The sequence below is a fragment of the Candidatus Merdisoma sp. JLR.KK006 genome, from assembly GCF_036941035.1.
GTDB lineage: Bacteria > Bacillota > Clostridia > Lachnospirales > Lachnospiraceae > Laedolimicola.
On the sequence record NZ_JAYMNS010000008.1, the window covers coordinates 57,672 to 115,342 of the forward strand.

Annotated in this window: 49 protein-coding genes and 1 tRNA gene (2 of these 50 cut by a window edge); 10 read left to right on the forward strand and 40 right to left on the reverse strand. The window is 46.1% G+C overall.

The features are described 5' to 3' along the window. Nucleotides 1–884: the final stretch of a M56 family metallopeptidase gene (locus VSQ61_RS08735; protein ID WP_334344054.1), read on the forward strand. 1,618 nt of this gene lie to the left of the window's left edge; 884 of the gene's 2,502 nt are visible here — the last part of the coding sequence; its start codon lies off the left edge, out of view; the stop codon is at nt 882–884. 71 nt (nt 885–955) lie between these two features. Here VSQ61_RS08735 and VSQ61_RS08740 read toward each other — a convergent pair whose 3' ends face one another. The 8 genes from VSQ61_RS08740 to VSQ61_RS08775 all read right to left on the reverse strand — a co-directional run bounded on the left by VSQ61_RS08740 (nt 956) and on the right by VSQ61_RS08775 (nt 10,777). Next, the gene (locus VSQ61_RS08740; protein ID WP_334344055.1) at nt 956–2,368 is read right to left on the reverse strand and encodes an ATP-binding protein; all 1,413 of its coding nucleotides are present in this window, start codon (nt 2,366–2,368) and stop codon (nt 956–958) included. Nucleotides 2,369–2,662: 294 nt separating this feature from the next. Beyond that, on the reverse strand, nt 2,663–3,469 hold the full coding sequence (locus VSQ61_RS08745) for an amidohydrolase family protein (protein WP_334344056.1): 807 nt from the start codon (nt 3,467–3,469) through the stop codon (nt 2,663–2,665). 122 nt (nt 3,470–3,591) lie between these two features. Then, nucleotides 3,592–5,859 carry a cell division FtsA domain-containing protein gene (locus VSQ61_RS08750; protein WP_334344057.1) on the reverse strand — a complete coding sequence of 756 codons (2,268 nt, stop codon included), beginning with the start codon at nt 5,857–5,859 and terminating at the stop codon, nt 3,592–3,594. Nucleotides 5,860–6,266: 407 nt separating this feature from the next. Beyond that, a complete protein-coding gene (locus VSQ61_RS08755; RefSeq protein ID WP_334344058.1) occupies nt 6,267–7,481 on the reverse strand; it encodes an LL-diaminopimelate aminotransferase in 1,215 nt (404 codons plus the stop codon). A 120-nt stretch (nt 7,482–7,601) separates the two neighbouring features. After that, nucleotides 7,602–8,465, reverse strand: a complete 864-nt coding sequence (gene dapF, locus VSQ61_RS08760) for a diaminopimelate epimerase (protein WP_334344060.1) — start codon at nt 8,463–8,465, stop codon at nt 7,602–7,604. A gap of 84 nt (nt 8,466–8,549) precedes the next feature. Continuing rightward, nucleotides 8,550–9,098 carry an ANTAR domain-containing response regulator gene (locus tag VSQ61_RS08765; RefSeq protein ID WP_334344136.1) on the reverse strand — a complete coding sequence of 183 codons (549 nt, stop codon included), beginning with the start codon at nt 9,096–9,098 and terminating at the stop codon, nt 8,550–8,552. Between the two features lie 30 nt (nt 9,099–9,128). Then, nucleotides 9,129–10,475 (reverse strand): type I glutamate--ammonia ligase, encoded by a 1,347-nt coding sequence (glnA, locus tag VSQ61_RS08770; protein ID WP_334344061.1) that lies wholly within the window; start codon nt 10,473–10,475, stop codon nt 9,129–9,131. Nucleotides 10,476–10,703: 228 nt separating this feature from the next. Further along, a tRNA-Pro gene (locus VSQ61_RS08775) sits at nt 10,704–10,777 on the reverse strand. 104 nt (nt 10,778–10,881) lie between these two features. On the opposite strand from VSQ61_RS08775, the gene VSQ61_RS08780 reads away from it, so the two are divergent. Further along, nucleotides 10,882–11,580 carry a superoxide dismutase gene (locus VSQ61_RS08780; RefSeq protein WP_334344062.1) on the forward strand — a complete coding sequence of 233 codons (699 nt, stop codon included), beginning with the start codon at nt 10,882–10,884 and terminating at the stop codon, nt 11,578–11,580. A 37-nt stretch (nt 11,581–11,617) separates the two neighbouring features. Here the strand turns inward: VSQ61_RS08780 and VSQ61_RS08785 are convergent, their stop codons facing one another. The 11 genes from VSQ61_RS08785 to VSQ61_RS08835 all read right to left on the reverse strand — a co-directional run bounded on the left by VSQ61_RS08785 (nt 11,618) and on the right by VSQ61_RS08835 (nt 26,282). Further along, the gene (locus tag VSQ61_RS08785) at nt 11,618–12,301 is read right to left on the reverse strand and encodes an NUDIX hydrolase (RefSeq protein ID WP_334344063.1); all 684 of its coding nucleotides are present in this window, start codon (nt 12,299–12,301) and stop codon (nt 11,618–11,620) included. After that, nucleotides 12,292–13,374 (reverse strand): DUF3810 domain-containing protein, encoded by a 1,083-nt coding sequence (locus VSQ61_RS08790; RefSeq protein WP_334344064.1) that lies wholly within the window; start codon nt 13,372–13,374, stop codon nt 12,292–12,294. Before VSQ61_RS08790 ends, VSQ61_RS08785 begins: the two co-directional genes overlap by 10 nt. Then, nucleotides 13,353–13,646 carry a hypothetical protein gene (locus VSQ61_RS08795; protein WP_334344065.1) on the reverse strand — a complete coding sequence of 98 codons (294 nt, stop codon included), beginning with the start codon at nt 13,644–13,646 and terminating at the stop codon, nt 13,353–13,355. Before VSQ61_RS08795 ends, VSQ61_RS08790 begins: the two co-directional genes overlap by 22 nt. Beyond that, on the reverse strand, nt 13,643–14,617 hold the full coding sequence (locus tag VSQ61_RS08800) for an acyltransferase family protein (protein ID WP_334344066.1): 975 nt from the start codon (nt 14,615–14,617) through the stop codon (nt 13,643–13,645). The genes VSQ61_RS08795 and VSQ61_RS08800 overlap by 4 nt, the downstream gene beginning before the upstream one ends. Next, entirely contained in the window at nt 14,607–16,025 is a 1,419-nt protein-coding gene (clpX, locus tag VSQ61_RS08805; protein WP_334344067.1) for an ATP-dependent Clp protease ATP-binding subunit ClpX, read from the reverse strand. Before clpX ends, VSQ61_RS08800 begins: the two co-directional genes overlap by 11 nt. Nucleotides 16,026–16,137: 112 nt before the next feature. Beyond that, entirely contained in the window at nt 16,138–17,535 is a 1,398-nt protein-coding gene (locus VSQ61_RS08810; protein ID WP_334344068.1) for a S1C family serine protease, read from the reverse strand. A gap of 158 nt (nt 17,536–17,693) precedes the next feature. Beyond that, nucleotides 17,694–20,843: a hybrid sensor histidine kinase/response regulator gene (locus VSQ61_RS08815; RefSeq protein ID WP_334344069.1), complete on the reverse strand. Its 3,150-nt coding sequence runs from the start codon at nt 20,841–20,843 to the stop codon at nt 17,694–17,696. Between the two features lie 340 nt (nt 20,844–21,183). Next, entirely contained in the window at nt 21,184–21,777 is a 594-nt protein-coding gene (locus VSQ61_RS08820; protein ID WP_334344070.1) for a type IV toxin-antitoxin system AbiEi family antitoxin domain-containing protein, read from the reverse strand. Nucleotides 21,778–21,817: 40 nt separating this feature from the next. After that, nucleotides 21,818–22,525: a ParB N-terminal domain-containing protein gene (locus tag VSQ61_RS08825; RefSeq protein WP_334344071.1), complete on the reverse strand. Its 708-nt coding sequence runs from the start codon at nt 22,523–22,525 to the stop codon at nt 21,818–21,820. Nucleotides 22,526–22,735: 210 nt separating this feature from the next. After that, complete coding sequence (locus tag VSQ61_RS08830; RefSeq protein WP_334344072.1) at nt 22,736–24,313, reverse strand: ion channel; 1,578 nt, start codon at nt 24,311–24,313, stop codon at nt 22,736–22,738. 235 nt (nt 24,314–24,548) lie between these two features. Further along, nucleotides 24,549–26,282 carry a S8 family peptidase gene (locus VSQ61_RS08835; protein WP_334344073.1) on the reverse strand — a complete coding sequence of 578 codons (1,734 nt, stop codon included), beginning with the start codon at nt 26,280–26,282 and terminating at the stop codon, nt 24,549–24,551. A gap of 205 nt (nt 26,283–26,487) precedes the next feature. Here VSQ61_RS08835 and VSQ61_RS08840 point away from each other — a divergent pair, with 205 nt between their 5' ends. Beyond that, complete coding sequence (locus tag VSQ61_RS08840) at nt 26,488–26,874, forward strand: BlaI/MecI/CopY family transcriptional regulator (protein WP_334344075.1); 387 nt, start codon at nt 26,488–26,490, stop codon at nt 26,872–26,874. Between the two features lies 1 nt (nt 26,875). Further along, nucleotides 26,876–28,717 carry a BlaR1 family beta-lactam sensor/signal transducer gene (locus VSQ61_RS08845; RefSeq protein WP_334344076.1) on the forward strand — a complete coding sequence of 614 codons (1,842 nt, stop codon included), beginning with the start codon at nt 26,876–26,878 and terminating at the stop codon, nt 28,715–28,717. Between the two features lie 16 nt (nt 28,718–28,733). On the opposite strand, the gene VSQ61_RS08850 is transcribed toward VSQ61_RS08845, so the two are convergent. From VSQ61_RS08850 to VSQ61_RS08865, 4 genes are all read right to left on the reverse strand, one after another. Then, nucleotides 28,734–29,000, reverse strand: coding sequence for a DUF6070 family protein (locus VSQ61_RS08850; RefSeq protein ID WP_502877025.1), 267 nt, complete (start codon nt 28,998–29,000; stop codon nt 28,734–28,736). A 175-nt stretch (nt 29,001–29,175) separates the two neighbouring features. Next, nucleotides 29,176–30,504 (reverse strand): DUF6070 family protein, encoded by a 1,329-nt coding sequence (locus VSQ61_RS08855; protein ID WP_334344077.1) that lies wholly within the window; start codon nt 30,502–30,504, stop codon nt 29,176–29,178. Nucleotides 30,505–30,761: 257 nt separating this feature from the next. Next, nucleotides 30,762–31,529 (reverse strand): type I 3-dehydroquinate dehydratase, encoded by a 768-nt coding sequence (gene aroD / locus VSQ61_RS08860; RefSeq protein ID WP_334344078.1) that lies wholly within the window; start codon nt 31,527–31,529, stop codon nt 30,762–30,764. A gap of 156 nt (nt 31,530–31,685) precedes the next feature. Then, the gene (locus tag VSQ61_RS08865; RefSeq protein WP_334344079.1) at nt 31,686–32,366 is read right to left on the reverse strand and encodes a hypothetical protein; all 681 of its coding nucleotides are present in this window, start codon (nt 32,364–32,366) and stop codon (nt 31,686–31,688) included. A gap of 435 nt (nt 32,367–32,801) precedes the next feature. Between VSQ61_RS08865 and VSQ61_RS08870 the strand changes: the two genes are divergently transcribed. The 6 genes from VSQ61_RS08870 to VSQ61_RS08895 all read left to right on the forward strand — a co-directional run bounded on the left by VSQ61_RS08870 (nt 32,802) and on the right by VSQ61_RS08895 (nt 40,430). Next, complete coding sequence (locus VSQ61_RS08870) at nt 32,802–34,139, forward strand: B12-binding domain-containing radical SAM protein (protein WP_334344080.1); 1,338 nt, start codon at nt 32,802–32,804, stop codon at nt 34,137–34,139. An 87-nt stretch (nt 34,140–34,226) separates the two neighbouring features. Then, complete coding sequence (locus tag VSQ61_RS08875; protein WP_334344081.1) at nt 34,227–35,132, forward strand: S1 RNA-binding domain-containing protein; 906 nt, start codon at nt 34,227–34,229, stop codon at nt 35,130–35,132. 170 nt (nt 35,133–35,302) lie between these two features. Continuing rightward, nucleotides 35,303–36,001 carry a response regulator transcription factor gene (locus VSQ61_RS08880; protein ID WP_334344082.1) on the forward strand — a complete coding sequence of 233 codons (699 nt, stop codon included), beginning with the start codon at nt 35,303–35,305 and terminating at the stop codon, nt 35,999–36,001. After that, nucleotides 35,998–37,242 (forward strand): sensor histidine kinase, encoded by a 1,245-nt coding sequence (locus VSQ61_RS08885; protein WP_334344083.1) that lies wholly within the window; start codon nt 35,998–36,000, stop codon nt 37,240–37,242. The genes VSQ61_RS08880 and VSQ61_RS08885 overlap by 4 nt, the downstream gene beginning before the upstream one ends. A 112-nt stretch (nt 37,243–37,354) precedes the next feature. Then, the gene (locus VSQ61_RS08890; RefSeq protein WP_334344084.1) at nt 37,355–38,050 is read left to right on the forward strand and encodes an ABC transporter ATP-binding protein; all 696 of its coding nucleotides are present in this window, start codon (nt 37,355–37,357) and stop codon (nt 38,048–38,050) included. Then, a complete protein-coding gene (locus tag VSQ61_RS08895; RefSeq protein ID WP_334344085.1) occupies nt 38,031–40,430 on the forward strand; it encodes an ABC transporter permease in 2,400 nt (799 codons plus the stop codon). The genes VSQ61_RS08890 and VSQ61_RS08895 overlap by 20 nt, the downstream gene beginning before the upstream one ends. A gap of 101 nt (nt 40,431–40,531) precedes the next feature. Here the strand turns inward: VSQ61_RS08895 and add are convergent, their stop codons facing one another. The 17 genes from add to VSQ61_RS08980 form a co-directional block, all read right to left on the reverse strand. Beyond that, nucleotides 40,532–41,515, reverse strand: a complete 984-nt coding sequence (add, locus tag VSQ61_RS08900; RefSeq protein WP_334344086.1) for an adenosine deaminase — start codon at nt 41,513–41,515, stop codon at nt 40,532–40,534. 9 nt (nt 41,516–41,524) lie between these two features. Then, complete coding sequence (locus tag VSQ61_RS08905) at nt 41,525–43,567, reverse strand: hypothetical protein (protein WP_334344087.1); 2,043 nt, start codon at nt 43,565–43,567, stop codon at nt 41,525–41,527. Then, nucleotides 43,564–43,989 (reverse strand): cytidine deaminase, encoded by a 426-nt coding sequence (gene cdd / locus VSQ61_RS08910; RefSeq protein WP_334344088.1) that lies wholly within the window; start codon nt 43,987–43,989, stop codon nt 43,564–43,566. The genes VSQ61_RS08905 and cdd overlap by 4 nt, the downstream gene beginning before the upstream one ends. A gap of 36 nt (nt 43,990–44,025) precedes the next feature. Continuing rightward, nucleotides 44,026–44,859 carry a purine-nucleoside phosphorylase gene (locus tag VSQ61_RS08915; protein ID WP_334344089.1) on the reverse strand — a complete coding sequence of 278 codons (834 nt, stop codon included), beginning with the start codon at nt 44,857–44,859 and terminating at the stop codon, nt 44,026–44,028. Nucleotides 44,860–45,051: 192 nt separating this feature from the next. Continuing rightward, complete coding sequence (locus VSQ61_RS08920; RefSeq protein ID WP_334344090.1) at nt 45,052–45,495, reverse strand: GNAT family N-acetyltransferase; 444 nt, start codon at nt 45,493–45,495, stop codon at nt 45,052–45,054. A 25-nt stretch (nt 45,496–45,520) separates the two neighbouring features. Continuing rightward, the gene (locus VSQ61_RS08925) at nt 45,521–46,321 is read right to left on the reverse strand and encodes an ABC transporter permease (RefSeq protein WP_334344091.1); all 801 of its coding nucleotides are present in this window, start codon (nt 46,319–46,321) and stop codon (nt 45,521–45,523) included. Between the two features lie 265 nt (nt 46,322–46,586). Next, on the reverse strand, nt 46,587–47,441 hold the full coding sequence (locus VSQ61_RS08930; RefSeq protein ID WP_334344092.1) for an ABC transporter permease: 855 nt from the start codon (nt 47,439–47,441) through the stop codon (nt 46,587–46,589). Then, the gene (locus VSQ61_RS08935) at nt 47,425–48,573 is read right to left on the reverse strand and encodes an ABC transporter ATP-binding protein (protein ID WP_334344093.1); all 1,149 of its coding nucleotides are present in this window, start codon (nt 48,571–48,573) and stop codon (nt 47,425–47,427) included. The genes VSQ61_RS08930 and VSQ61_RS08935 overlap by 17 nt, the downstream gene beginning before the upstream one ends. A 17-nt stretch (nt 48,574–48,590) precedes the next feature. Continuing rightward, nucleotides 48,591–48,929 carry a P-II family nitrogen regulator gene (locus tag VSQ61_RS08940; protein WP_334344094.1) on the reverse strand — a complete coding sequence of 113 codons (339 nt, stop codon included), beginning with the start codon at nt 48,927–48,929 and terminating at the stop codon, nt 48,591–48,593. 14 nt (nt 48,930–48,943) lie between these two features. Beyond that, a complete protein-coding gene (locus VSQ61_RS08945) occupies nt 48,944–49,999 on the reverse strand; it encodes an ABC transporter substrate-binding protein (RefSeq protein ID WP_334344095.1) in 1,056 nt (351 codons plus the stop codon). Nucleotides 50,000–50,273: 274 nt separating this feature from the next. Beyond that, the gene (locus VSQ61_RS08950) at nt 50,274–51,452 is read right to left on the reverse strand and encodes an NAD(P)-dependent malic enzyme (protein ID WP_334344096.1); all 1,179 of its coding nucleotides are present in this window, start codon (nt 51,450–51,452) and stop codon (nt 50,274–50,276) included. A 20-nt stretch (nt 51,453–51,472) separates the two neighbouring features. Next, nucleotides 51,473–52,225: an alpha/beta hydrolase family protein gene (locus VSQ61_RS08955; RefSeq protein WP_334344097.1), complete on the reverse strand. Its 753-nt coding sequence runs from the start codon at nt 52,223–52,225 to the stop codon at nt 51,473–51,475. A gap of 72 nt (nt 52,226–52,297) precedes the next feature. Beyond that, nucleotides 52,298–53,113, reverse strand: coding sequence for a PTS system mannose/fructose/sorbose family transporter subunit IID (locus tag VSQ61_RS08960; RefSeq protein WP_334344098.1), 816 nt, complete (start codon nt 53,111–53,113; stop codon nt 52,298–52,300). After that, nucleotides 53,100–53,849: a PTS mannose/fructose/sorbose/N-acetylgalactosamine transporter subunit IIC gene (locus tag VSQ61_RS08965; protein ID WP_334344099.1), complete on the reverse strand. Its 750-nt coding sequence runs from the start codon at nt 53,847–53,849 to the stop codon at nt 53,100–53,102. Before VSQ61_RS08965 ends, VSQ61_RS08960 begins: the two co-directional genes overlap by 14 nt. Nucleotides 53,850–53,871: 22 nt before the next feature. Then, nucleotides 53,872–54,336, reverse strand: coding sequence for a PTS sugar transporter subunit IIB (locus tag VSQ61_RS08970; RefSeq protein WP_334344100.1), 465 nt, complete (start codon nt 54,334–54,336; stop codon nt 53,872–53,874). A gap of 22 nt (nt 54,337–54,358) precedes the next feature. Next, nucleotides 54,359–54,763 (reverse strand): PTS sugar transporter subunit IIA, encoded by a 405-nt coding sequence (locus VSQ61_RS08975; protein ID WP_334344101.1) that lies wholly within the window; start codon nt 54,761–54,763, stop codon nt 54,359–54,361. Nucleotides 54,764–55,049: 286 nt separating this feature from the next. Next, nucleotides 55,050–57,671, reverse strand: the 3' portion of a protein-coding gene (locus VSQ61_RS08980; protein WP_334344102.1) for a PRD domain-containing protein. 72 nt of this gene lie beyond the right edge of the window; the window shows 2,622 of its 2,694 coding nt (coding positions 73–2,694); its start codon lies beyond the right edge, outside the window; the stop codon is at nt 55,050–55,052.

The following is a 57,671-nucleotide window of genomic DNA, read 5'->3' on the forward strand; positions in this document are numbered from 1 at the left end:
TGTCCCGGTCGGATCTGGAAACGCTTCTGGCAAGGGCAGATTTGAACGGGACATTCCGGCTGAACATCCAAAGCATTGCCCGGAGTGCCCGGGGAATTGACCGCTATGTGATCGATATGTTTACGGAGGATTCCATAGACGAGCTTCCCTTTCTTGCATTTTCAGAGGACTGTGTTTTCCGGGTAAACCGGGAGATGAATTCTATCCGTTACGAAGATGTGGACTTTGACGAATTCGTAAAGCTTGCTGAGGATGGATTTTCCTGGATCAATCCTCTGTGCACCCTGCATTTTCAGGATAATGTAATTACTTATGCAATTCTGGAAAGCGCATGGTACGGCTCTGGCATTACTTATGAGCCATTTGTCCCGGATACCTGGTATGAGGACATCTTAAGCTTTCCGGAAATGGAGGGAATTGATCCTCTGGAAACCTATTATACCCAGGCGTACAATGTAAAGGAAGACTTTGGGGATGGCGCCGGAACGGAAACGGCGGAGGTATATACGGGGAATATCGGGGACGGTGACAGCGGAATCGTACTTTTTAAAAATGAAAACGGAGACATTCTCTACTCAGAGGGCGCCCACACCGCCCGGGCCGGATGGAACAATATTTATCTGGGGGAACTTAATGGAACGCCGTTTCTCATGAGAGTGCATATAGAGGATCGGGATACCTATGGCGGGTATGATTATCAGGTGTTCCGCCTGGGCGAACAGGGGGAGATTCTTCAGATTGCCGGCAGCTCCTTTACCTTTGACCAGGATCGGATTCCCTATGACGAGGAAATCTTCAGCCAGTGGAAAGGGCAGATGGATGCTTATCTGAACCAATGTCAGTTATTGCTAAGCACCCAGGACGGGGAGGTACGGACGGAGTAGTCCGTGCCTCTTCCATTTTGGATTTTGCTGCGCCGTTCAAACGGAAGTGCCAGCACATCTGCCGATACCCTTTAAGAATATAGCCCCGGAACCATATATTCAAAAATATCAGGATACGTAACCAGCGTCACATTCCCCAATTCATTCGCCTTATCCCTGCAGCCCTTCGTGTATCCGGTCTTTGCAAACAAATAAAGCCAGACCTTATGGTAATGGAACAGCCGGCTTCTTTTTTCCAGCTTCTCAAGAACTCCCACATCCACTTTCTCATTTGTCCATTTACATTCCCCAAACAGAGCACAATCCTTGTCCTGCTCTCCCATAATATCAATCTCCGTCTGGCTGTACGTGGACGGATCGGTTCCCCACCAACGGCCAAGATCATTGAACTCCACCTGCGATTCTCCATTCAGAAGCAGCTTCCAGAGATACTGCCTGCAGATCTCTTCAAACACATTTCCCATATAGTCTGACAAATGCGGCTCTATCCGCTTATAAGCCAGCTCCACCGCTCCACGAACAATAATGGATTGGTTCTCCGGCACAAACCGATACCAGAACCGAAACATGTTATCATCAATTGTATAGATTGATTTTCGAGATGTCTTTTCACCGTAAGGTGTTTCCTTTTTGAGCAGCCCCAGCGCTGTCAAATTTTTCAGATAGGCAGTGCAGACACTCGTATTTTCTCCTACTTTTGTAGAGATCTCTGCCATTCGGGATGCGCCGTTGGCAATCGCAGTAATAATGGCGTTATAAAGGGCAGGCTCCCGGACCTCCTGCTTCAGCAGATTTTCCGTTTCTTCAAAAAGTGATGAGGCGGAATTTAAAAACGTATTCTTAATGTTATCCTCCACACTCAGCCTGTCGTTCATTTGCAAAAGATACTGAGGTGTTCCGCCTGCAATGCCGTAAATCAGAGCCACATCCTCACGGGTAAAGTTCTTGAAATACCGGCAAGTATCCGCAAAATCAAAGGGCAATATCTTCATCTGCGCTGTTCGTCTGCCATAAAGCGGCGCTTTGTAGGCCAGTACCTGATCCTCCATATAGGACATAGAAGATCCGCAGAGAATCAGCATCAATCTTGAATTATTTTTGTATTTATCAATTAAAAGCTGCAGGGTGGAAGCAAGACTTTTGGAAGAGCGGGCCACATAGGGATACTCATCTATGGCAAGTATCAGGCGCTCCTTTTCTGCCAGCTTAAAAACATACTCCAAAGCTGCCTGAAAAGATACAAAAGCGGTTTCCGCTTCAATGCCTGCCCCAAACTCCATGACATTTTTACTAAAGTTCTCCAGATTCTGCTTGACGTTGCTCTCCACTCCCATAAAATAGATCGCTTTTTTGTCCTTGATAAATTGATTAATAAGGGCAGTTTTTCCCACCCGCCGGCGGCCATAGAGCACCGCAAACTCAAATTTATCTGAAGCGTACAATCGATTTAAAGAAGCCAGTTCACGATCTCTGCCAATAAACATCCCCTAACCTCCCAAGATTCTTTCCTGCCTATACTATAACATACCGTTTTTATTTAGTCAATTACGTTTTAGTAATTTATACATTACCAAATTACACATTAGTAATTCTTGACTTGCAAACAATATGCCTTATATGGCTCCTTATCACAGAAGCATATAAGGCATATATCTATTCTATGCTCTTTCCACACTCTTATACCTGTCTTCTCGTAGTCCATACTTGAAGTTCCCGTGCAAATTTTCGAGGATATTTTCTTGTGTGTGCAAGTTCAGAAGATGGGACATAACGGACTGCTAGCTGCTTGCCTCCTCCGCATCCAGCCCCAGCAGCTTGCAGAAATTCCCATACAAAATCTTCTCCATTACGTCTTCTCCCAGATCAAAGCGCAAGAGCTGCTCCACCGCATCCTTAGGCTTCCACATGGGAAAGTCCGAGCCAAAGAGGAACCGTTCCGGACCGAAGCGGTCAAACATGCGGTATACCAGTTCCTCAGATACCAGCGGAATCGTACTGGAGGTATCATAGAGAACATTCTCCGGCTGGGGATGATTCAACGATCGCTCCCAGATGGTCCATCCCCCGAAATGAGCGGCAATCACCTTCAAATCCGGCACCTTTCTAAGGAGATTCGTCAGGCGCTTGGGTGAGGAATAATCATAGCGGTCATCCCCCATATGGAACAGCACCGGAAGTCCTCTTCTGGCTATGGAACGATACATATCAATTCCACAGGAGGCATCAATGGGAACCCTTTGAAAATCCGGATGAATCTTAAGCCCCCGAAGCCCCAGCTCCTCCATCCGGTCCAACTCCTCCTCATAGCCCTCCATCCCCGGATAGAGAGAGCCAAAGCCCATAAAACCGGGATGCTCATGGGCTGCCTGGGCCAAAAAGGTATTAATATTGCGAACCTGCTTGGGCGTGGTGGCGGAATTGCTTATCACACAACGGCTGATGCCGGCCTCTGCAAGCTCATTGACCAGACGCTCCGTACTCGCAATAGTATAAGCAGTTTTGTCGTAAAATTCACCGATGGAATGCGCCGCCTTTTCCGCCAGCTTATCTGGAAATACGTGTATATGAATATCTGCTATCTTCATAAATGTTTCTTCCTTCTCTGCCACAGAGGATAAAACAAGTCCCTTTTCGTCCGTGACCTTATTAACACATTTGCCATAACTGCATTTACGAAAACATATCATTCATTCAGATAACGGAATGATTACATCTCTTCCTCAATCCGAATATTATCTCCGTCCTTAAGCTCCTGCTGAAACAATCCCTGAATCCCATTGACCATAAGAACAATCCGTCCTTTAGGCTGCTTCAAATCAATTCCGGAATACTGAATCATATCCATCAGAAAATAAGGCGTCCCATCCGCTTTTCTGGGCAGAGTAATGGGCAGGCCATTCAGATGAAAATGTATCTCCGGAGGCTGCACAGGCGCTTTTTCCCCTTTTGCAGCCTCAGAGCCGGAAGATACCGCCTCCAAAACAGAGCGTTGCGCAAAATTCCCCTGAGGATTCAGCACCGGCTTCGGTGCCTCTTCCGGCTTCACATCATCCGCTGTCTTGGTCGCTTCTCCCCCACTTAACGGTTCACCGGATTTTTCAACGGCTTCCGCCGGCTCCGGTACGACTGTCATGTCCGGCTCTGCCGCCCTCCTTGGCACAGCTATCCTTTCTGGTTCTGCTGCCCGCTCTGGCACAACTGTTTTTTCCGGCTCTGCTGCTCTATCTGGCACAACTGTCTTTTCCGGCTCTGCTGCTTTCTCTGACGCAACCGCCCTTTCCGGCTCCGTTCCTTCTTCCGGCTCAGGCACAGCATCCGATTCCACAGTTCCTTCGGTTTCTGCAGCTTCCTCCGGCTCCGCATCCTCACCCGGACACCTCATCACAATCACATCGCCCATTTTCAGCTGTGTTTCCAGATCCGCAGGTATTCCATTGAGGGTCAGCTCCACAGCATCCGCCGCCCTGTCAATATCTCCAAGGCTCGCCTTAGCGGACACTCCCGAAACAGCCGGAGTAAAATCAATCTCATCCCCTGCCTGGATAATCTCTGACAGCCGCCCTTCCTTTTTATTAATAAACAGCGCAGCAGGCTCCACCGGTGTTCCGTAGAACACTTTCCGCTTTCCATTCACTGTCACAACCAGATTCGCACCGCTGCGTCCCATAATATCCAAAAAGCTGTAGCCGTTCATCATCAAAAGATTGAGGGCCGTAAAACTGCCGCTTCGGAACAGATTCGCCGGTCTGCCATTTAAAAGCACACGGAAGCTGGCATTAATAAGATTCAAGCCCGAAGAAACCACAATCCCAAGAGGTGTCGCATATTCCGGATTGTTCAGGTCATATTCATCGGAAAATGCACTGGTCCGGAAATTATTGCCCGCAATGGCTACACGCTTGGCATCCATCTGCAAAGCCGCCGTCAAGCCCTCCTTAAGCCCCGTAAGCTTACTGCCGCCTCCTGCCAGAAACAGCGCCGAGGGCGGATTCCCATTAATTTCCAATATCTTCTCCGCAATCTCCCTGCAAAGAAGATCCGTGGTGTCCTGTATACACTCCAAAAGCTCATCCCTGGAAATCGTCTGCTCAAAGCCCAGAATATCCGTAAAGGTGATTTCCTCCTCCTGGTCCGCCTGAGCCTTCATAGATTCCGCCATCTGAAAATCCACCAGATATTCCTTCATCAAGGTCTCCGTCACCTCATCGCCTGCCACGGTAGCCATAGTATAGCCGGTCACACTTCCGTCCGTGCAGGCCGCAATGTCCGAGGTCCCGGCGCCAATATCCACCATTACCAGATTTAAAAGCCGCAGATTGGCCGGAATCGCCGCATTGATAGCAGCAATAGGCTCCAGGGTGATGCTCGCCACCTCCAGCCCGATCTTGTTCATAGTAGTATAGAGACTTTCCACTACCTCACTTGGCAGGAAGGTGGCTATGAGATCCACCTTCACGCTCTTTCCCCGGTGATCCTTCAGACTGGAAATCATATATTTATCCAGATAATACTGACACACCGTATAACCCACCAGATAAAACCGGCGGTTGTCCTCCATAGCCCGGTTCTCCGCATCAAAAACTTCCTCTGCCTTGCTGATGGCTCCTGCCTCCAAACGGCTGATGATCTCGTCATCAATAAGCTCCTTTCCCGAAACCTCCATCTCAAATTCCGCCCGTTTGGTCCGAAGAGCCCTTCCAGCCGCCGCCACGCACACACGCTCCAGCTTAAAATGAAGCTTGCTCTCAAGCCTCTGCTTCACCTTTCCGGCCAGAGCCGCTACCTTATCTATATTCTCGATCTGTCCATCGATCATCGCCCGTTCCGCATGCTCTTCCCTTTCAATCGCAATGATCCGGACCTTTTCATTCTCCACGGTTCCCACCATTCCGATAATGCTCCGGGTTCCGATATCCAGAGCAAAAATAGTCTGTTCCGCCTGTATCTGTGCCTTTTTTACCTGTACTGCCGCCATGCTTTCCCTCCTGCGTCATTGGAGCAGGCCTTTTGCCTGCCCTCACAGCTTTTCTACACACCATTATAGTAAAATCTGATTTCAATGTAAATGTTTTTCTACGGGAAACTTCTATACAAAATTTTAAGCTTGTTAATTTTAATATCTTAACCATATAGCCCCATATCAATCGGCAAAGTGATTAGCGCAGGTCTGAAAAATGACTTTTGTTCTTAAACCTTATGCAAGAAATAGTTTCTCCAATATTCAAATTCAAAAATACAGCTATTGCAATATCAAATAGAAAATTACATCCATAACTGCAATCCGGCTTTTATTATAATACTTAAAAAGCCACGGGAATCTGTCAAATACAATCTGTATTGACATTTCCTATGGCTTAAATTCAAAAAATTCTTTATTCCTATCTACATCTTCTTAATCCGCTCCAGCGCCGCCAGTGTATTTTCATAGGAGCCGAAGGCTGTCAGCCGGAAATATCCTTCTCCGCTAGGACCAAAGCCGGAGCCAGGCGTTCCTACTACACCGGCTTTTTCCAGAAGATAGTCAAAGAATTCCCAGGAGGTCATATTGCCCGGTGTTTTCAACCAGATATAGGGGGCATTAATTCCTCCGGATACAGTGTAGCCAGCACTCTTAAGACCCTCCCGGATGGTTTTGGCATTCTTCATGTAGTAGGCCACCTGTTCCTTTAGCTGAGCTTTTCCCGCCTCGGAGTAGACAGCCTCTCCCGCCCGCTGGATGATGTAGGGAGCCCCATTGTATTTGGTTCCATGACGTCTTGCCCACAATGCATGAAGAGACACATCTCCGCATTTCAAGTCCTTGGGGATGACTGTATAACCCAGACGCACTCCTGTAAAGCCTGCATTCTTGGAAAAGCTTTTCAGCTCAATGGCACAGTTCAAAGCTCCTTGGCATTCGTAGATGGTATGGGGCACATTTTCCTCGGAAATATACGCTTCATATGCTGCATCGTAGATAATCACGGCCCCTGCACGGTTGGCATAATCTACCCATACCTGCAATTGCTCCTTTGTGATAGTGGAACCGGTGGGATTATTGGGGAAACACAGGTAAATAAGATCCGGTGTCTCCTTTGGAAGCTCCGGAGCAAAGCCATTCTCTTCCAAACAGGGCATATAGATCACGTCGCTCCACATTTCCGTTTTGGCATCGTAGGTTCCTGTTCTGCCTGCCATGGCATTGGTATCCACATAAACGGGATACACGGGATCGCAGACCGCAATCTTATTATCCAGGCTGAAAATCTCCTGAATATTACCGGAATCACATTTTGCGCCATCACTCACAAAGATTTCGTCCGCTTTGATGTCCGCTCCCCGGGCTTGATAGTCTTCCCTGGCAATGGCATTTCTTAAAAATTCATAGCCCAAATCCGGCGCATAACCCCGAAAGGTCTTTGCATCCCCCATCTCGTCTACAGCCTTATGCATAGCCTCCAGAATCGCCGGAGCCAAAGGCTGGGTCACATCTCCTATGCCCAAACGAATGATGCTCTTTTCCGGGTGCTCTGACGAGTAAGCCGCCACCTTCTTGCCAATAGTAGAAAAAAGATAGCTGCCCGGCAGTTTTAAGTAATTGTCATTAATTTTATACATGGTATTTCCTCCTATTCTAAGTTCCGTAATATCCCATCAATACACCCCAATCTAAATCAATTCCCAGCCACAGATGCATGCGTCTGTAAATTGATTTGTGCATTGATGGGATATTACTGATTAAGTTGCTACGCACTGGTTCCGCAGCATTTCCAAATCAATCTCTCCCTGAAAGACCTCTGCCGCAGGGCCTGTCATATATACACAGTTATCCTCCTCACTCCAATCAATCCGTAAGTCTCCCCCAAGAAGCCGGACCGTAACGCTGCGTCCTGCAAAGCCGTTCAAAGCCGCAGCCACCGCTACCGCACAAGCTCCTGTTCCACAGGCCATGGTTTCGCCGGAGCCTCGTTCCCACACACGCATTTCCAGGGTTGCTCTATCAATAATACGCACGAATTCTGTGTTCACTCGGTCCGGAAAACGCTCATGTTTCTCAAACTTTGGACCTAGCTTTTCCAACTCCAAGCCCTTTACATCCTCCATAAAAACAACTGCATGAGGATTTCCCATAGATATACAAGTCATTTTGTAGGACTTTCCATCAACACAGACAGGTTCCGCCACCAGCCGTTCCCCCTCCCCGACTACCGGAATCAGTGCCGGTTTTAAGATAGGTTCTCCCATATTCACCCGTACCTGTGATACCTTTCCATCCGTCACCGTCAGCTTCAGATACTTCACTGCACCTCCGGAAAGAATTTTTAAGTCCGTCTTGTCCGTCAAGCCGTGATCATACACATATTTTGCCACACAGCGGATTCCATTGCCGCACATTTTTCCGTAGGAACCGTCCGCATTGTACATAGCCATCTCAAAGTCCGCTTCTTGTGAAGGCTGAATAAGAATCAAACCATCTCCTCCGATGCCTTTATGCCGATCACTCACCAGCCGGGCTGTTTCCTCCGGATTCTTTAAGGGTTCCTTTGTGCAGTCAACATAGACATAATCATTGCCGATTCCATGCATTTTTGTAAACTTCATTTTTCTCTCCATTTTAGTTCCGCAGAACTTATACAGTGCACTGTCTAAGTTCCGCTGTTTTAAATACTCCAGTTCCGCAGAACTTTAAAAGTTCATAATACTTAATACCATCTGCGCCGTTTCTATCAGATTGGTGCCGCTGTCCATGCTGCATTTTTGAATATATCGGTGGGCCTCTTCCTCACTCATATGATTTCGTTCCATAAGCAGGTGCTTGGCCTCCCAAAGTATCTTTTTCTCTTCCTCTGAGCGCACTTTGGGTTTCAGCCGAAGACGCTTTTTCCGTCGGGCAATCTGCTCCCCCATCAGATCCAGCGTATTTAAAAGCTCCCGCACCTTGATCGGCATTGCAACACACATGAGAGAGGGATCATAACATTCACCCAATACCCGCTGCGAAGCTACCAGCAGCATCTCAAAATGGGAGGGAAGGGCGGCCCTCAGTTCTGAATAAATCATATCCGGATATTTATAACCACAGACCAGAATTCCATCATCCAGAGCATTGGCCTGTGTCAATGCCTGCGCCCCCGTAGTGCAGACCGCTGACACTTGAAATCCATGCCGCACCAGAAGGCTGCGCACATTTCCGGCATCCTCTGCCTTTGGAAACAATACAATGATATTCATTATGCGCCCCTCCTAATCTCGTTTTGTAAAGCATTAAATCCGATACAGATAGCTGTCAAGCTCCCAGGCAGATACCTGAGTACAATATTCCTCCCACTCCCTGCGCTTTGCCTGAATGTAACTGCGGCTGACTTTTTCTCCTAAAACCTTCATCACCAAAGCATCCGCTTCCATGGCATCAAGAGCTTCCTCCAGGCTTCGGGGCAGCGCCTCAATTCCTTTGGCCTTCCGTTCCCCTTCTGCCATCCGGCGGCTGTTTCGATCCACCGGTTCCGGCGGCATAATATGCTCCCGAATTCCCTCTAATCCTGCTGCCAGACATACGGCCAGCGCCAGATAGGGATTGCAGGAGGGATCCGGACTGCGCAGTTCAATCCTTACGTTCTCACCCCGCTGAGCAGGAATCCGAATCAATTGCGCACGGTTTACCGCAGACCATGCCACATAGCCCGGAGCCATATAGCCCGATGCCTGCTGGGCCGGAAACAGGCGCTTGTAGGAATTTACCAAGGGATTGGTGATTGCCGTAATCCCCTTGGCATGCTTCATAATTCCGCCGATAAAATAGTACGCCTCTTTGCTTAAGCCATTGGGATCCTTGTCATCCTGAAACATATTTCTCCCGTTTCTGGACAGAGACATATTGGTATGCATACCGGAACCATTCTCACCGGTTTTCGGCTTCGGCATAAAGGTAGCGTGAAGTCCGAACCGTCTTGCGATAGCCTTTACCGCCAGTTTAAAGGTCATAATGTGATCCGCCGTCAGCATTGCCTCGCCATAACGAAAATCAATCTCATGCTGAGCAGAGGCTACCTCATGGAAAGAGGATTCTACCTCGAAATCCATTTCCTCCAGGGTCATAACCATATCACGCCTTGCATTTTCACCCAGATCAATGGGGCTCATATCACAATATCCGGCCCGTTCATGGCTGAAGGTCGTAGGCTCCCCATTATCATCCGTATGAAACAGAAAAAATTCACATTCCGGCCCCACATCGAACTGATAACCCATATCTTCCGCTTCTTTTAAAACCTTTTTTAAAATATACCTGGGATCACTCTCATAGGGAGTTCCGTCCGGTCTTTTTATATCACAGATCAGACGGGCAACCTTCCCCTGCTGAGGCCTCCATGGAAATATTACAAAGGTATCCAGATCCGGGCACAGAAACATATCCGTATCATTATCATCCACAAATCCATCTACACAGGAACCGTCAAATACATAATTATTATCCAGCACTCGTTCCAGCTGGCTCACAGTGATAGCCGCATTTTTCAGATTGCCGTATAGATCCGTAAACTGCAGGCGAATAAACTCCACGTCTTCCTCCTCTACCAGCCTGAGAATATCTTTTTTTGAATAACGGCTCATTTCATCTCTCCTTTCCTATCCGTGCTTTTTTACATAAAGCTTTTAAGATGCAAAAAAAGGCGCTCTTTCCCTATATTGAACGCCTTTGCTCTGTTTCAAAATATAGCAGTTGCCGGGGACTTTGTCAATAGAAAGATCCGGCCCCATCTTACTCCTTGCAGGAAAAATCAGAACGCTGTATAATACAAAAGAGCTGTTGCAATGTCTGCTACAGCTCCTGCCTTTAGATCGGAGTAACAGGATTTGAACCTGCGACCTCTCGGCCCCCAGCCGAGCGCGCTACCAAGCTACGCCATACTCCGTTACGTGCGAATATTATTGTATGCGATTTTGCGCCATTTGTCAAGTGCATATTTTATATTATCAACACATATAATGAAAGCGACACCCATTAGGAGGTACACCTATGATACAGCATTACCCCTTTGAAGTACTGCCGCTCCCTTATCTTTATGATTCCCTGGAGCCTTATATCAATATGGAAACCATGTTTTTTCATCATTCCAAGCATCTTGCAGCCTATGTAGACAATCTCAATACCCTGCTTAGGCCATATCCCCAGTTTCATGAGTGGACTCTGGAACGGCTGATTCTGGAAAACCAGGCTCTTCCGGAGGATATCCGCAAAAAGGTCTGGAACAATGCCGGGGGTGTCTATAACCATCAGCTCTATTTTGCCGCAATGTCCCCCAACTCCACCCAGCTCACAGGCAAGCTGAAAGATGCCCTTCTGCTGGATTTCGGAACCTGGGAAAGTTTTTATGAGACCTTCTTCCAAATGGCCCTGGACCTTTTCGGTTCCGGCAATCTGTGGCTTGCAGCCGACGAAAGGGGCAAGCTGGTGATCCTTCCTCTGCCCAATCAGGATACCCCGCTTCCCAAGAACCTTAACCCCATTTTGAACCTTGATGTGTGGGAACACGCCTACTATCTGGAATACCAGAATCTTCGGGGAGAATACATCCACAACTGGTTCCACATCATCAACTGGACGGAGGCCAGACGCAGATATGAAAAAGCCTTGTTTAATAACCTGCTGTGCCAAAAGACACAGCCCTCAGCGCTTCCGCCAAAGGGAAGCAAAAGTGAAATGATCGGGGAATAAGCCTTATGGCCTTTCCCCATGCTCACAATCCTGCCGCTTACTGCCGAATGTAAATTCCCTGTTCCTCTATCCAGTCCTCCAGCTCATTCTGAGCATCCTCCGCCCAGGTTTCTGTCAATTCCTTCTTCCAAAGAGGGCGCCCAGTCCCGGCAAAATAAGTCTCAATCTCCAACGCAAGACGTTCAAACTCATCCTTGAAAATGCAATGCTTCAAATCATCTTTCCGTATATGCTCCAGACACTCCCGATAGTCTATCCAGAGCACACTTTCCACTTCTTCGTCCTGAAGCCTCATTTCCTCCGGGGATAAATTACATTCATACAGATAGACCTTACTGTATTCATGGTTTTTAAAGAGCTTTCCGTAAAACTCCTCCTCATGATATCCAATATGTGTAAAGCCGTAGTGTAAATCCTCTGCCTTAGCTTTTATCCCAAGCTCTTCCTCAAGCTCCCGCAGGGCGGAATCTATAAAATCCACTCCTGCCGGAATATGCCCTGCGGATGAGATATCATAGCTTCCGGGAAAAGAATCCTTGTTTTTGCTTCTTTTTTGCAACAGCACTTCTGCCGAATGCATATCCTCCTGATAACGAATCAGCCATACATGGGAGGTTCCATGGAGATCCCCGTCTCTATGTATCAAGCTTCGCTCTTTAACTTCCCCTGTCAGGCTTCCGTCCTCATTACGCAGATCAATATATTCCATAATTATTTCCATTCCAATTCTTCAACTCCCTGCTCCCGATTCCAAGCCAGAAGCAAGTCCACCATACGCCCATAGCTTTTTGTCCCTGCCCTCTGCGCATTGGCCTTTAAATACATATCATTCATCTTATCCGAAACTTCCGAAATTTTACCCCTGTATGTATCCCAATATGCATTATGATTAAGCAGATCCTTCACAGCCTGTTCACAAAGCTTCTCTCTCACTTGGCGAAGAGCCGCCGGATTCTGTGCATACAGGGCATTGCCGCTGTAAATATAGGCCAGTATACTTCCGCTGTAACGAAACTGTGCATCCTCTGAAGCTCTGCAGGCCAGATAAGCCACAAAATTTGCCTCATCCTCACGCATAAATCCCTTTAAATGGGACAATTCATGACAAATAGTAGAAGGCTTGTCCTGATCCGGCATTCCATTGTTATAATTGGCCTCCACCGTAAAGGGACTGTACACTCCCTGTAAAAGCTGGCTGGACAGATACCAGGTGCTAAGCACTGGCTTAGCCTTGGGATAGTATCCCCTAAGCTCCGGATATTCCAATGCTGCCGCCGCCATAGCTTCCCTTGCCGTCTCCACAGGGCTGCCCTGCAGCATGCAGTACCCTTCCTCGTCCAATGCAATCTCTTCTGCCGCCTCATTAATCTCATCCACCAGACGCTCACAGAGAGCAATCAGCTCTTCCTCTGTAGATTCCTGAATGTTAAAACCTGCTCGTTCAGAAAAAGGCAGTCTCTGATAGTTAATCCCACAGTTAAGCGTAAACACAAAAAAAATCGCAACCAAGGTTCTTCCCAAAATCCACAAAGCACGTCTCAAAGACAGTTTTTTCATCAAAACCGCTGCAATACCGGCTAAAATCAAGATAATTCCCACATAAAGGGAAATCTCAATCATTGAAAATGGGAATAGGGAGCAAAAGCGCCCTAATGTTCCCACAAAGATTGGATATACCTGAACTGCATACCATTCTGCAAACCCAGGCCATAAGCGGGCAGCCAGATGCAAAAGCAAAGTGACACAAAGCATAATTCCCCAGGGCAGGAGTTTTAATGCTCTTTTTTCAGGCATTCGATCTCACCTTCATACTGCTCCACCAGTCTTTCCTTTTTGGTAATGCCCTGACAGATTGGCTGCAGAGATTCATCCGCAACGCCAGTTTTTAAATACTGCTCATAAATCATTTTTCCCAAATCTGCGTAATCCCGCTTGATCTCCCGCTCCAGATTGAAAACCTGATTCTTCAGCCTCGTCAGCTCTACCAGCTCTCCTGTCTTCCGACTGACTGTGTCTGCTGCCCCCGAGATTACTCTCCCAATGTCATCCAATACTTCTCTGTTCATTGTCTCATAACTCCTTTCTTCATACCAAGCAGCGCCTCTGCCAAAAGCCAGGAAGCAGCCCCGACTCCCAGCGGCATCATCCATTGATATACCATATGCTCATGAACCTCGCACATATACCCAAGCTTCTCTATCACGTCAAATACAATCATCTGCCAAAGATAAATGTGCAGGGCTGTTTTCTCCCCAACATGTGCCAAAAGACTCCCTTTTCCAAAAGAAGGCTTCCGCAAAGCCAACGAAAAGATTCCCCCTGTCATCAAAACACTTCCTAAGTACAGCTCGCCGCCCCCGGACAACAGCATTTCTCCCATGGAAAGGCAAGCGCCTATAACTGTTCCCACCAGACAAATGCCGGGCCGAATTTTTAATTTTTCCTGAGACTCCTCCCGGAACATCCAGTGACCCCAAAGAAAAAACGGCAAACCTGTCAGCCAAAAATTCCGCACATATAAAAAGGAGATTTCCTTTCCCAGTATGGAAAGCCCCTCTCCCAACAGGAGATTGGCAGTCAGACAGGCAGGAATCAGGAAATACAGACGTTCCTCCCACCCTACTTTTACCAGAATCCAATAGAAAATGTAACAGTAAAGCAAGGCTCCTAAAAACCAGAGATGTCCCATAAATGGAGACTCATTCCAAAGCAGCCAGTCAATCAAACTGTCCGGAGCAAAAAGGGCCGCCGCTGCACCTGCAGTGATTTCTCTCTTTAGCCAGAGATGAAACAGCTTCCAGATAAAGTATACCCCATTAGCCGTAAGAAACAGCTTCCAAATCTTTCGGATGCGCCTTCTTATGGTATCCGGTCCTTTCCCATAAGAAAAGCAGCCGCTGACCATAAAAAACAGGGGAACCCCAAAACGAGCCAGTCCATTCATCATACCGCCTATAGGACTTGGAAAATTACAATGAATAAACACAATGAAAAAGGCAGCTATCCCTTTCCAAACATTCAAACATTCATTTTTCATCCCGTTCTTCCAGTTCAAGAACTCCTCGCATAGTAATCACTGGGCCTCCCGTATGTTCAATATACTCCCGTGTAATGGTTACACGGCCAATGTTATCATCCTTGGGAATCTCATACATAATATCCAGCATAAATTCCTCAATAATTGCCCTAAGAGCTCTGGCTCCGGTATCTTTCTCCATGGCCTTCTCTGCTATTGCTTCCAGAGCTCCCTCATTGAATTGCAGCTGCACCTCATCCAATGCCAGCAGCTTCTGATACTGCTTTAAAATAGCATTCTTCGGCTCTTTTAAGATACGCACCAGCATCTCTTTTGTGAGACTCTCCAGAGAAAATATAATGGGCAGCCGACCTAAAAATTCCGGAATCATACCGAAATTACGCAGATCCTCCACTGTCACCTTTTGCAGCAGATTTTTCTCCTTATCATACTTGTCCTTCAAATCTGCCTGAAAGCCCATGGAAGACTTCTTGTTCAGCCGTTCCTTAATTACATCCTCCAGCTCCGGAAATGCACCTCCGCAGATAAAGAGAATATTCCTGGTATTGACTGTAGTTAAAGGCACCATGGCATTCTTGCTGTTAGCCCCTACCGGAACCTCTACCTCTGCGCCCTCCAGAAGCTTCAGCATCCCCTGCTGCACGGATTCTCCGCTTACATCCCGGTGATGCGTATCCTTCTTCTTAGCAATCTTATCGATCTCATCAATGAAAACAATCCCTCGCTCCGCCTTCTCCACATCATTGTCTGCCGCAGCCAGAAGCTTTGACAGCACGCTCTCAATGTCATCGCCGATATAGCCGGCCTCAGTAAGAGAGGTGGCATCTGCAATGGCCAGGGGAACATCCAAAAGTCTGGCCAGCGTTTTCACCAAGTAAGTTTTTCCGCTTCCGGTAGGGCCAATCATCAGCATATTGGACTTTTCAATCTCAATTTCGTCCTGGGTTCCCGTTGCCACCCGTTTGTAATGATTGTAAACAGCTACCGACATAACCTTCTTGGCATATTCCTGTCCAATCACATATTCATCCAGGCTCGCTTTAATCTTGTGGGGAGCAGGAATGCTTCGGATATCCAACTCCTTCACGGGTTCTTTTTCCTTAGGCTTTTTCTTTTTTACCTTCTGCCTCTGGGGAATCATATTCTGCAGATCCGCCAGATTGATAAAACTAAATCCTGGTATCTTAGAAAAATCCTGATTGCTGTTCTGAAAGGTATCCATGGTCTTCTGCATACACTCTGAGCAGATACAGATTCCCTTTGCAAGGGTGATCAGCTTTCCGGTTTTACTCTCCGGCCTATGACAGAGAAAGCAGACATCTTCATAATCATTGTCCTTATCCTCTCTCTGTTCCTGTTCTTTTGTTTCTTCTACTTCCACTTCTTCCAAATAATCCTTTTCGTCCATACATCCACTCCTTTCTACGAGTATAACACAGATTTGAAAAAAGACCAAGCACCGGGAAAAAAATACCTTCTTTCCCGGTGTCCGGCCTTTTCTATTCTACACCGTCTCCTGATTAGGAAGCTGCCTCCACTTCTTCTTTGCTGCTCAAGGTCACCGTAACCGTCTTCTCTACATATTCCCCATTCTCTGGTGACATCACTGTCACTTCTACGGTCTCGCCCGCCTCATAATACTGCAGCCGCTCCCGAAGGGAATCATAGGTACTCACGCCGATTCCGTCAAATCTGGTAAGAATGTCGCCTCTCTTCAACCCTGCATTGTCCGCTGCGCAACCGCTCACTACAGACTTAAGGTAAATACCCACAGGCATATCATACTGCTTGGAAATCTCTTCTGTCACATCCTGGCAGTTAATCCCCAGATATCCTATCTTTTCTGCATCCACCTCCGGACGAATCGTCATGGTCTTCAGGTCTCCGATAATTCCCTCCACATCCGAAATGGGAATGGCATAGCCCACGCCCTCCACATAGCTGGAAGAATACTTTGCCTCATTGATCCCAATAACCTCTCCATTCATATTCAGCAAAGCTCCGCCGCTGTTTCCCGGATTGATTGCTGCATCTGTCTGTATCAGGCTATTATTAATCAGGCTTCCATCATCATTCTGCAGGGTTACATCCCGGTTCAAGGCACTGATAATTCCGGTGGTTACTGACTGTCCATAGCCTAATGCATTCCCAATGGCTACCACCTGCTCGCCCACCTGCAGCTGGGAAGAATCCCCTATGGTTGCCACCTTAATCTCGTTTAAGGTTTCTGCCGGGATATCCTTTAGCGGAACTGCAATCACGCCTACATCCTTACTTGCATCCGTACCCTTGATCTGTGCCTCAACAGCGCTGGCACCGTCTCTGCCTTCATCCACACTGAAAAGCACTGTCAAATTGGTCGCTCCTGCAATTACATGATTGTTCGTGACAATCAAAAGCTCTGTATCATTCTGGCCAATAACAATTCCCGTGCCTGTAGAAGTCTGCTCTCTCTGCTGGGGCATATTATACCAACCAAAACCCCAGAAGTTCTCCACCTCCCGAATACTTACATTCGTAATAGCTACCAGAGAAGGCATACACTCCTGCACGATAGCAGTAACATCGCCGCTTCCCGGCCTCTGGATATCTCCTATCTGGGGTGCTACCGTCTCAATCTCCGGCACTATTGCAGGCTCTTCCCCTGTTACTGCCGCCGCATTCTCGCCGCGAAGCTGAACCCCCACATAATTCGTTGCCTGAAAAGCAACGCTTGCCACAATACCAAATACCAATGCCACACAGACCGCCTTAAACATCAGCCTCGGAAAGCTTTTCTTTTTCCCCTCCGAAACTTCTAAAGTGGTTCTGTGCCCGGAACCGGACCCAATATTATCCTGATAAAAAGGACCGCTGTATCGATACTCACTTGATGAACTTTTGGAAGAATCCGAACTTCCGCTGCCATATTCATACATAAGTCAAAAACTCCTTCCTTGGTACATGGTTCTCCATTTACTTAATCTGTATATGCTGAACTTATGCCAATATGAATTAATCTGCTTTTAGTCTAGCAACAAATTGTGTTCAAAGTGTGATCATTGAATAAAAAGTTTATGATTCTGGTATTCTGGCTTTAGAGCAGTACCTGGCTTAAAGTGTCAAACAGATTATCAATATCGATAGGCTTTGCAATGTGACCGTTCATCCCAGATTTTACTGCTTCCTGTTTATCCTCTTCAAAAGCATTGGCAGTCATCGCAAGGATAGGAATGTCAGCCAGTTTCCGATTGCTAAACCCGCGAATCTGTTTCGTTGCCTCATATCCGTTCAAAACCGGCATCTGCACATCCATAAGCACCAGCAGATAGTATCCCGGCGCTGATCTTTTCAGCATATTCACGGCTATCTGTCCATTATCCGCAACCTCTACCGTAAAACCGGCATCCTCTAAAATTGCAACGGCTATCTCCTGATTCAGCTCATTGTCCTCAGCCAGCAGAATGCGGCCTTTTCGGCCATTTACGATTCTGGTATTTTCTTCTGGTTTCTCTTCTTCCTCTTCTGCGCTTACAATGGACTTCAGGCAGCTTCTCAGCTCTGATAAAAACAAAGGTTTACTGCAGAATGCAGTGACTCCTGCCTCCTTTGCCTCTTCCTCAATATCGGTCCAGTCATAGGCCGTCAAAACGATTACCGGAACATCCTCCCCCATTTCTTTACGGATTCTTCTTGTCACCTCTACACCATTCATATCAGGCAGCAGCCAGTCAATAATATAAACACAGTAAGTATCCCCGCGCGTCACTGCCTGCCGGGTGCGAAGCACCGCCTCTTTTCCGGATAGTGTCCACTCTGCCCTCATTCCAATCTGCCCCAGCATATAGGACACGCTGTCGCAGGTGTTGAAATCATCATCCACGACCAAAGCTCTGCAGTTCTTTAATTCAGGAATATCCTGAGGCTCTTTCGACGCTTCTCTATGAAGACGAAATGCAAAAGAAACCTTCACCTCTGTACCAGCTCCCTGCTCACTGCTCACCTGAATCGTGCCGTTCATCATATCCACAATATTTTTTGTAATCGCCATTCCCAGACCGGTTCCCTGGATTCCGCTGATAGTTGAATTTTTTTCCCTTTCAAATGGCTCAAAAATATGAGCCACAAACTCCTCACTCATGCCAATGCCGGTATCCCGAATACAAAATTCATAATTGGCCATTCCGGCGGGAGCTCCTGTTTTTTCCGTAACCCGAATGCTGACGATTCCGCCCGCTTTCGTATATTTCACTGCATTGCTGAGCAAGTTCAAAAGTACCTGGTTTAGGCGCAGCTTATCACAGTAAATATCTTCATTTAACACATCTACCGCATCCATGTAAAGCTCCAGCTGCTTTGCACGTATATCTCCCTGAAGAATATTACGAAGACCCTGAAGTATATCCGGCAGGCGGCAGGGCTTCTCATCCAAGCGCATTTTTCCGCTCTCAATCCGGCTCATATCCAGAACATCATTGATAAGACTCAGCAGATGGTTTCCTGAAGTCATTATTTTATTTAGATATTCCTCCACCCGTTCCTTCTGCTCTATGTGGGTAATCGCCAATGCCGTAAAGCCGACAATCGCATTCATTGGTGTGCGGATGTCATGAGACATATTGGAAAGGAATATGCTTTTGGCTTTACTCGCCCGATTTGCCTGTAAAAGCGCATCCTCCAGAAGACTTTTCTGCTCCATCTCATGACGAATTTCCTCATCTACACTGTGAAGTCCCAGAACAATGCCATGGCTTTCCTTCCATTCTCCTGCACGTACCACTTTTATCTGATAATATTTCATCTTGCCGGCTAAAACCGCACGATAATTAATATATATCTGGTTTCTTTCTGCCAGTTCTTTTTCTAATCTTTCTGCAGACAGTGTCCGCCGCAGCATTTCTTTGTCCTCTTCGTAAACAAACTGATCTATATAGCGCTCCATGCTTTCTTTTAAAGTTGATCTCTCATCAAAGATCGTTTCAAAGACAACATCTGCATAATTCTCCATGCGCAGAGGCATTCCCCGGCCCGTATCCAAATCGAAAAAGCAGGCAAGGTTATAATCAATGGTCAAGGCATGAAGAAGCTCCATATGACGTTGTTCTTTTTCTTTTTCCCGAAGCTTCTGCGCCGTGCAATCCAAAAGAAAGCGCTGATAAAGAAGTTCTCCATTCTCTCTTAGAAGCTTGATATTCCCCATTATGTGGCGGACTTTGCCCTCTCTGGAATACACACGGTACTCCACACTGACACTGTCGCCCTCTTTATCCAGTTCCCGTATACATGTCCGAAGCTTTTCCTTATCCTCTTCCACCACAGAAGCAGCCACCATATCAAATCCGGCTTCCTCCATTTCCTTTTGGGATTTATAGCCTAAAATCTCCAGGGCTGCCCGATTGATACTTAAAATACGAGTACCATCTACCGTATGACACATGATTCCGCAGTCCATAGTAGTAAAAATCGTTTCCAACGTCTTATTCTTCTGTATAACCTCCTGCTCATAGGCTCGCTCTTGAGTCACATCAATAGCAACTCCCACGGTTCCCATAACGCTTCCGTCCAGGTCGTACAATGGAGATTTGTATGTAGTTAGAAGCTTTGTGTCCTCTCCGGCTTTCACAACCTCTTCTGAAACACAGGTTTCCCTCTTTGTCATCACGATTCGCTCTGACTCAATGCAAGCAGGATCATCCTCTTCCACATTCCAGATATAAGCATGTCCCCGGCCTTCAACCTGCTGCTTTGTCTTATTGACTGTCTTGCAGAAGCTGTCATTTACCTTTTCATGGATACCATCCTTATCCTTATACCAGATAAGATTGGGCACATTATTTATCGTCGCCTCCAGATAATGGCTGGTCTGCCAGAAGTCCTTACTCATCTTGCAGGTTTGCTGCCACCTTAAGAAATGAAAACGGATCTCTTCCTCAGACATAGGCATTGTCCAAATATCCTTTATCTCCTGCATACAGTCGGACAGCATTTCTATCTGGCTTTTATCCGCAAGCAAAAGCAGCTCAGCATACTTCTGCTTATGAGCAAGCAAAAGCTTAAGCGTTTCCTCTGATTCCAATCCCTGTGTACTCACCAGAATCACATCGGCTTTTTCTGCCAGAGAGATCTCCGGTTTCTCACTTTCCCAAAACGTATGGGTAAAGTGCTCAAATGGAGCCATTTCCTTTATAACTTCAAATATCCTGCAAGAATTACCTATAAGATAAAACTTAAGATGGCAATGGTACATCTCCTATTCCCCCTGTGCTTTCCATATGATAAATAGTCATTCTTTATTATCATACTTTATTTTTTCTTTTGGATCAATAGATGCTCTGCTTTTTCCAATTGCCCGTTTAATATCTTTAAGAATTCTACCTGCATATTCGCAAAATACTCTGTATTATAAATAGGTTGTCCCATTTAGTCAAAAAAGTACCTAAACCTCCTATTGGTTTAGATACTCTTTCTTAGCATCATCATTTATTTGTGTCAATCGCCTGCCTTAGCCTCTCTTGTTCCTTTCACTCTGCTGCTTACTGTGATACTGGCTGTTTTTCATTTTATAGTTCTTCACTTTTGTTTTAATTTTATGGTATTAAACTCTTTACTTTAAGCAATTTTGCATATTGGGAGATTCGTTCATATTGCTCTTTTCTCTCTTTTATATGAGCAAAAATTTCTACCATAAATTCATCAGACGTATCCTGAGTGTTTAAGCGAACTATATCACATAAAGCACGTTCTATATTGTAGATATTGTAACTTCCATCCTTTGTCTGAATTCTACGTATACCAATCTCAAAATTGCCGCTTGAAAAATAGTGCCTTTTCACCGGAAACATCACTTTCATTGCACTGCGGTCGGTACGCTCTGTGGCTATGGTTAATGGTTCCGGTTCTCGTTTGATAATTCCCTGATAATAACATGCGCTCGCCATTGATATAACTGCTCTCGGATTGCTCAAACATATTTCGATGCATTTGTAATCAAAGGGTTTCTCATGCCCGCATTGCAACATCCAATAATAACCGTGGCACACTTTTTCCAAATAATTTTCATTTATCAAAAAGGCAATCTGCCGATTGGTAAAGCCTTCCTCCATCAGCTTTCGAGTGCTGACATAACCTCCGAATTCTTGATATAAATGATTTAGTTTGTCATAAGTAGTACTTCTCATCATCTTCTCCATTTATTTCAATTTGAATTAATAAATGAGTGGACTATAAATGCTTTTTCATATGCTTTATTACATTTCTATGTTCTTCACAAAATCCTTTTCCTGTTACATAATCAATCTTATCCACACAAATGAATGCCTGTCCTTTTTTCGTTCGAACCTTCAATATGTCTCCGCAGACTACCGGATCTCTTAGGGTATAGTTCCAAGTATAATATCTATCACTTTTTATTTTCCATGTTTCTTTATCCCATACTACATGCCGACCCCTTACAACCTTTTTAAGAGGCTGTTCTGCAAATGCTTCATAGATATCCGGACGAATCCCGTACTTTTTAGCAATAATATAAGAAGTATAACCATCTCTTAACTGCCCCGACTCATCCACTACGATTCCATGGGCCAATGTGTGGGATTCCTGATAATATTCTTCATAATACTTTAATTTTGCTGCAGCCGGTTCCGACATATGGTCTAATCGTATCTGCGTCATGGGGCATGTGTCTGTTCGGTTCATAATGGGAGTATAAGCCAGTATATCTTTTAGCCAGGCCGTATCTCTTAGTGCACGGCATGCAGAAAATATTGCTTGATCCCTATTTGCTTGTTCTATTGGTCTATATAGATTTCTGATTCCGGTGTATTCTATTCCGAAATTCAGCAGCAGCTCATCTATCCTTTTGATAAGCGCTTCATTCTCATCCGTTTTCCTTTCATCCATATTTAAAAATATTGTCATTCCTTCATTCATGCAATCTCTCCTTACACTTAAATCCTTATATCTGCAATTTTACAAATAAATCAGCTGTGCCAATCTGAGCAACTCATTTTCAGCATTTTTCATTACACATATATTAGCATTTTTCATTGCACATGTCAACCATTAAAAATTATTTCCTTGATTTAAATCCCATATTTAAAAATACTGCACAATTATTTGATTTACAGACAGAAGAAACCTTTACTCAAGTTCAACAGAGATATTCCCCATCAATTCCCATGCCGCATCCCTTTCCTGCTTTTGTTCCGGCGTCAATTCTTCATATGGACACAGCATTGGATGCTGCCTTGCCGTATCATCGCGAACAGGACCATAGCTCCAATTATAAAAGGTATAGAACCGCAGTCCCCGCATATGATCCAACTTACGATACATTTCTTTTGCAGTATCCAAATCTTTTGTCTTACAATACCTTTCATACGCCTTCTTTACTACAGATGCGGTAAGCTCTGTAATTGTTTCGTCATCTAAAAGAATCCTGGTTTTCATCAGAAGGTGATCTGCTGCTACAATCTTTGACTGTCGGTGCAGATCATCCAATTCATCCCAACAGCGGGTCGGATAAGAAACAGATTTACGAAAAATCTCATTAATCATAACAGCTGCTTTATTCAGCTCTGTACGGATGATCTGTTGTGTTGTATAGATATCCTCATTTATCCCAAAGCAAGATATCTCCGGAACCTTCCAACTGCTGCGCAAATCTATACGACCGGAGATTCTATAATATCTATTCAGTGTCCAAAAAATCCCCCACCCAATCTGTTCATCATCCTCACAAATAATAATGCGGTCAGCCTGTTCCAGAATAAAATGATTCTCTTCCCAGGCTTCCTCATGAAAGATTAAAGAATCTCTCGTTTCAGATTCTTTATCCAGAGAAAACATCTCTCCTAACCGATAATGAATAGCAAGGAATTCTTCTGCTTTTCCGAAAATGTGATATGCCACATGTTGCTCTACAGAAACAATATTGGTTAATATAGCACGCTCCAGAATACTGCTTCCATAATTTCCAAATCCGATGAGCACAATTGTATTTTCATGCCTGCATAATGGCTTGGAGCGCCAATACTGTCTAGCACAGCACTCATAGCTGTGAAAGAAATTAATATTACCTGAAAGCTTATCCTGCCCGTTTGTAGTCCTTGCATAAACCTCTACCGGCAATTCATGCAGATTACTTGCCCGCCTGTTGATGCCGATATCATTCTCTTTCATCAAAAAGACTTTACACTTTGTTCCGATATTTTTCTTTTTCGCCACAATCTTTGCTGGTGAAGCACTTAGATAGATACAAGGATAATTGGGAATTTCACTTTGGCTGTTTCTTTTCTCTCCATAGATAATCAGTGCATTGGAGTCTTCTTTATAGATATTAGCAGCAAGTGTATTTGATTCCACTCCGCAATCTGCAAAATAGTACCAATTTTTATGCCGCTGCAGGCTAAGCATAAGAAAAGGAAATCCTTCGCTGGTAATAAAGGATACTACAGCACCAAGCATTGTCACCATGATACCTGCGGACAAAAGCAGGAATATCATTCCTATAGTATGCCCCAGTGGTGTCACTGGCACCAGATCACCATATCCTACCGTAGTTAATGTCACCAATGAATACCAGAAAGCATCTCCAAAGGTCCTGATCATTGCATCGCTGTCAACGGATTCCGAACAGTAAAGAATGATCAGCAGACTGATATAAATCAATGCTATGATCGCAACTAAGCACAGATAGATCTTCTTTCTCGCTTTCATATGTATAATCCTTTCTTTTCCATTCCGGACTTCCTATTCCTATACTTATGCTTTAAATAATATCCTTTTTCACCATTTTAATCAATATATGATGACTGACTTCCTCCATTTGTCCGTTCTAATGCATCTTTTAGCTTTATCAATTGCCAGAACAAGATTCAAACAATACGTATATAAACACTTTATTTGATGCCATATATGATAAAATAAAGTGCCTATTATCCCCAAATCTACTCTATCCCGGCAGGCTCTCCCTCACACACAGCGTCCCCCACCCAATCTGCGCATTAGGATACTCCTGAAAAGCCGGCAAGGTCTGCGCTCCCTTCAGAAGGTACACTTTCACCTTCTCCCCATACAAAAACGGATCATTCCCGTCCGTAATCCCCCATTCCATCAAAAGAGCCGCCGCCCCTGTCACAAAAGGCGTGGCAAAGGAGGTTCCCGTAGCCTGTGCATAGCCGCCGCCAGGAGCCGTTGTCATGATATTTACCCCGGGAGCTGCCAGATCAGGTCTTGGAATACGCTCATTTCCGGGGGCGCCCCGTCCGGAGAAGTCCGCATAAGTCCGGCTTCTGCTGTCATAGGCCCCTACCGCAATGATTTTTCCTGCGGTGGAAGGAATGGTCATGGTTGTGTAAGGAGTGGGATACAAAAAGCGGGTATTTGCATTTATAGCTCCGCTGCTTGGCAGCCATAAATGGTATACTCCGTCCTTTACCTGCCTGGGAATGAGCTTAAAGGTCCAGATACCGGAATCAATATAATCTCTTCTTGGCAAAAACTCCACATAAATCTCCTGATAAGGGCTGTAAGGAGATGGTTCTCCATAATATAAAAGAATCTCCGTATTTTCCATGGTAAATCTCTGAGGTCCCAGAACGTTCTGAATCGGTCCGACGCTTCTCCCTCCGGGACTGGTCAGCATAAAATCCACCGTATCCAGATAAGATTTCCATACCTGTACATTCAATGCCGCTTCATATTCTCCCACAGCCAGAGGTATCTCCGTGTCCTGTCCCTCTTTAAGCACTCCTCCCGTATGCCCTGACGCATAGCCCTCATTTCCGGTTCCGATACAGATCACCGATTTCCAGATATTTGCCATATCCGTAATGTAGGTCTCCAGAAGGGAAGTTCCGTTGTGGGCGCCGTAGGTATTGCCGAAGCTGATATTTACCGCCACAGGAAGCCGGTATTCTATGGCCTTTCGCAGTGCATAATCCAATGCCTGCATCAGCTCCGTAGTCCTGGGAAATGATTCCGTTCGGGGAACCCCAAGCTTCACAACCAAAATAGGGCTGCGGCTGGCCACACCCCGGTATTGGCCGTTGCTGGCTCTTCCGTTTCCGGCTGCAATTCCAAGTACCCGGGTTCCGTGACCGCTGGTATCCATACTGGGCACAAGCCCCCTTCCCCTGCCTGCGTCATACTCTTTCAGCGCTTCATCAATCTGCTCTTTCGTATACTCTGTTCCGATATGGTAGCCCTCCGGCGGATTTCCGGAAATGGTCTGGTCCCACAGAGCCAGAATTCTGGTGCTTCCATCCTCATTGCGAAAATCCGGATGGGTGTAATCTACCCCGGAATCCAGGCATGCAATGATTACACCGTCACCAAATAAATCATACGCCGCATTCTGCACCCCGGTAATGCAGGAGGCTGCCCTCCCCTGATTCACAGCGAAGAACAGCCTCTTTGGTTTCTCAATATATTCAATTTCCGAGTACTCAGCCAGACGGGAAATCCGGGATTCCGGAACAGTCAGGATGGCATACTCATTCATCAGTTCTACTACCTGAATCCCCTCCATCTCCAGACTGCTTAAATTTCCGTTATACTTGACAATCAGCTCCCAGGTCTGCTCCTGCTGATCATAACCCACATCCAGATTCAGGGATTTTTCCCTCTCCTGCTCCGTAGCATCCAAAGCTAAATTCAGCATATTTTCCAATTTGGAATTTTCCATAAAATTCACCGCTATAACAATTCTTATTACAATCTATGCAGCTTCAACTCCCTTATATGTTTTCTCTATATTTTCCCCTCCATGTACAAAAGGACATACAGTTCTGCACAAAAAGCGTCCAAATCACTCCAAAACTTTCATTGACATTTCAAACTCTCCACACTATAATCTATATTACAAATGTAGGATTTAAGGAGAGCCCAAAATGAAATCACTACCGCAAATTTCAGAAGCAGAATTTGAAGTAATGAAAGTTATATGGAAGTACGCACCCATCAGTACCAATGAGGTGACGGACAGATTGACCCAAACCACCAAGTGGAGCCCCAAAACGATCCAGACTTTGATCAAACGGCTTGTAACAAAGGGGGCGCTTTCTTATGAAAAGCAGAGCAGGGTATTTGTTTACACCCCCTTGATTGAAGAAAAAGAATATATCGGGCAAAAAAGCCATTCCTTTCTTAAGCGTTATTATAATGGGAACATTGCCGCTATGCTTTCTGCCTATATTGAAGATGATAAACTCTCCGAATCGGAAATAGCCTCTTTACGCTCGCTTCTCCTGAAGGGCGAAAAAGGCATGAGGGATTAATATGGCAGCTTTTGGCATACGTTTTTTTCTATGTAATATTTTCATTTGCGTCATCACAGGCATCTTTCTTATGGTAAAACGTGTATTGAAAAATCACCTGACCGGCCGGATGCAGTTTAATCTGTGGTTTCTGCTGGCCGGATTGCTGGCCGTTCCCTTTCTGCCCGTCCGCCCCATTGGGCTTTTGCAATTCTTCTTAAGGCTTGGCAAATGGCCGGGCACCGGGCCGGCAAAGGCAGAGACTGCCCTAAAAGCTGCCGGAAATATGAATATTTCCGGAGTAGCAAAGCAAATAGACGATTTTACACTGTCTGTCAGCAGCGGGATATCTTCTATATTGGGCCTTATACTATGCGTGATATGGCTTACCGGTGTTTTTGCAATGCTCCTGTTTTTGATAAAATCCAACAAACAATTAAGCCTTTTGAGAAAGTCTGCTCTTCCTTTACAAAATAAAACGATTCGTATCCTGTATGGCAGTTGTTTAAAAGAACTGAAAATCAAAAAGAATATTCCCATTTACAGTACTGCATTTTTAAAGTCTCCCATTCTTGCAGGATTATTCAGACCATGCATTTATCTGCCGATCCATTTGATATCAAATTTCTATGATAATGTCGAAGGACATAAAGAGATGCCCGACGGCTGCTTTCATGCTTCACAGATACGGTACATGTTATTGCATGAATTACAGCATTACAGGCACAAGGATGCCCTTGCCGGTTCTCTTATGAATCTTATCAGCGTGTTATATTGGTTCAATCCTTTGGTATGGTATGCATTAAAAGAAATGAAAAACGACAGGGAAATAGCCTGTGATGCTTCTGTCCTGAAGCTTTTGAATAAAAACGACTATGAGGATTACGGAAATACCCTGATCAATTTTGCGGAAAAAACTTCACTCACACCATTCCCTTTTACCGCCGGGATCAGCGGAAGCATGAAGCAAATGCAAAAAAGGATTCTCCATATTTCTTCTTATCAGAAACCTTCTTTCCGGAAAAAATTAAAAGGAATGGCTGCTTTTTGTGTCATTGCAATTATTTTTTGGGGACTTGCCCCAATTCTGTCCACCTATGGGGCAGACCAAAGCCATTATAAGTGGAACGTATCTCCTGAACGGATTTCTTTGATGGATCTGTCCGCATATTTTTCCGAATATGAAGGGAGCTTTGTTCTATATAACTTGAGGGACGATATCTGGCATATCTATGATATGGAGCATGCCACGCTTAGAACCTCTCCGGAATCTACATACAAGATATACGATGCTCTGTTTGGATTGGAAGAAGGCGTGATTGCGCCCAATGATTCTTTCATTGCATGGAACGGTGTGAATTACCCATTTGAAGCATGGAATGGAGAGCAGGACTTGTATTCTGCAATGCCCTCTTCTGTAAACTGGTATTTTCAGGAAATAGAGGAACGGCTTGGCATATCTGCTGTCAGAAACTATATTCAGAAAATCGGATATGGAAATGAAAGCATCCACCCAGGCGTTTCTTCGTTCTGGATGCAGTCTTCCTTAAAAATCTCACCGGTGGAGCAGGTTGAACTTTTAACAGACCTGTATAACAACCGCTTTGGCTTTGATCCGGAAAATATAAACGCAGTAAAGGATTCCATTTGCCTTTTTTCATCTGAGGACATGGCTTTTTACGGAAAGACCGGAACCGGACGCATAGATGATCAGGATGTGAACGGCTGGTTTGTTGGGTTCGTTGAAACACATGACAACACCTGCTTTTTTGCCGCTAATATTCAAAATGATACAAACGCTGACGGAAGCACCGCCGCCAGGATAACCAAGTCTGTCTTATCAGAGCTCAATATTTGGAAATAAATAATCCGGTAAATGGTCATTCCTTGTTATAGCAATATTCATTATTCATCTCATTGATACGATATTGATAATCCGGAAGCCCTTTTATCCCGTCATTTAAAATCTCATTTCCCAAATATTGAAAACTGCCATTCTCAGAAAATCTAACTGTAAGTTCATGAGTTATAACTGCATCATCACACAAAACCATCCGGCATACCGCATCTACGGTCAAAGTAATTGTTCCGTCATCGTTTTCTTTGATATGCGTAACCTCCGGTTGGAACTTTTCTTGATACTTCATCCTATTTCCGGCTGTACGCCTGTGTCCGGCTCTTCGCCTGTGCTTTCTGCATTTTCTTTCAGTTTATTCTTTTCTGCTTCACTGCTATATATCCCTTTCATACCTTTCCCACTGCTATTGCAGGAGCAAAATAAGACAATACTCAGTATACCTGCCAATAAAATAAATTTTCCCACTATTCATTTCCCCCATACGTCTCCTGCCACTCTTCCTCTGTCAAACGGTCCGAATGCCACCAAATATCAAACTCATCTTTTGCAGATTCCTTTGTGCCGCCAGAAGGAAACGATGGAAGTATTTCATTCGATACATATTGAAAATCCTCCTCACCCAATGGACGTATTACTGTTTTATGGGAATAGGATTTCGATGTATTTTCATCCGGATATACTGCGTTGATAATAAGCGTAATGGTTCCGTCCTGATTTTCCGTGTAACTTACGACTTCCGGGTAGGGAATATCCGGATATTCAACCTCGTAAAATCCCCTGGGCCTGTATTCATACATAGCATCCTTTGAAAGATATGTTGTCTTTAAGCGAAGCGCTTCTCTATCTATATGAAAGTGTGTCATAATAACATTTTCAAATATGTCCTCCGGTATTTGATAAACTGCTCCAATCTCTGGATTTTCATCTAAGACATAGGGAACCGGATTCTGATACAAAATGGGATAGAAGCAGTCAAATACATCATAAAAATCCAAATTCCCAAAATCTCCTTCGCTCCAATCCGTAAGAAACATATTATTTTGTTCATAACCAATTGGTAAAATATATTTCCGATTTAATTCCCTGCACCTTTCATCCAGCGGCAATATCCGCAGCGCAGTATGTTCCGTTGCATCGCTCAATGTCAGTACATAATTCTCATCTGAATAATAGCTTCCCTCAAAGATAAGATACCCTTCCTCCGTATATTGCCATACATCAGCCGGGTAGCTTACCGTACTCACATTTTGAAGCTGTCCGTTTTTGTCATATTCGTAACATCCCCTGACAATGTTTACGCAGCCATTCTCTGTTTTCAAATCAAATTTCCGGAAGCCCTGGTCCGTGAGCAGGATAATGGTCAGCTCTGCATTTTTCTTTTCCTCTACCTCTTTGCAAAATTCCAGTACCTGTTCTGCTCCTGCCATGTCAACCTGATTTTCACTGTCAACAGCCACATAGCCATTCTCACCAAGCCTTGAAACAATACGCTGCATCGTTTCCGGACTGTCTAATGTGCCTGTCTTAGCCGCCTCTTCATAAATATCACGATAAATCACTGCTATGCTGTCTCCATTGTCACAATTACTTTCAGCCAAGAGAGGCTCTTCCCTATTCTCCGCCGCTGTTTCAAAATCCGGCTCTTCCAATGGTTCATCACGGCAGCCAGTCATTACAAGTGCAATTACGCCAGTCATTGCTAATAACCGCAGTCTTGCTTTTATGATGGATACACTGCTTTGTAAAAGCTTTCTGTTTTTCTTTCTCTTGTGTCTGTATTTTCTCTTCTCCATGCTCTGTCCTCCTGCTGAATGATTAGAAAGATAAATAAATTTTCATAGTCCCTCATGCGCTCCATTGACGCACCACCATAACTGAAAGTCAGTAAATATTACTTTTGTAAGATTATTGTGTAAAAAAATACAATTTTCTTTCAACCAAAATACTACGCCTGTAAGATTTTTAAGTCAAGAAAAATATTAAATCTCTTATATCGGACCAGATTTTAAAAACGACCAAAAGGATAGACTTTTACGCTCCCCGCAATATATCAAAGCTTCTCATGCAACAGCTCCAGCACTTCTCGGAGTTCTTTTGCCCCCACCTGTCCCGGGGCTGATGCCCTACCGGCCGCTCCAAATGTCAGGGCTGATCCAAAGCTCTCTCCTGCAAGCCTGCTGATCACGCCCGTTCCTCCCATGGACATGGTAATCACCGGCTGTCTGGCATAGCACTCTTTCATCTGCCAGGTAGCCGCTAAGAGGGTCAGCACATCCCCCGGATCACGGGGCATAGCGGCAAGCTTTAAAAGATCCGCCCCTGCCTTCTGCATCCTGCAGAGCCGCTCCACGATCTCCCCCGTATTGGGTGTCTTTTCAAAATCATGGCTAGACGCTATTACTTTTACTCCTTCTCTATGAGCCTTTTTCGCAATCGCAGAAAGAAGCTCCTCTCCCATAAACAGCTCCACATCGATCACATCCGCCTGGCCTGACGCAAGAACCTCCGAAAGAAATTTCTCATAATCCTCCAAAGAAATCTCCTGCTCACCGCCCTCCTGTCCGGTCCGGAAAGTAACGAGAAGAGGCAGCTCTCCAAGTTCCCCACGCAAAAGCTCCAGCATTTCCCGAAGCTGTTCCTTTTCCAATGCCTTTTCAAACCAATCCGCTCTCCACTCCGCCAGATCCGGCTCTGCTGCTTTCAGCTCCCTGGTCTGAAGAAGTATCTCCTCTCTGGTCCGCCCCACAATAGGAGCACATATCTTAGGCATCCCTTCTCCGATCACGATATTTCTAACCTGAACTTTATTCATTTCCATTTTGTCCTCCTATCAAAATCACTGCGTGATGGCACTAAAGGGTCAAGTCGCTTCGGCGCACCGGTAATGAGAGAAACTTTCATTCGAAAGGGCACTCATGAAAGTTCCTCTCGTGCGCCTTTGCGACTTTACCATCCATCCTAATCTTAATATAAATCAATTTCCAGGCTCCCACACAAACCGCACCTTCTCCGGTGCAAAGTGCTTTGAAGCATGTCCCGTCAGCTGCCGGTACAAAAGCTCCCGAACAATATACGCCGTTTTACAAAAATACTCCCACCGCCCCGTTTCCTGAAAGAAGTCGTCCTCCATGCCATCCCTGCTCTGATTCCCCAGGGTTCCTTCATAGATGGCATACCTCTTAAGGAGCCGGTTGAAATCCCTCGGCATATACTTATAATAGGGCATATCAAGGGGAATCCCTGCCTGTTCCAAGACCTTGGCAATAAACTCTCCGCAATTGTAAGCCTTGTAAACCGGCCGTCCCCCAAGCCACGGAAGCAGAAGCATCTGAATCAGATTGTACATAATCTCCGGGTCACGGCGAACCTTAGCCAGCCATCTCTTAGCCCGTGCATACCCCTGTTCCGAAACAGGAACCTTAAAAATCTTTGTATAAATAGGGATATTTTCACCAAGGGTATAATAAATGCGCTTTTCCTCAATATACCCGGAGATGGGCGGCGTCTTTGCCCTTAATCTGGAAAATGCATAAAAATGCTCATACCGATCATCCAAAGACAATGCAACATGGGTATATTTATAATGTGTCACCCTCTGAGTCAGCCTCCCAAAGCCGGAGGGAAGATACAGAAGCAGAATATATAAATATTTCATTTGATTTTCCCTTCTATTTTTAGTTCCGTAACATACTGCCCATACACCCATAATAGAATAATTTCCAGCCGCCAAAATATGCGTCTGCAAATTATTCTGTGCATGGACAGTATGTTACTGTTTTAGTTCCGTAACATACTGCCCATGCACCCATAATAGAATAATTTCCAGCCGCCAAAATATGCGTCTGCAAATTATTCTGTGCATGGACAGTATGTTACTGTTTTAGTTCCGTAACATACTGTTCATGCACCCATAATAGATCAATTCCCAGCCGCCAAAACATGCGTCTGTAAATTGATCTGTGCATGGACAGTACGTTACTGTTTTAGTTCCGTAACAAACCATCTTATGGATTGACCATTGCTTTCTGCTTCATTTTACCATATAATAAAGATATTAACGTACTATTTTTTACAACTACGGCAAAAAATTATGATTTTATTAGTAAAACCGGAATCAATCGACAATGGATTTTCTCTGGATATGGCTTTGCGCACAGAGCCGCTGGAGCTGGAATACATCTCGGCCATGCTGAAGGCTGCCCATATTCCCTGCTATCTTTATGAGGCTGCTCTAGATCCCCATTCCTTTGAAGATCTCCTTTATGAATACCACCCGGAAGCAGTGGCAATCACCGGATATATTACACAGGAAAACCGAATCAAGGACTATGCCAGTAGGACAAAGGCATTTGATCCCGATATTCTCACTCTGGTGGGTGGCTCCCACGCACAGAAGAATGCGGAGCGTTTTTTTGAACCTGACATTGATTTTATCTGCCGCTCGGATAATATCTTTGCGATTTTGGACATACTGGAGCAAAAACCCTTTGAAAATATTGACGGTCTCTGTTATCATACCTGTGAGGGATGGCAGAAAAATCCTATAGAGGACTTTGATATCAACCGTCTTCCCATTCCTGACAGGAGCCATATGGAACGTTATCTGTCCTCTTACCGCTATCTGGATGTTCATCCTGTGGCCCTTTTGAAGACAAGTTCCTCCTGTCCCCATCACTGCTCTTTCTGCTACGGAAGAACGCTGAACAATGGCAGATATTATCAAAGAGACCTTTCTCTGGTGATAGAAGAGCTCCAAAGCATCGCAAGCCCAAATATTCAGATTGTAGATGATGATTTTCTCTATGATACGGAACGGCTTTGGGATTTTATTTCCCTGGTCCGCAGTCACAATATTCATAAAACTTTCATTTGCTATGGAAGGGCTGACTTCATCACAGAGAATCCGGAGCTTATGAAAGCCCTTTCCCATATCGGACTCCGATATGTAATGATTGGACTGGAAGCAGTCAGCAACCGGCAGCTTGACAGCTATGCAAAGGGGACCTCCCTTGATATCAACTGCTCCTGCGTCCGCCTGCTTCAGGAGCTGTCCATACAGCCGGTGGGGTTATTTATTGTAGATATCCGTTTTCGGCGGAAGGATTTTAAGAACCTGCGCCGTTTTATTCACAGCCTTGGGATTTCCTATATCGGGATTTCTATTTTTACCCCTATTCCCGGTACGGCTCTTTATAGGCAGTATGAAAAGCGCCTGATTACCCGTGACCCAGAAAAGTGGGACTTTATGCATTTGGTAGTGCCCCCTGTTCACCTGAGCATTTTTAGATTTTATCTGGAATATTTTCTTTTGGTCATGGACTTATTTCGTCTGGCACAGAAAAAAGGAATCTATAAGTTCCTGCACCTGAATGATTACAAGCATATTTTCCGGAAGCTCCTGTTTCAGGAGGGGCTTCGCAAAAACTGAATCCTCCACGGACGGCATAACAAGCTTCTGGCATTGGATACCGGGCACGTGTGATAACATATTTTAAGTAAAGAGAGGTAAACACATATGGAAGAAAAAATGACCATGGATGATTATGCTACCGAGCTGGAAGCCTCTTTCCGCAAGGTGCAGGAAGGAGATGTTCTGACAGGAACTGTCATTGGTGTGTCTGAGACCGAGATTACTCTGGACCTTAAGTATTACACCGAGGGGATTATCCGTCTGGAAGATTATTCCGAAGATCCGTCTTTCTCCATCAAAGAGGATGTCAAGATTGGAGAAGAGGTTACTGCAACCGTTTTGCGTTCGGACGACGGACAGGGACACATTCTTCTGTCCCGGAAAGCTGCCGCAGATGAGATGGCCTGGAAAAAGGTTGCGGAATATCTGGAAAATGAGACCGTTCTTGACGTAAAGGTAGGCGGCGTGGTAAATGCTGGCGTTATCGCTTATGTAGAGGGGCTTCGGGGCTTTATCCCTGCTTCCAAGCTTTCCTTAAGCTATGTGGAGAATCTGGAAGAGTTTTTGAACAAAGAGCTTCAGGTTCGTGTAATCACCGTAGATCCGGAGAAGAAAAAGCTGGTATTGTCTGCCAGAGAGATTCTTCGTGAAAAGGCTGCAGAGGCACGCAGGGCAAAAATCTCCAATGTTGAAGTGGGCCTGGTTACGGAAGGCAAGGTTGAGAGCATTCAGCCTTACGGCGCTTTTATCGACTTAGGGGATGGACTTTCCGGCCTGGTACATGTGTCTCAGATTTCCGAAAAGCGCATTAAGACACCGGATGCTGTTCTGAAAGTAGGCGATACGGTCAAGGTGAAGGTAATCGCCATCAAGGAGGGTAAGCTTTCTCTCAGCATGAAAGCTCTGAATGATGTGGCTGCGGAAGAGATTCGTGAAGAGAAAGTGGTTCTGCCCAAGACAGAAGAGCTGACAACCAGTCTTGGCGATTTGTTTAAGAATATTAAGCTGTAATTTTTAAGGTTTAAAGGACTGCCCATTTTAATCCACAGGATCTTGGGCAGTCCTTTTCTTCATTTCACCTGCTAAAAAGCGTATAATAAAATCTCTTTTTAGCAGAATGAGTTTAATATGAAAAGTAAAAGTTCCTCACATAGATTATATCAGCAGAAAGGAATCTAAGTATGAATCGCATTTTGCTCTTAGAGGATGACACCAGCCTCATAGACGGCCTTCAATATGCCCTGGAGAAAAATGGTTTTTCTCCGGATATCGCAACCACCACAGCGCAGGCTAGGGAGTTTTTGAGCAGTGATACAGCCTATGCCCTCCTTCTTTTGGATGTAACACTCCCGGACGGTACCGGTTTTGACATCTGTACCAGGGTGCGTCAAAAGGACAGCAGGATTCCCATTATCTTTCTGACTGCCTCTGACGAAGAAGTGAACATCATCCGTGGTCTGGACAGCGGCGGAGATGACTATATCACCAAGCCCTTTAAGCTGGGAGAGCTGCTCTCCCGTATCCGTGCTCTCCTTCGCCGTGCCAGCCTTTCTCCTCAGGATGAGACTTCCCTTCTTCGCTGCGGCGATCTGTCTATTGACTTTATCCAAAGCCGGGCTTCCTTAAAAAATGAAGTTTTAGATTTGACTGCTGCGGAATACCGTTTGCTAAGTCTCCTGGTTCGCAATGCCAATCAGGTTGTCCCACGCAGCCGGATTCTGGATGAGCTTTGGGACAGCGGCGGAAGCTTTGTGGATGACAATACACTTTCCGTATATATCCGCCGCTTACGGGAAAAGGTAGAGACAGATCCCTCCCACCCTGTACATCTAAGTACGGTACGTGGTTTTGGATATCAGTGGAATGAGGTGAAGTCATGAGTATTGTTCGAGAAACCAATACAAAAAAATTCATACTATCCTTTTTCCTTATCTTTCTGCTGGCATTTTTTCTGACTTTGGCCGTTACCTCCTATCAAAATCATGCCGCATGGCAGCTTTTACTCAATCACGAGAGAGCCATTGCCACTTCTTTATTGGAACAGGAGGTTCCGGATGAGCTTATTGCCAAAGCACTAAACGCTACCAAATCAGGGCCCGAGGGCATTAACCTTCTGAATCAGTTGGGAATCCATGAGCGCACAAACCTCTCCCTGCTTTCGCCTTTGTCTGCCTACGGGCAAAATACCTTTCTTTTCTCGCTTTTAACGCTCCTGCTCTCTTTTTTCCTGCTGGTCCTTATAATTATTCGATTTCTATTAAATCAGGAGCGTCTATACCAGAAAGCCATTGAGATTGTAGCAGCTTATACGGCCGGCTCTTTTGATACTCCGCTTCCCGAATCCCGAGAGGGAAGCATCTACCGTCTGTTTGGAGAAATCAACCATATGACCGGAGCCCTGAAAGCCGGACAGGAGGCGGAGCATGAGGCAAAGGAATTCCTGAAAAACACCATTTCCGATATTTCCCATCAGCTTAAAACACCCTTAGCCGCTCTCTCTATGTACAACGAAATTATTCTCCAGGAGCCGGATTGTCCAAAAATCATTCAAACCTTTGCCAGAAAATCCGATGCATCCATAGAGCGGATGAAGTCTCTCATTCTATCTCTTTTGAAAATTGCCCGGCTGGATATTGGCAGCATCACCTTTCAAAAGACTCTCTGCCCTGTTTCGGAGCTTCTTGATGCTGCTTTGGAGCCCCTTACCTTTCGGGCCAATCAGGAAGAAAAGGAAATCTTCTTTTTGGAAGCCTGGGAAGGAGAAATCTACTGCGATCCCGTATGGACAATAGAAGCCATCGGAAATATCCTTAAAAATGCATTGGATCACACTTCTTCAGGCGGAAAAATTGAAATCCACAAGGAGCAGACTCCCTTGGAAACCCGGATTCAAATTGCAGACAATGGGTTCGGAATCTCCCCTGAGGATCTGCACCATATTTTCAAACGCTTCTACCGAAGCAAGACCTCCAGCCAAACCTCCGGCGCAGGACTTGGACTTCCCCTAGCCAAGGCAATTGTGGAGGGGCAGGGCGGAAGCATCTCCGTGCAAAGCAATCCGGGTACCGGAACCATTTTCACTGTCAGCTTTCCTCGTTCATCCAAGTATACCTCTGCATAAATTTCGTCCGGCTTACAAAACTGTAAGGTGAAATTCATCTGATTGTAAGCTTCCTATGTTATTTTGATGGATATTAAGACAGCAGCAACTTAAATTAGGAGGATACAAACAATTGGAAATTTTAAATGTACGGCATTTATGCAAAACCTACGGCTCCGGCGAAAGCAGTGTCAAGGCTCTGAAGGACGCTTCCTTCTCCATGCAAAAAAGCGAATTCGCTGCTATTGTAGGTGAATCTGGCAGCGGCAAAACAACCCTTTTAAACCTGATTGGAGGACTTGACGATCCCACCTCTGGGCAGGTCTTCTTAAGCGGTCAGGAATTATTTTCCATGAAAGAGCAGGAACGAACCATATTCCGCCGCAGAAACATTGGCTTTATCTTTCAGTCTTTTCAGCTTATTCCCGAACTGACGGTGGAACAGAATATCATGTTTCCCCTCCTTCTGGATTACCAAAAGCCAAATATGGAAAGGGTGAACGAACTTCTGGCCATTCTGGGACTTACCCAGCGGCGAAACCATCTGCCGAGCCAGCTCTCCGGCGGCCAGCAGCAGCGAACCGCCATCGGCCGGGCACTGATTCACAACCCCATGCTGATTCTGGCGGATGAGCCCACGGGAAATCTGGATTCCAAGAGCAGCCAGGAGGTCATGGAGCTTTTAACCCAGGCCGCCCACCACTACCGGCAGACAGTTTTAATGATAACCCACAACATAGGACTTACTGCTTATGCGGATCGGGTTCTTCGGGTATCTGACGGCAATTTAACAGATTTGGGAGGGAACCATGATGAAAAGCTATCTTAGTCTGATTCCCGCCTATGCAAGGGTTCACAAAAAACAGAACCGCATGACCCTTCTGTGCATTATCTTCTCCGTCTTTTTGGTAACTGCCATCTTCGGAATGGCAGACATGGAAATTCGCAGCCAGAAGCTGCAGGCCATCACCCGCTACGGCAACTGGCACATCCAGATAAAGGATCTCTCAGAGGAAGATGCCGTTATCATAGCCCAGCGCCCGGATGTGGCTGTTTCCTCCTGGTACAACGTATTAAATTATCGCCTGAAGGACGACTATTTCATCGGCGGAAAACGGGCCGCTGTCTGTGGAATCGAGCCCTCGATGCTCACTTTAATGGAATACGATTTAACCGAAGGGACATTTCCGGAAACGGACCGGCAGATTATTCTGACGGAAGCTTCCAAAGAAATACTGGATGCAGAACTGGGAGACACGATTGCCCTTCAAACCCCTGACGGAAATTATCTGGCCTATACGGTCTCAGGCTTTGGAATGGATAACGAAATAGCTATGAAATCTGACGCTATCATTGGCTTTCTCCCTCTATCCTCCTTCCAATCCCTGTATCACTCGGTCAACAATACTGCAGAAGATGCGGATATGGTCTATTACATCCAATTTTCTGAGCATTGCAACATTCGGAGCGCCATAAAGGATATTCAGGCGCAATTTGGGCTTTCTGAGGAACAAATAGGCGAAAACACGGCGCTTCTGGGGCTTTTAGGCTTCAGTGAGGATTCCTATGTAACCGGACTGTATCTAATCGCAGGTGTATTGTTTCTTCTGGTTCTGACTGCCGGAGTTCTTATGGTTGCCAGCAGCATGAACAGCAATATCGCCCAGAGAACGGAATTTTTCGGTCTTCTCCGCTGCCTGGGCGCAGACAGCAGGCAGATTCGCCGTTTTGTGCGCATGGAAGCCCTGAACTGGTGTAAAACCGCTATCCCCATAGGTGTTCTTCTTTCTGTTGTCACCATCTGGGGACTCTGCGGCGCTCTCAGATACTTAAGCTCCATGTATTTTTCCGACATGCCTGTCTTCGGCGTCAGCCTGCCCGGTATTCTGGCGGGTATTCTTGTAGGGCTGATTACCGTGCTTCTTGCTGCCCGTTCTCCGGCAAAAAAAGCTGCCAGGGTTTCTCCGGTTACGGCAGTCACCGGCAATACGGAAGTACCAATCACAGGTTTTTGGAGCAAAAGCAGTCACCGTAATCCATCTGAGGAAAGCTCTCAAAAACATGGGAGTGTTCAGATTTGTCATATTGAAACATCTTTGGGAGTCTGGCATGCCCTTTATCGGAAAAAGAATTTTCTTCTGATGTCCTTCTCCTTTGCCTTAAGCATTATTCTCTTTCTAAGCTTTTTTGCAGCAACAGCCTTTATGAATCATGCTATCACGCCGCTGCGGCCTTATACGCCGGATCTGTCCATTGTAAGCCCCGATTCCTCCTGCTCTCTAAGGCCGGAGCTTGCTGCCAGGATTGCCGAGTGTCCCGGTGTAAAGCGAGTTTATGGCAGGGCATTTGCCTATGATGTACCCGCACGGATAAAGGAGCAGGAGAAAAACGCAATGCTGTTCTCCTATGATCTGCAGCAGCTTAACTGGGCGGAGGAATACCATTATCTTTTGGATGGCGATCTGTCCAAACTGACGGAAGACGGGAATTATGTACTGGGTGTACATGATGCTGCCGGACAATCCTTAGAGGTTGGCCAGGTTGTTCATACCTCTCTGGGAGATGTGACCGTAGTCGGGCTTTTATCCCATTGTCCCATTGACGGAGGATCGGATACCCAACGGCTTATCTGCTCAGAAGACACCTTTTGGCGGCTGACTGGCGAAAGCGGGTACACAATCTTTGATGTGCAGATGACCCGTCACGCCACGGACGAGGATGTAAACCGAATTCGGGAGTTGGTTGGTGATGAGGTATTGTTCTCGGATCAGCGTCTCAGCAACCAGGATTCCCGGGGCGCTTACTGGGCCTTTGCTCTATTCTTATATGGCTTTCTTACCGTAATCGTGCTCATTGCATGTTTTCATATTATCAACAGTATTTCCATGAGTACCTCCGCACGGATGCGTCAATATGGGGCAATGAGAGCTATTGGAATGAGCTGCGGACAGTTTACGAGAATGCTTGGTGCGGAAGCTGCTGCCTATGCCTTCTGCGGCTGTGTGCTTGGGTGTGCTTTCGGCCTGCCCCTCCACTGGTTCCTGTTTGATCAAATGGTTACCGCACGCTGGGGAACTCCCTGGACGATTCCCTATGGGGCTTTGGCTTTGATTCTCCTGGTGGTGGCGTTGGCTTCCGTGGCAGCCATCTTACGTCCTGCCAGGCAGATCCGGCGGATGTCTATTACGGATGTGATACATTCCCAGTAGGCTTTTTAAAACTCTTCAATAAAGCTTTTTGAAATAAAAGACAGGATACGAACAGAAACAATTCGTGTTTCAATTCGTATCCTGTTTAAATCTGAATTCATCTACACAATCCGTCCAATTACATCCTTCATCCGCCCACGTTCTTCTTCTGTCAGGAATGCCGCATCTGCGGCATTGAACAAAAGAGCTTTCCGTTCCTCTTCTGTCATCCCCAGTTCTGTTTTAAGCCTTCGGTATTCCCTCTCTATAGTAGTATCAGAGACTGTCATGTTATCCGTATTCACCGTTACCTTCAAACCGGAACGCAGATATCTAAGAATCGGATGCTCCAAAAAGCTGCTTACAGCCTTTGTCTGAACATTACTGGTAGGGCACATTTCCAGTGGAATCTGACTTTCCCTCAAAAGCCCCAGCACCTTTTCATCCTCATTTGCCCGAACTCCATGACCGATGCGGGCGGCTCCGAATCTTAATCCCGCCTCTATGCTCTCCGGTCCGTCAGCTTCCCCTGCATGAATGGTAAAGGGAAGCCCCAGATCTTTTGCATACGCAAACAGCTCCTCATAATCAGCCGTAGGAAAGAGAGCCTCCGCTCCGGCCAGATCCACCGCAGCCACGCCCCGTCCCAAAAATGCTGCCGCTGTCTCAATGGTTTTCCTATTTGCTTCCTGATTATCCCCTCCACGCATGCAACAGAGAATCAGCTTTGCCATAAAGAAAGAGCCTGCGGTAGCCTCCTGCATCCCCAAAATCGCCGCCTTCACCGCATCCTCCTGGGTTAATCCCTTCCGAAGATGAGACTGGGGCGCAAAGCGCACCTCCGCATACAGCATTCCCTGCTCCTTCAGTGAACTAAGCAGCGTATACATTGCCTTACGAATGGCTTCTTTTGTCTGAAGTACCGACAAGGGTAAATCAAACTTTTCCAGATATTCATTCAAACTTTCACAATCTTCCGGAGCTGACAAGAACAGCTTCAGTTCATCCGGATCCTCTGCCGGAAGCGGAAGCTGCTGTTCTCTTGCCAGCTCCAAAATTGTCCGCGGAAGCAGTGAACCGTCAAAATGCAGATGCAGATCAATCATATCCTTCTCCTATTCAAATTCAATATTATTCATGTCTTTTGCAGCTTTTCTTTGCACAATCCCCCGGCCGAAAAATGTCAGGGCCAGAATTTCAAATCCAGTCATTACCGGATAAGCTCCCGACAAATACCAATACAGAATTGCATTCCAGCCGGAAATCTCCGAATAAGAGATACCGCCCAGCAATACCAGATAGCTGAACAGCAGGGAAGTCAATACCAACCACTCATCTAAAAGCTTTTTCCCTCTCAAAAGCCAGGCGCTTATAACCAGCCACCCAACAAACCCGAGGGCTGCCAGCACGCCTCCACTATAACGGTAAACCTGCCGGATTCCGTTTAAAACAGCGCCCTTATAGCTGATATCCGCCAATAGTCCATGACGTTCCGGCACATCCCAGTACCAGTCCAGATTCAAACGTGAATTTTCCGATTCAAATCCATCTACGCTTGACCCAAGTTCATAAGTATCCAATCGCTTTCCATCCCGATAGGCATTCAAATATACAGGCTGGGTCTTATCCTCCACATAAAGCTTCAGATGAAAACGGCATTTTTCCGCCCCTGACACGTTCCGCCCCTGACCTTTCAAATAGGAAGCAATATCCCCGCTGTCCGAAAACTCCACAGTTCCAAGAACCGCACCATCCGAAGTCTCTGCCTGAAGGGTCACGCCTTCCATTCCCTCATAAGCCACATACCAGCCTGCCATCTCAATCATATTTGACTCATGCCAGACAGTCTTATCTCCGGTTATCCGTTCAAAAAGCAGGTTCCCTCCATTTTCATCCGGTTCACTGTAAAGATATACCAGCGTTTCCATCTCATCATAAGTTGCTGTATAAGCAACCGCCTTTCCCAGTGCGCCAAATAAATCTCCCAGATAGCCTTTCCGCCAGGGTGACATATAAGTGGAAGGCATCGTAGCCTGCCGTTCCAGAATCCCCTGATCCATAGCCCATTCCAGTTCATCCCGAATCTTAAGGCAGATATCATTGGCCATGGCGCCATTCTCATAATACCCGGCTTGTGCAAGAGCGGTCCGCACAATCCAGAACACCCATCCGTCCCGAACCTCCCAAGTATCGGCATCCCCTTCCGGCCCGGCCCAATACTCCCTGCTGCTCTGAAAGTAAGGCTCCAGCTCCTTTAAAGTGGGACAGGCATCACACATACGGGCTATTTTTTCCCTGGTCAGGGTTACTCCCGGAATGTCCTCATTTGGCTTTACCGCCATCATGCTTTTATACATTTCGGCAAATCCACTGTCCTGTAATTCATTGGTAGTATGGATTCCATAATATTTCTCATTTTGGGCAGCTATCAACTGTCCTGCCAGCCACAGGCACAAAAAAGGCACCAGCACCAGAATCCCTTTTCCTATATAACCCTTCTCTTTGGACTTCCTCCAAAGTCCGAAAATACTTCCCAGATAAACCGCCAGAAATACAAGCAGGAAGGGTACCACCCAGATGGCATCCTCCCGTGTATAGAAAAAACTCACTGTTCCAAAAACAGCAGCCAGCATCCAAATTATCTGCCTTTTCAGCGGCTCTTTTCTTCGAAGGTACATTGCCAGAAATCCGCCAAAAATCAACAGTACCTGAATATAAGAAATACTGTTGCGGTACACCCTCTGAAACGCCTGCACAGAATAAGAAATCGGATTCCACAGCAGCGCCAAATACAGCAGTCCCATAGCCCACGCCTTCTTTAACAGCGGACGCAGTCCATAGACAAACAGCATACAGCTCACCGTATAGCACAAAGCAGTGACATTTAGATAGGACAGGTGAAGAAAATTGCACACCGCCAGATACAAAGGAAAAAACATCCCTTTGGTCAGAGTAAGATCATTGTATTCTCCGAGCCACTGCCCATTTCGCAGGGTTTCCGCCAGATGCACCATTATCCAGTCATCATGGATTCCCTTGGGAACCGCCATAATAGGAAGATTATACACCAAAAACTGCTTCAGCAGGCCCATCCCTGCCATAAAAAGAAACAGCAGCAGTTCCTTCCTTGAAATTCTCTGCCTCCAGCTGCTTGTCATGCCATTTCCTTCTTTTCCAGATTATCCGGTCCAAAGCTCATGGGAAGAAGCTGAGAAAGTGTATAGACCTGATAATCCTCCGTGCCTGTCCCCAACACTATCTCAAAGGTATCCGGATCGCAAAACTCTCTCATTACCTGACGGCAGATCCCGCAGGGCGGCGCAAGCTCTAAGGGACCGCCTGCCGCTCCGCCAATCACAGCAATGGCACGGAACTCTCTCTCTCCTTCACTGACTGCCTTTACAAAAGCAGTCCGCTCTGCACATATTCCCGGCGAATAGGCTGCGTTCTCCACATTGCAGCCGCAGAAAACTTTTCCGGACTCAGAAAGCAAAGCTGCTCCCACCTGATAATTGGAGTATGGTGTGTATGCACGGTTTCTGATCTCAATTGCCTGTTTCATTAACTCTTTGTAATCCATTTTGTTCTCCTATCAAATATTTTACGCTTTCTTAAATTAAATGGCTTCCGCCAGAGCCCCAATGCTCTCTGTCACCAGCTTTTTAAAAAGGGGCGCCGTTCGATCTGCCGTTTCCTGAACTTCCTCATGGGACAAAGGCTGAGACGTCACACCTGCTGCCATATTGGTAATGCAGGAAATTCCGCAGATATGCATTCCCATATGATTAGCCGCTACTGCTTCACATGCCGTACTCATTCCTACCGCATCAGCTCCCAGGGTCCTGGCCATCCGAATCTCTGCCGGCGTCTCATATTGAGGGCCTGTAAACTGCATGTACACACCCTCCTGAATAGAAATTCCCATAGCCTCTGCTGTTTTTCGAATCACACTGCGCAGAGCCCCGTCATAAGTATCGCTCATATCACAGAACCGCAGCCCAAGGGCATTGCAGTTAGGCCCTATCAGCGGCGAAGGCACAAGCACTGAAATATGATCCCGAATCAGCATCAAATCCCCCGGCCGGTAGTCCAGATTAACTCCGCCTGCCGCATTGGTAAGAAAAAGGATTTCCGCTCCCATCAGCTTCATCAGACGGATAGGCAGAACTACATCATTCATAGGATATCCTTCATAATAATGTACTCTTCCCTGCATGCAGACTACCGGAACATCCTTTACATAGCCAAAAATAAAACGCCCCTGATGCCCCTCTACCGTAGACTGGGGGAAACCCTCGATGTCCCCATAGTCCAGAACCGCTTCCTGACGGATCGTGTCCGCAAAATCCCCTAATCCCGATCCAAGAACCAAAGCAACCTTCGGTACAAAATCCACCTTGCTCTTACAGCTCTCATAGCAGTTTAACAGTTTCTCATAAGCCTGATTCATATATATCCTCCTATTACACTTCCGTAATATCCTGTCGGTACACCTCTATCTAAATCAATTTCCAGCCGCTTAGAGCTGCGTCTGTAAATCGATTTGTGCACCGGCAGGATATTACTGTTTTAAGTTACTATGCAACAGTACGAAAGGGCAAAGTCACTTGGGCACACCTGTAATGAGAGAAACTTTGCGACTTTACCGATCCAATACCATCTGATCATATTCCAAAAAAGCAAATCCCAGACGCTCATACAAACGCACTGCCGCTTCATTGCTTCTGGTTACCTCCAGCCGAAAGCGCATCACCTCCGGGTGCTGCTTCATCACTTCCTGAAAAAAGCGGCTTCCATACCCCTTGCCTCTGGTTTCCTTTTTTAAATAAAGCTCCTCAAACATCATACATCTGCCGCCTGCCTCGCAGGCATAAAAGATGGTCGTATAGCCAAAGCCTATAATTTCTTCATCCTCCATCAAAACATAGCCTTCCAATAGCGGATCTTCACTGACCGCATCCTCAAAGGTCCGCTCAAGCACCGCAGACTTTACCGGATGGCACACCGCATCGCTATGGTAAAACTCCTGCACCATAGGGAGAACCTTGTCACGCATGCTCTCCTGCATCTTCTCTATATGAAACAATGGTTTTGCCAGCTCCTTTCATTATTTACATCTTCCTCTCCAAACGCCCCTGAATCATGGTTGAAGTCAAAAGAATCACAATCGTCCCCACGATCATCAGGGTTGACAGCGCATTCACATCCGGAGACACGCCTTTACGAACCATACCAAGAATCTTTAAGGGCAGGGTCGTACTCTCCGGCCCTGCGGTAAAGAAGCTGACCACCACATCATCCAGAGACATGGTAAGTGCCAGCATTCCTCCGGAAATTACTCCCGGAGAGATCATAGGCAGTGTTACACGCCAAAAGGTATGAAGCTCATTGGCTCCCAGGTCCCTGGCCGCTTCTTCAATGGAATGATCAAAGCCTGCCAGCCTTGCCCGAACCGTAATCACCACAAAGGGCATGGAAAAGGTTACATGGGCAATAATCAGCGTGGCCATGCTCATGCTGACATTTAAGGATGTAAAGAAAATCAGCAGGGCAATGGCAAATACCAGTTCCGGAATTACAATGGGGATATATAAAGCACTGTTTAAAGCATTTTTTAGCTTAAACTCAAATTTATAGAGTCCGAGAGCACACAGCGTCCCCAGAATTACGGAAAGAATTGTACTCACTCCCGCTACGATTATGGTGTTGAAAAAGGACTGCATAAGCTGCCGGTTTTCAAACATTTTTCCGTACCATTCCAGAGTGAAGCCCTCAAAGGTAATGTTCATTTTAGAAGTGTTAAAAGAAAATGCAATCACTACAAAGATGGGCAGGTATAGAAAGAGATAAATAAGGCAGGCATAAAATACACTGCCCGGCTTAAATTCACGTACGTTTCTCTGCTTTTTCATATGCATCTCCTTTCTTTTCCACAACATTCTGCTATGCTCTATCTCGCTCTATGGAAAAAGCCAAACCGGTTCAGGCTTATGTGCCAGTACAACGCCTGAATGCCTTTGATTCATGCAAATAATCTACCCCGCCGTGAGCCAGCTCAATTCCGCCTTGCTCCATTTCGCTGGACGGGCTTCGCCCTATGGAAAAAGACAGATTGTGCCAGCCTTATGTGCCAGCACAACGTCTGGCACAATCTGTCTTTTTCCGCACGGCTCATGCCTAAGCCATGTCTTCCAGGCTCCCCACTCTGGTGTAGAGCTTCATCAGAATCAGCGTAATCACAATCAGCACAATGGACAGTACCGCACCTAGGGGCCAGTTTCTGGCCGACAGGAACTGATTTTTAATCAAGTTTCCAATATACATGGTCTTTGCCCCGCCCATCATATCCGAGATAAAGAAAAATCCCAGTGACGGAATAAAGGTCTGAATCGATCCTGCAAAAATCCCTGGCATAGTGAGAGGAAGAATGACTCTGGTAAACACATGCACCCTGCCTGCCCCCAGATCCCCCGCCGCTTCCAAAAGAGAGGGATCTAACTTCTCAATAGATGTATGAATGGGCAGAACCGTAAAGGGCAGCAGGGCATACACCATACCAAGCAGCACCGCCCCATCCGTATAAAGCATCTCCAAAGGACGATCAATGATTCCGATTCCCTGCAGAAAATGATTGATAATTCCCTCTGTGCGGAGAAGCGTATTCCACCCATAAGTACGAATCAGCGAGTTTGTCCAGAAAGGAAGCATCAAAAGCAGCACCAGTACAGGCTTCCCTTTCCTGGGTGCATTAGCAATAATATAGGCAAAGGGATAGCCCGCCAGCAGACAGATCACTGTAGTTTCCAGGGAAAGCAAAAGGGAATCAAAAAACACCTTTGCATACTCGCTCTGAAACAAACTGGCATAATTCGAAAGGGTGAATGTAAAATCCACACCCCCATAAGCATTTTTTGTCAAAAAAGTGATTCCTATCACATAGATAAGCGGAATCATAAGAAATGCCGCCAGCCACAGAACCGTAGGTCCCACTGTAGTAATCACACCCAGACGCTTCTTAAAAGATTTGATCATTGGTCATTCCCTCTATCTTAACAGACTGCTCAATCACATTGTAGATCTGCTCTTCCTTAGTCCGCATCACTACAACCTTTCCCGGATTCCAGTACACATTCACCACGGTTCCAACCGGAATCAGATCGTCCTCCGCCGGCGTCTCGGCTTTGAGCATCTGTCCATTGGGAAGCTCTACCATGGTCTTATTGATAGAGCCCACAAAGATATGCTCCCGAACCTGCCCCCGGAACCGGAATCCCTCCACCGACTCCATAGAAAGCTTCAGGTTCTCCGGCCGCACGCAGAGATATACCATCTCTTCCAGGCGGTAGCCCGTCTCCCTGATTCTGGCCTTTCCCGATTCCATGGTTACTTCAATGGAATCCTCTGTCATTTCCTCTATATAGCCCTCAATAATATTGGACTCTCCTATAAAATCCGCCACAAACTTTGTCTCCGGATGATTGTAGATCTCCTCCGGCGTTCCCACCTGCTCCAGATTCCCCTGGTTCATAACAGCAATTCGGTCACTCATGGTCAGGGCTTCCTCCTGATCATGGGTAACATAGATAAACGTAATGCCCAACTGCTTCTGCAGATGCTTTAACTCCACCTGCATCTGCTTGCGAAGCTTCAGATCCAGTGCCCCCAAAGGCTCATCCAAAAGCAGCACCTTGGGCCGGTTCACCAACGCCCGGGCAATAGCTACCCTCTGCTTTTGTCCTCCGGACATCTGGGAGGGCATCCGCTTTTCCAGTCCGTCCAGACGCACCAGTTTGATCATCTCCTCCACCCTGCGGCGGATCTCATCCTTTTTTACTTTCTTCTCCACCAGTCCGAAAGCGATATTGTCAAAGACATTCATATGGGGAAAAAGGGCATAATTCTGAAATACCGTATTCACATCCCGTTCATTGGGCTTCTTCCCCTCCACGTCTGTGCCCTCCAGAAAAATCTGTCCGGAGGTGGGATATTCAAAGCCCGCTATCATCCGCAGGGTCGTTGTCTTGCCGCAGCCCGAGGGCCCAAGCATAGTCAGAAACTCTCCCTCTTCCACATTAAGATTCAGCTTCTTTACTACCCTGTCATCATCAAAGTTTTTATCTACATCCTGCAGACGGATAATTACCTTATCTCTGCTTCGCTCCATCCAATGTTCCTCCCCTGCTACAGGGTTTTGTATCCACGCTCCCCTGTCCGAATCCGCATCACATCATCAATTGTTGAAATAAAGATCTTGCCGTCTCCCACGCTTCCCGTGGTCAGCTTCTGCTGCAGCTCGCAGAGTATTTCCTCCAGATCCTCATCCCACACTACCGTCATTACATGAATCTTCGGCAAAAGATTCATATCCAGATTCAGTTCCTCAAAATCCTTTGCATCTGCTTTCTGCCGCCCGCAGCCCATGGCCGCAGTCACGGTCATACCCGAGTATTCGTTTTTTGCCAATATTTTTTTGATAATATCCAGTTTATCCGGCCTTGTTATAATCTCAATCTTCTTCATAGCAGCCTCCCTCACTAATTGGTCTTCATTTTCGTAAACACTTCGTCATACCAGACAACCGCATCGCCCACTTCCCCGATCATATCGGCCCGTTCAATCTCGGAAGCTTCTACGTTGCTCCCCGGATTGTTCAGATATTCCTCGTCCAGAACCTCAAGAGCCGCATCATTGAGACACACGCTCGGGAATTCATCCAAAATCATTTTATAAATCTCCGGCCTGTGGATAAAGTCTATGAATTTCTCCGCATTCTCCACATTCTGGGCATTGGCGGTCATTACGAAATTGTCCATGGAAATCTGGCAGGGCTCTTCTGTGAATACCACATCAATATCCGGATTTTCCTTGATTGCCATTCCTGCGTCCGTATTGTAAACAATGCCCACAGCCACGTCATTGGCCGCCAGCAGGGTCTTGGGACTGTCGCTGTCATAGGCCTTAATATTGGGCTGAAGCTTTAGAAGCCAGGGCAGTGCGGCCTCGATAACCGCCTGGTCACGGCTGTTGGAATCCTGTCCCTGGGCTTTCAGAGCGATTCCTACAATCTCACGGACGTCGTCCACGGCTACAATATTATTTTCCAGGGCCGGATTTAGGAGGTCGTCAAAGGTTTTGATCTCCACGCCCAGTTCCTTGCATTTTTCCTTATTTACGGCAATCACGGTAATGGTGCTCATAAAGGGAATCGAGTACTCGTTATCCGGATCAAAATCCTGATTCAAAGCTGTAGCACTGATATTGCCCAGATTCTCCAGATTCTCCTTATGTATTGGCTGAATCAGATCCTGTTCTACCATAGCTTCTACCACATAGCAGCTTGCCATTACCAGGTCGTACTGATCGGAGCCGCCTGCCGTCAGCTTGGCAAGCATCTCCTCATTAGAGGAAAATGTGGATTCTATGACCTTGATTCCCGTCTCCTCCTCGAAAGCATCATAGACATTCTGGGGTATATACTCCGTCCAGTTATATAAATACAGCTTCTCCCCGCTGTCCTTTTTTCCGCATCCGGAAAATAACGTCATCAAAAGCATTGTTGTCACGAATAACGCAATTACTTTTCTTTTCACCTTATGTTCCTCCCAATTTAGTTCCGTAATATGTGCTAATGCATAAAAAAATAGGACTGGAGAAAGCTTTACTGACTTTCCCGTCCTATGTGCTTCTAACCAATGAACCCCATCCGTCTCCGAATGAAACCACCATATTAGGCGAGGCTCTTTTTTAACGCTTCCCCGCACTTTGCATTATATAAAAAAGTGCGGGGTACGTCAATGGGTTTTATGAATTATTTTAAAATTTCAGGGTAATGTCCGCCCATCTGAGCGATTGCATGCCAACTTTTTATATCAGATTCCTTGCCACACCGCTTTTTACCGCAGCATTTGCCACCGCTTCCGCTACGGTGCTTCTCAATCTTTTGTCGAAGGCCGCCGGAAGTATATAATCAGCATTCAGTTCATCTTCATGAACCAGTCCTGCAATTGCGTACGCCGCAGCAATCTTCATTTCATCATTAATGTCCGAAGCCCTTACATCCAGGGCACCACGGAATAATCCCGGAAAGCACAGGACATTGTTAACCTGATTAGGGAAATCCGAGCGACCGGTTGACACAACTGTCGCCCCTGCTCTTTTCGCCTCCTCCGGAAATATCTCCGGAGTGGGATTCGCACAGGCAAAAATAATGGCATCGGAAGCCATAGAGCGAACCATCTCCTCTGTAAGCGTCCCCGGAGCCGATACCCCGATAAACACATCCGCACCTCTGATAACTTCCTTTAAAGTTCCTTTCTCACGGTTAAAATTTGTGATAACAGACATTTCCTTTTTTACGGAATTTAAGCCTTCCCGCCCCTCATAAATTGCCCCCTGACGATCGGTCATAACAACATTCGTCAATCCCATTGCCATCAGCAGCCGGATAATTGCTATCCCGGCGGCACCGGCCCCGGAAGTGACAATTTTCACATCTTTCAGGTCTTTCTTTACAAGTTTTAACGCATTGATCATTCCCGCTAGCGTAATTACGGCTGTCCCATGCTGATCATCATGGAAAACAGGGATATCGCAGGTCTCTTTTAATCTTTTCTCTATCTCAAAGCATCGGGGAGATGAAATGTCTTCCAGATTAATTCCTCCGAAGCTTCCTGCAAGCAGGCGGACCGTATTTACAATATCTTCCACATCTTTACTGCGAATGCAGAGGGGAACTGCATCAATACCCCCAAACTCCTTAAAAAGGACACACTTGCCCTCCATCACTGGCATTCCGGCTTCCGGGCCGATATCACCAAGCCCCAGTACCGCAGTGCCATCCGTGACAACAGCAACCGTATTCCAACGCCGGGTCAGCTCAAAACTCTTGCTCAAATCTTTTTGAATTTCAAGACAAGGACAAGCCACCCCCGGTGTGTAAGCCAGGCTTAAAGCTTCCTTTGTGTCAACAGACACCCGGGATGCCATCTCCATCTTTCCCTTTAATTCATAATGCATTTTCAAGGATTCATTTTCATAGTTCATGGCAAACCTTGCCCCTTTCATTACACCTTTTGAAGCATCGCCTCTGTCACCAGAGCTTGCACAGCACAAAAATGCTCTGGGCTGTCATAGGAATGAACGGCACCCTCTATATAGTGCAACTGTGCATTTCGAAAATTATTTTTATAACGCAGGGCTGTATCCGGTGTCACCGCCGTGTCGATGGTTCCCTGAATAATCGTAACCGGCCCCTCATAGCGGGAGGATACCTCCATCACGTCAATCCCATTCCCATCCTCAAAGAATTTGCGTCCCAGGACCAGCGAACCGCGGCCGCAGCTTCCCGTCTCCATATACATCTTTTCCATCTTCTTATGAGTCGAAGTGGCCGGAGAGATCAAAATCAGGCGTTCCAGCTTCTCTGGTATGGTACCTGCCACATTGGCTGCCACAAATCCCCCCAGGCTAAAGCCCAATAAGCTGATCCGCTTTGTGTCAATCTCATCCAGGCTCTCCGCAAAGTCCACAATTGCCAGACCATCTTCAATCTCCGTTTTGGGGGTAACATCCGCAAAATCGCCGTCGCTTTCCCCCGTTCCCCCAAAATCAAACCGCAGGCTTGCCACTCCTGCCTCCGCCAACCCCCTGGAAAGCCTGGACAGCAGAAAATATTTTTCCGATTTACATCCCGTAAAGCCATGAAACATAAGCATCACAGGCGGTTTTTTCCCATCTTCCAAAGCAGTGTTCGGAAGCTCCAAAAATCCCCTCAACGTCAGGCCACGGCTTACTGTCTCTACATATTTCTTCATCATGCATTCCTTTCCTGCATTCAAAAAGGGGGCTGCAAAATTCATCTTGCTCTGTGGCACCCCTCCTTGCTCCATTTAGAAAAGTCCAATCAGGGTTCCCAAAATGCTTACTATGATAATGCCAAGCAGTATTGTATTGGGCTTAATTCCTTTTCGCACCAGCTTGTAAAGTCCAAAGGTCACAAACAGCGGCAGCATCTTGGGCATAATGCCGTTCACTACGTCATTCAGTGCAATAGCAGAATCCCCGGACCCAATGGTGATTCCAAGGTTCAGGCTGACCATAGAGGCGACCATGCCGCCGATTACCATAAGACCAATCATGGAAGCTGCGGAAAATACTTTCTGCATCACGCCAGACTTCTCCATTTCCATAAGGAAATTCGTACCCATGCCATAGCCCACTTTCAATCCATAGTAGCGGCACAGCACATTAGGGATATTAAACAGCAGTAAGAAGATAATGGGAGCCAAAACATTTCCCCCCATCGCCAGGGAACATGCAATTCCTGCCGCCAAAGGGCGAAGCGTTCCCCAGAATACGGAATCTCCAATTCCCGAAAGGGGTCCCATCAGTGCCGACTTCACAGCACTGATCGAGCTTTTGTCAAAATTCTCATCCTTTGCTCCCTGCTCTTCCATGGCCGTAGACAACCCCATCACAAAGGGAGATACCATAGGTGTTACATTGAAGAATTCACTGTGCCTTTTCAGTGCGTCCGCAAGAAGTGTCTTTTCCGGATAAAGCTTTTTCAGTACCGGAATCATGGAATATACATAGCCCTGATTCATCTGTCGCTCATAGTTAAAGGATGCATTAATGGTAAAGGATCTCCAAAATACCGAATTTAATTCTTTTTTTGTAATGGTTGTTTCATTAGAAGTCTTCATCTTCAGCCACCTCCACTTTGTTATTTCCATTCATAAGCAGTAATGCAATCATTGCACCCAAAACCGCAATTCCGAGAACCGGCATCCCCAGATAAGCCGCAAGAACAAATCCGATGATAAAGAAAGGAGCCACTTTTTTATTCAGCAGCATATTTACCAGCATTGCAAAACCAAGAGCAGGCAGAACACCACTGGCTACGGAGAGACCATCCATTACAAACTGGGGAACCATCGCCAGAAAGGCTTCTACGGCCGGACTTCCTGCCTGGAAGCAGATTGCAATAATCACGGCCATCACCGCCGCATAGGACAGAAAGCTGAGCATATGCATTCTTGCGACACCTTTGTAATCACCTTTCTCCGCATATTTGTCACTGATATGCAAAAGTGCACCCCGGACCACCAGGTAATATGTATTCTTCACCAGCAGAGCTACCGTAGCAATGGGAAGTGCCAGGGTAACAGCCACATCTGCTCCCGCACCGGAGGTAATGGCAAATGCGGTTCCCAGAATCCCCCCTGCCGTAATCTCCGGCGGCAGAGCAGCTCCAATGGCCTGGCTTCCCATAAATGCCAGCTCCAGAGTTGCTCCTACACTTAATCCTGTCTGTATATCACCTAAAATCAGGCCTACCAACGGCCCCATCACGATAGGCCGCTGCACCATGGAGTTTCCGATTCCGCATTCCAGAAAACCAAAAAAAGCAGCAAGTCCTACTAAAATTGTATTTAACATTCTCTCTTCCTCCAAAATCTTTTTATTTTTTGTATGTTACGGCTGTGTCACTGGGCACTGCCTGAATAAACACATGGATTCCCTGTGCGGAAGCTTCCGTGAGCTTTGCATCCTCCTCATCCGTCAGATTAACCATTTTACTGACAGAATGGGTCTCAGGCGTTGCCTTTGTTCCTCCCAGATTGATGGACGTGATCTGGGGACATTCCGTTGCCAGACGAACTGCGTCCGTCACATTGGACACCACGATCATCAACTTATAGCTGTCCGTCTTTCCCGAGTTGATGGCTTCAATGGAATCGTCTATTCCCTTGATAACCAGCTTTACTCCATCCGGCTTTCCAAGCTTTAAGGTTGTCTTACGCAGTTCATCTTTTACCACCTTATCATCCGCTACCAGAATGCAATCCGGATCCAGAATATTCCTCCAGCTAAATACCACCTGGCCATGCAACAGACGGTGATCAACCCTCAACAATTTAATCATCTGATTTTCCTCCTTTTTTTCCTCAAAAATCTTCTTCCACAGAATCCTTTTCATTTTCCATATAGGAAATCTGTTCTCTGGCTGCCTGAATGCTCTCGGCAATCAGCTTCTCGATACTGTCCTCTCCCATAATCAGATTCAGCACCAGTGCGGCATTCATACCTGCAACCACATACACGTTCGGCAGCATCCTGTACTGAGACATTTCATTGTTGACACTTCCTCCTAGGAGATCCGTCACAATCACAAGTTCCTCATCTTCATCCCTATTTTTCATATAGGCATCCATGTAGGCTTTCAAGTCGGGTATCTCCTTTGTATAAGCACCGATTGCCTGAATATCATCCCTGGCCCCGGCAATCATCTCAATGGTATTCTTCATTCCGTATGCCAGATTTCCATGAGATGCAAGCAGGAATTTTCTCATGCTTCACCCTCCTTTCTCTCGCTGTTCTGCTTGTTGCCATTAATCTAGCACAAATTTTTTCGGGAAAAAACCCTTTGGAGACCCTTTTATCACAACAGCTCTTTTCTTGTCACAAAGCCTGTGAAAAGCCGCTTTCTAACAGACACTGGAATCCGTTTTCGACACTGTTTCGACACTGTTTTCGTCAAAAGAAAAAGGCGAACATTTTGCTTAAACAAAATGCCTGCCTTTTCCTTTTAACCACCCGGTTTATTGCCAGCGTATAAATTGCTTTCTCCTGATGCCATTAACCGGCTTCGTGATAGATATAGTCCCACACATAATGGATCTCACTGATAGGAAGTTCCACCCCGTAATGATCCGTGATATTGCGAAAACAAATACGCACCGTGTCTATAAATTTTTTTTGCTCCTTTACGAAAACCTCCTCATCCATATGGCTCATAATCGGTGTCTTTTTAACCAGACGTTCCACCAGGCAACTTATGTGAATATTAAGCCCAATCACTGTCTTTGCGGAAAATCGGCGGCCAAGGGCAATCTGAAGCTGCTCCAGCGTCTCATCCACAAACTCCAGCACCTTATCCGCATTTAAAATCGTAAGGTACTCAATCACATTCTGCAGGGAAAAATTCTTAAGCAGATTCCGATGAAACTGTTGAAGCTCCTGTTCATCCAGATATTCTGACAGATAGCCTTTTACCGTCTCAATCTGCTTAAAGGAAATAATATCCTCCAGATAAACAAACGGAACCTCCATAAGTGCCGGATCTGCCATACCGGCACAGAACAGAATATGGTACTGGGACTGAAGTCCGGCTGTCTGACTTCTCAGATCCTCATAATCATAGCAAAGCAGACGGAGTTCTATCTGCCTGGGAATACTCCGCAGAAACAGCTGAGACACTTTTCGGGCAATGTCATTTCCCAGTTCGCTGACAAAGAGGATGGCTTCTTCTTTTTTCTTTTTTTCAATAATCCGGTAGGATACCGTATTCCCTTCCTTTGCTTTCTCAAGAAGTTCTGGCAGAGGCATTCCCGCCAACACTTTGTCGCCCACATCCAAAGCAAGGCGGGTTGACACATTGTTTACAATGCCAAGAGTTCCGTCAAACTGGATACGCAGCATGGAATCAATAGTTTCCAGAGAACCAATGTCAACCATAATAATCACATTTCCATTCAAGGCTGTTTCCAGATAGCATTCAATCTGCTCCACCACCACAGAGGTTTTAGTTTCTATGGGCATATCGATAGCGTCAAAAATCCGTTTTCCGCAAATCTGATTTACCACATCTGCAATACTGCTTGCCGTGGAATAGCCATGGCACACCACAAGGACTCTGGTATTCAGCCCATGGATTCGATCCTGATTCTGGCAGATCTTCAGCAGGAGCAATAGCTGTTCCCCCCTCTCCAGGGTAAGCTCCAGATGCTTTTCTGCAAGGCTGACTATCTCCTCCATAATGCCATATTCCCGTCTGCATTCTCCCTGAAGATATTGCTGCAGCTCCAACAGGCTTTCCTTGCCCTCCTGCATCTGCCCGCTCCCGCCCATATTATTACGCATCCGGTTATAAACAATGCGGGACATCACCAGAGCAAAATTTGAACTGAGAGAAGCATCATACCTCTGGTTCATATCCTGAAAGATCTGCGTCAGCACCTGTTCCGTTACACGTATTTTTTCATTGGAATAGTTTTTTTCAAATATCATGTAATCGAAATAACTGTTCACGGTCTCCCGATTCTGTTTCATCATGGCTTCAAAGGACAGCTCCCCCTGCTTCATCTGCCGGTAGCTTTCCAGCAGACTCTCATACAGAAGCTGCTCTTTGTCAGAATTTATATGGACATTGAGCTGATCTATATCCAGCAGTTCCGAATCTTTCCCTGCCTTTCCCATAACCCCTCCGAAATGATCAGAGAGCCGTGTCCCACGAAAAAGCTCCTCCGGCAAGTGTACCACCTGGACGGATAGCTTCTTTTCCTCCTCACTTCCCTGAAAAGCATTCATGCAGCTTGCCTGCACGCAGGACTTTAGCTGGCTGATATTTCTGTCATAGCGGTAATTCAACAAAAGTTCCAGGACCCTCCGGCTAATGCGGATTGGACGGTGGATACGCAGAGATTCCTGTTTATAATAATGAACGATCATCTGCTCCTTTTCGGCCAAAGAGCGTTCCTCCAATGGGAGCAGACGCACGATTACCGGAATCTTTTCCAGAAGCAGGCGGCTCATAGTCTCAAAGCTTAAAAGCGACGTAGAAAAAAATACTCTTCTGCCCTCCATATGCATGGCAATTCGATCCTGCAATTCTCTACCCAGGCAGTTAATATCCTTAAAATATATTATGTCAGCAGTCTTTGTTCCCAGCAGGCCTTTGCTGTTTTCATCACCGAAAAGGACCTTTACCGCTTCTGCCGGTGCATTTACATAGGAACGGCAGGAAAACAAACGGAACTTACAGTCCTCCGGCTTAATCAGTCCCTCATCGACCACATACTCATAGGTCAGCTTTGCCAAAAGACTCTTTCCCGTTCCCTCCTCACCGGAAAAAAGCAGTGGAAGACCCCCGGGGGGATAATTGACTGCCATACGGCACTGGGAGATCTCGTAGCTAAGTCCGGCATCACTGCCCACTGCTTTGGCAAAATTCTTTTTCCTCATGGACAAGCGGCGAATCGCTTCCTTTAACTCCCCAAGGCTTTCAAAGGTGCTCTGGTTAATTCGGATATGGTATTCGTTCTCCAGTACCTCCCGGTTGAGAAAATATACGGGCCTGGAATTTGTTTTGAGCAAAAGCCCCTCCTTAGCAAATTCATTCAAATACTGGCTGGCGGAATTCCTGCTGATGTTCAGTGCTCCGGCCAAATGATTGGCCGTAAATACCTCCGGAGTAACCTT

Coding starts and splice junctions, on each gene's coding strand:
- VSQ61_RS08885 (WP_334344083.1), top strand. CDS start 35,998: ATGAGTATTGTTCGAGAAACCAATACAAAAAAATTCATACTATCCTTT.
- VSQ61_RS08935 (WP_334344093.1), bottom strand. CDS start 48,573: ATGGAGCGAAGCAGAGATAAGGTAATTATCCGTCTGCAGGATGTAGAT.
- VSQ61_RS08755 (WP_334344058.1), bottom strand. CDS start 7,481: ATGTATAAAATTAATGACAATTACTTAAAACTGCCGGGCAGCTATCTT.
- VSQ61_RS08810 (WP_334344068.1), bottom strand. CDS start 17,535: ATGTATGAATATGGCAGCGGAAGTTCGGATTCTTCCAAAAGTTCATCA.
- VSQ61_RS08975 (WP_334344101.1), bottom strand. CDS start 54,763: ATGAGAAAATTCCTGCTTGCATCTCATGGAAATCTGGCATACGGAATG.
- VSQ61_RS08815 (WP_334344069.1), bottom strand. CDS start 20,843: ATGTACCATTGCCATCTTAAGTTTTATCTTATAGGTAATTCTTGCAGG.
- aroD (WP_334344078.1), bottom strand. CDS start 31,529: ATGGAAATGAATAAAGTTCAGGTTAGAAATATCGTGATCGGAGAAGGG.
- VSQ61_RS08940 (WP_334344094.1), bottom strand. CDS start 48,929: ATGAAGAAGATTGAGATTATAACAAGGCCGGATAAACTGGATATTATC.
- VSQ61_RS08785 (WP_334344063.1), bottom strand. CDS start 12,301: ATGGAAATAATTATGGAATATATTGATCTGCGTAATGAGGACGGAAGC.
- VSQ61_RS08835 (WP_334344073.1), bottom strand. CDS start 26,282: ATGGAAAATTCCAAATTGGAAAATATGCTGAATTTAGCTTTGGATGCT.
- VSQ61_RS08880 (WP_334344082.1), top strand. CDS start 35,303: ATGAATCGCATTTTGCTCTTAGAGGATGACACCAGCCTCATAGACGGC.
- VSQ61_RS08905 (WP_334344087.1), bottom strand. CDS start 43,567: ATGACAAGCAGCTGGAGGCAGAGAATTTCAAGGAAGGAACTGCTGCTG.
- VSQ61_RS08740 (WP_334344055.1), bottom strand. CDS start 2,368: ATGTTTATTGGCAGAGATCGTGAACTGGCTTCTTTAAATCGATTGTAC.
- VSQ61_RS08965 (WP_334344099.1), bottom strand. CDS start 53,849: ATGTTAAATACAATTTTAGTAGGACTTGCTGCTTTTTTTGGTTTTCTG.
- VSQ61_RS08925 (WP_334344091.1), bottom strand. CDS start 46,321: ATGAAAAAGCAGAGAAACGTACGTGAATTTAAGCCGGGCAGTGTATTT.
- VSQ61_RS08870 (WP_334344080.1), top strand. CDS start 32,802: ATGATTTTATTAGTAAAACCGGAATCAATCGACAATGGATTTTCTCTG.
- VSQ61_RS08830 (WP_334344072.1), bottom strand. CDS start 24,313: ATGAAAGCGAGAAAGAAGATCTATCTGTGCTTAGTTGCGATCATAGCA.
- VSQ61_RS08960 (WP_334344098.1), bottom strand. CDS start 53,113: ATGAAGACTTCTAATGAAACAACCATTACAAAAAAAGAATTAAATTCG.
- VSQ61_RS08955 (WP_334344097.1), bottom strand. CDS start 52,225: ATGATGAAGAAATATGTAGAGACAGTAAGCCGTGGCCTGACGTTGAGG.
- VSQ61_RS08750 (WP_334344057.1), bottom strand. CDS start 5,859: ATGGCGGCAGTACAGGTAAAAAAGGCACAGATACAGGCGGAACAGACT.
- VSQ61_RS08820 (WP_334344070.1), bottom strand. CDS start 21,777: ATGATGAGAAGTACTACTTATGACAAACTAAATCATTTATATCAAGAA.
- VSQ61_RS08745 (WP_334344056.1), bottom strand. CDS start 3,469: ATGAAGATAGCAGATATTCATATACACGTATTTCCAGATAAGCTGGCG.
- VSQ61_RS08970 (WP_334344100.1), bottom strand. CDS start 54,336: ATGATTAAATTGTTGAGGGTTGATCACCGTCTGTTGCATGGCCAGGTG.
- VSQ61_RS08930 (WP_334344092.1), bottom strand. CDS start 47,441: ATGATCAAATCTTTTAAGAAGCGTCTGGGTGTGATTACTACAGTGGGA.
- VSQ61_RS08780 (WP_334344062.1), top strand. CDS start 10,882: ATGATACAGCATTACCCCTTTGAAGTACTGCCGCTCCCTTATCTTTAT.
- VSQ61_RS08950 (WP_334344096.1), bottom strand. CDS start 51,452: ATGAACTATGAAAATGAATCCTTGAAAATGCATTATGAATTAAAGGGA.
- VSQ61_RS08800 (WP_334344066.1), bottom strand. CDS start 14,617: ATGAAAAATGAATGTTTGAATGTTTGGAAAGGGATAGCTGCCTTTTTC.
- dapF (WP_334344060.1), bottom strand. CDS start 8,465: ATGAAGTTTACAAAAATGCATGGAATCGGCAATGATTATGTCTATGTT.
- VSQ61_RS08875 (WP_334344081.1), top strand. CDS start 34,227: ATGGAAGAAAAAATGACCATGGATGATTATGCTACCGAGCTGGAAGCC.
- VSQ61_RS08850 (WP_502877025.1), bottom strand. CDS start 29,000: ATGAAGTATCAAGAAAAGTTCCAACCGGAGGTTACGCATATCAAAGAA.
- VSQ61_RS08825 (WP_334344071.1), bottom strand. CDS start 22,525: ATGAATGAAGGAATGACAATATTTTTAAATATGGATGAAAGGAAAACG.
- glnA (WP_334344061.1), bottom strand. CDS start 10,475: ATGAGCCGTTATTCAAAAAAAGATATTCTCAGGCTGGTAGAGGAGGAA.
- VSQ61_RS08845 (WP_334344076.1), top strand. CDS start 26,876: ATGGCAGCTTTTGGCATACGTTTTTTTCTATGTAATATTTTCATTTGC.
- VSQ61_RS08790 (WP_334344064.1), bottom strand. CDS start 13,374: ATGCCTGAAAAAAGAGCATTAAAACTCCTGCCCTGGGGAATTATGCTT.
- VSQ61_RS08865 (WP_334344079.1), bottom strand. CDS start 32,366: ATGAAATATTTATATATTCTGCTTCTGTATCTTCCCTCCGGCTTTGGG.
- cdd (WP_334344088.1), bottom strand. CDS start 43,989: ATGGATTACAAAGAGTTAATGAAACAGGCAATTGAGATCAGAAACCGT.
- VSQ61_RS08895 (WP_334344085.1), top strand. CDS start 38,031: ATGATGAAAAGCTATCTTAGTCTGATTCCCGCCTATGCAAGGGTTCAC.
- clpX (WP_334344067.1), bottom strand. CDS start 16,025: ATGGACGAAAAGGATTATTTGGAAGAAGTGGAAGTAGAAGAAACAAAA.
- VSQ61_RS08795 (WP_334344065.1), bottom strand. CDS start 13,646: ATGAACAGAGAAGTATTGGATGACATTGGGAGAGTAATCTCGGGGGCA.
- VSQ61_RS08855 (WP_334344077.1), bottom strand. CDS start 30,504: ATGGAGAAGAGAAAATACAGACACAAGAGAAAGAAAAACAGAAAGCTT.
- VSQ61_RS08915 (WP_334344089.1), bottom strand. CDS start 44,859: ATGAATCAGGCTTATGAGAAACTGTTAAACTGCTATGAGAGCTGTAAG.
- VSQ61_RS08840 (WP_334344075.1), top strand. CDS start 26,488: ATGAAATCACTACCGCAAATTTCAGAAGCAGAATTTGAAGTAATGAAA.
- add (WP_334344086.1), bottom strand. CDS start 41,515: ATGATTGATCTGCATCTGCATTTTGACGGTTCACTGCTTCCGCGGACA.